The organism is Algoriphagus winogradskyi (assembly GCF_900182815.1).
GTDB classification, from domain to species: Bacteria; Bacteroidota; Bacteroidia; order Cytophagales; family Cyclobacteriaceae; genus Algoriphagus; species Algoriphagus winogradskyi.
The window spans coordinates 57672-115342 of sequence record NZ_FXUA01000002.1; the positions used below are offsets into that span (position 1 = coordinate 57672).

Here is a 57671-nt window from a genome sequence, read left to right on the forward strand (position 1 = left end):
TTCCGGGCACAAGTACGGTGGGAAATGATGGGAGATTGTTTGTTCGGGGTGGCGATGCAAGCGAGGTAGGAATCTACATCGATGGAATGCGTGTAGGAAATGCCTATGGAACCACCGCCGGGAATGTGCCGACCCGCACCCGCTTCAATCCTAACCTATTTAAAGGAACATTTTTTAGCACCGGAGGCTATTCAGCTGAATATGGTCAAGCACTTTCCTCAGCCCTAGCTTTAAATACAAAAGACCTCTCAAAAAGAAGCCAAGGAGACCTAAGCTTGATGACTATCGGCGGAGGATATTCACATACACTTGCCAATGAAAAGCAAAGCATCACTGCAAGTGCAAACTACTTCAATCTTGGACCATACCAAGGTTTGATTAAGCAAGAAGTTGATTTTGAAAAAGCTCCAAATGGCTGGGATTTGGAAGTCGCTGCGCAAAAGAAAACCGGAGAAAATGGACTCCTTAAAATAATGGCAAGAACTGAGTCAGGAGGAATGAGCCTCTGGCAGCCACTTCCAGGAACTGAAAAGCTGGTTTTGGTAGATCTAAAAAATAATTACAGCTATGCTCAGGCCAATTGGAGAACAACATTGAAAAATGACTGGATGGTTTTTACAGGAATATCATACTCCAATAATTTTGACAAGATCGCCTATGATAGCTTAATCATCGAGCGCAAGAGTGAACTGGCTCATATCAAAGGAACTGCAATCAAGGACTTTTCCGATCGCCTTTCTGCAAAATTTGGTGTTGAGCATTTCATCCACCCCTATTCAGAAAAGTTGGTTGCTGAAGGTTGGAAGAGAGACTTTAAAGATCATGAGACCTATCTATTTACTGAATGGGATTTCTATTTGAATAAGGATCTAGTATTTCGAGGAGGCTTGAGAGGTGGCGCAAGTTCGGTATCTAATGAGAAATGGGTGGATCCAAGATTCTCTATAGCTTATCAGCTCGGCGATAAAGGTCAGCTGTCCTTTGCGACAGGAAGCTTTCATCAATTGCCTTTGGAAAACTTCCGTGTGTTGAATACCAATCTAGAAAATGCTGAATCAAATCATTTGATTTTAAACTACCTGTTTTCCAAAGAAGGCTTCACCTTCAGAGCAGAAACATTTTACAAGTCATACGATCAGCTGGTGACATTTGAAGGGTTGCCAGACGATCCAAAAGAACTCGCAACTAATGGATCTGGCTACGCCCAAGGAATTGATTTCTTTTTCAGAGATCGTGAGACCTTCCGAAATACGGACTACTGGATCACCTACAGCTTTGTAGATAGCAAAAGAAGCTTCAACCAATATGAAACCCAAGTTCAACCAAGTTTCGCTCCGAAGCATAATGTCTCTGTCGTAATAAAGCATTTTATCGTTCCCTTCAAATCTCAGATCGGAGCTTCATTTGCCTTCAATGATGGTTACAGCTACACCAACCCAAACTTGGATAATTCAGATATGAACGCCAAAACCAAAAGCTTCCAAAACCTAAGCTTATCCTGGAGCTACTTACCAAAACCGAACCTTATCATTCATCTTGCATGCTCCAACGTTTTGGGCAGAGACAATGTCTTCGGCTATACCTACAGTCCAAAAACGAATTCCCAAGGTGTATTTGAATCCATTCCTCAAGGTCAAGTCGCTCCTAGATTCCTATTTTTAGGAGTTTTCCTCACACTTTCCAAAGACAAAACAGCAAATAATCTAAACAACCTTTAATCCATAAAATCATGAAAAAGTCAATCCTAACCATCGCTCTTTCCTTTATATTAATTTCTTTAGCACAAGCAGCTGATCCGGCTTTCATAGCAGCTATGCAAAAGCAACTAGCTGCGAAAGCAACAATTGAAACCTTTGAACAATCCCAGGAAGTCACTAATGGGTTTATGAGAATTGCTGAGGCTGCCGAGTCAGAATGGCTTCCATTCTATTATGCGGCTTTATTGAAAACAGAAGCAGCTTTTCGATTCGATATTGATAAAGATAAAAGTCTGGACGAAGCTTTGGAATTAATCAAAAAAGCAGAAAAAATAGCTCCAGGAAACTCCGAAATCACCGCCCTTAATGGATATATTTTGATGGGAAAAATATCTTTGGATCCTGCAGGTCGTGGTCAGACGATGAGCCCAGAAGCAATGCAGCTTTTTGGAAAAGCAATAAACCTAGATCGTGAGAATCCAAGAGCAGTTTCCCTGATGTCTCAAATGGAACTAGGGATGTCTCAGTTCTTTGGAACAGGACCGGAAAAAGCATGCGGAATGGCAAGAATGAGCCTAGAGCTTTACAAAAAAGAACAAGCAAAAATCACAGAAGAATATATCCTACCTACTTGGGGAAAAACCCAAGCTGATCAGGTCGCATCTAAATGTAATTAAGCAAAGAAAACATGCCTTAATTTCTTTCTGCGTCAACCACAGAAAGGAATTGAGGCTTTTTAATTAATTTCCCAATATGTCAGAAATCGACCATAAAGGAATCTGCAAAACAAAAGGAGGTATTTGGAGTACATTACCAAGCTTTCTTGTCATCAACTTAGGTATTGCAACTGTCCTGATGTTGTATTTCTGCCCAAGTTGTTTTTTAAGCTGGGAAGGAATTAAAAGCCTTGCACCAGATTTCCTTTTCTCCTTAAGTATTACCATTGCAATGAGCTATGGCGGTAATGTTGTCGAGAATTTTTATGACAAAAGAATATCGTGGATTCATCATCCTGCAAAACGTTTCATACTAACAAGTGTAACTTATCTCAGTTATGCCTTTTCGGTCTCATTCATCATTGTAGGAATATATTCCTGGGTCAAAGGTAATTTTACACTTGACAATATCCCCTGGAAGATGATCTTCAATTATTCTCTGATGCCAATGGGAATAGCGTTGGGGTTTATGGCTTTGTTTACTACTCGATCATGGCTGTTGGAATGGAGAAAGTCAGCCCTCGAGGCCGAGATTCTTCGAAACGAAAAATTGGCAAGTCAATATCAGTCTTTGAAGGATCAATTGAACCCCCACTTTTTATTCAATTCCCTTAATGTGCTTTCCAGTTTAGTTTATGAAAATGCAGACAAATCTGCAGCTTTCATTCAGAAGCTATCCCGTATATATCGCTACGTGTTGGAAGCACAAAAAGAGGAATTAATCGAGCTGGAAAAGGAAGAGAGTTTTGCTAAAAATTATCTCGAACTTCAGAAAATTAGATTTGAAGAAAGCTTACAGTTTTCGATAAAAATTGAGAATCAAAACGGGTTTATACCACCACTTTCGCTCCAACTTCTATTGGAAAATGCGATCAAACATAATATTGTGAGCCAAAGTGAACCACTATTTATCCACATCTACAGAAAGGATGATGATTTATGGATTAGTAATACTCTTCAGCCCAAATCTAGCCAAACTGAACCATCGACAGGAATAGGATTGAATAATATCAAAATGAGATATCAACTACTTTCTGAAAGAAATATGGAAGTAATTCAGACGGAAGATGAGTTCTTGGTCAAACTGCCAATTTTAGAGTTATCCACATGAGAATCGTTATTATTGAAGACGAAAAACCTGCTGCTAATCTGCTTAAAACGCAAATAAAGAAGCATTTTCCAGATGCTGAAATAATTGATAATTTAGACAGCGTCTCTAATTCTGTTCTATGGTTTCAACAAAATAATCAGCCAGATTTAATATTCAGCGATATTCAACTAGCAGATGGAATTAGCTTTTCTATTTTTGAAAAAATAAGTTTATCCACACCAATTATTTTCACTACAGCATTTGATCAATATGCCATCAAAGCTTTTCAGGTAAACGCTATCGACTACCTTTTGAAGCCAATTGATCCGAATGATTTGGCTAGAGCTGTGGATAAGTTTAAAAGTAACCAAATCCGATCATCCATAGAATTGGATGTCTTGAAAACCCTACTTAATCCAACAAAATCAACCTACAAATCCCGGTTTTTGGTACGCTTTGGAGAGAAGATTCAAAGTATACCAGTGGATGATATTTTGTATTTTAACAGCGAAGAACGAATTACTTTTTTGCATACACTGGATGGAAAAAAATACGTGTTGGAAAGCACTTTAGAACTAACGGAATCCCAGGTAGACCCAGTAAAATTCTTTCGGTTAAACCGAAAATACCTGAGCAGCCTAGAAGGGATTGATGAAATTTTCTCCTATTCCAATAGTCGTTTGAAAGTGACTTTGAAAAATTGCCGGGATCAGGATATTTTAATTAGCCGGGAAAAAGTATCGGATTTCAAAAGCTGGCTCGATCAATAATTTAGATAAATCGAATTTCTAATGTATTTTTTGAAAGATGAATAAAAGCACAGATTACGAACGAAAGCAGGAAGAGCTCACTTGGCTCGAAAATCTCCAGCGAAATAGCTGGGAACCGGAGGTGATTATATCGGGTATTACCCTTGCATTTTTGTTTGTCTTCCCGGCGAAAATTTATGAGTTCTCTGTTTACCTTATTCAGGAAATTGGTGTGGGGTATTTTCCGAGTTTGTTGATTCTTTTTTATCTGACCACGGTCGTTTCAGTTTTTAAGATATTTTTTGTGGTACATCTTTGCCTTCGATTTGTGTGGGCAGGACTCTTAGGACTTAGTTATGCATTTCCCGAAGGTGTCATCAATAAGAACCTGTTCAAAATGGCTCAGGACTATGAATACCAAAAGCCAGCAGATATGGTGCTCCGGTTAGAAAAAGTCTGCAGTATGACATTCGCCTATCCGGTTTCACTAGTGTTGGTGTTCCTGACTTTTACAGTTTATCTAGGATTATTGATTGGTGTTTACGTCTGGTTCGATCTCAATTTTTTTATCATTTATGTGATTTTCATGGTGAGTATGATTGGTTTCATGGCATTGATGTTTGCCAAAAAGAAAACTAAGTTTAAAACATGGTATTCTCAAAGTATGTTAAGCTCTATTTCAGCCATATATCAAAGTAATATCGGTAAATGGCTAGCTGTAGTTTACGCTTTTTTGATTTTTGCTTTCTCTACTCCTATTATTATATCTGATACTCAGGACTTCACTACTTATAATAATGATCGAGGATTAATTGAAAAGGAATTGGAGTGGTCGGCCAAGTATCTGCATTATGAAACAGAACATGATTTCAATACTAGGTATCCAAGAACCTTTATTCCATCCGAAGAAATCAGTGACGACTATCTAAGATTAGGCATTGCCAGATATGAGGGAGATGGAAAAATAATTGAGCAATTGAATACGGATTTTGCTAATGAGTTAGATTCTCTGGGATGGAAAACCCTTAAAGAAACTGCAGACCTTCATAGGGTTTATATAGATGAGCAATTAGTTAAAATAGATTCTTGGTCGAAACATAGAATCGGAACCACTAAGCAAAAAATATATCAAACAGGAATAGATATCTCTAATCTTGAAAATGGTACCCATTCGCTGAGGGTGCAAAAACTACTATTAGAATATGGATTTGTGGATAATGAGCCTACTCTGATTATTGTAAACCAATGGGATCAGTTTCAATTTATTAAACGGTAAGTTTTTCATACCGGAATAGTTAAGTTACAAAACACTTCCTTCTCCCATTAATGAAAAGATTTACATTACTCACTTTTTTCGCCTTCTGTATTATTGGCATTTCTTGCTCCACAAAGTCTCAAAAAGAAATGCCGATCCTTGATCTGAAGGATTTGATTGTAGATACCCTGTATTTGGAGAAGGATACATTGACCAAAAATCTCGGCTCCTATTTTTCATTTTCCGATACTGATTCAGGAAAAATAATGGCAACCTATCTAAATCATGAATTACTAATTTATAGCTATCCAAAAGGAAAACTGTTAAAAAGACAATCTTTCGAAAAAGAAGGACCAGATGGTATAGGTTCCTTTATCACCGGCAATTTCATAGATCATAGTAGTATTTACTTTCTATCACAGCAGAAAGAATTGATTCAAGCTGATTTAAATGGAAATGTACTTGGGAGATGGGATTTACCTGAAGTAGATAGCAAAAGAGGGTATGCAAACTACTCAAGCATCGTACACAATAACCTCCAAAAATCAGGAAATGAGCTATTTTTTGTCGACATCCCCTTTGTTTTTAAAGAGGATTTTGTGGACTATGATAAGTGGGGAATGGTTTTCAATACGGAAACAAATAGCTTTTCAAATTACCAATTTCTTTACCCTCAATCTATAACAGAGTACACCGACGATGACCAGTTGGGGTTATTTAGCCATGTTTATAACCCTAAATCCAATGAGCATCTAATAAGTTTTTCTATCTCAGACTCTTTAGCTATCCTAAAAAATGGAAAGCAAAGTTGGAAATGGGCAGGAACGACGGCTCCCCTAGAATTCAAAAAAGGGATCACTATTCCGAGTGGAGAATACATTGTATTTCAACCAAATTATGAAAGCAGTAAATATGAAGGACTGGATTTGGATGCCTATGCTGAAAAAATCTTACGGTGGGTTAGAATAAAAGGACCTAATGAAGATTACCCAAAGAGGCAAGAGTATCGCCTTTTAGTTTTTGATCAAGAGTTGAACCCAGAAGCAGAAATAAAATTCAATACTGTAGAATTGGCCAAGTTTGGGTTTAACACGCCCCAAGGTTATGCCTTAAATCTTTATACCAAAACGACAGACGATATCGTGGCATATGCGATAATTGACTTCTCAAAAATCAATGAAGTAAAGTCGAGAACCAAGTAGGCAAAACAATCAAATATCGAAGTAAGATCACAGCTCAAACAAAACCTTGCAATTTCAGGTAATCTTTGAGCCTTCCAGGATAAAAAAATTCATAAAAAAAAGCGAGACTATTCAGTCTCGCTTTTTACTTGTAGTTCGATTTCCTCTCCAGATTCATCCAAGAATCTGTATTCCGTCACGGGTAGGGAAGAATCTTTGATCAGTTTTATCCATTTATTATACTTGAAAAACCACTTTACTCTTCGGCTAATAATGCCTGTAGTGAAGTATGCGTGCAGGTAGGGATGCAACCCAATTTGTATTTTACTCACATTTTGGATAGTAGCAATATGATCTACGTCTCTTTCTAGCTTATCAGCTATCAAAATAGACGCTTGAATTTTGCCGGTGCCGTTGCAAGCCGGGCAAGTCTCTTTGGTCACAATATTGACCTCAGGCCTTACTCGCTGTCTGGTGATCTGCATGAGCCCAAATTTGCTCAGCGGCAAAACAGTATGCTTAGACCTATCAAACTTAAGCTCGTCCTTCATCGCTTCGTAGATGGCTTTTTTATTTTCGGCCCTCTTCATGTCGATAAAATCGACCACGATAATTCCTCCCATATCCCGGAGTCGGAGCTGTCTGCCAATTTCTTTAGCTGCGACCAGATTGGTTTTTAAGGCCGTTGATTCCTGGTCACTTTCTTGGTTGGACTTATTACCACTGTTCACGTCGATGACGTGCAGGGCTTCTGTGTGCTCGATGATCACATACCCTCCTTGCGGAAGGCTGACCGTTTGTCCAAACAAGCTTTTGATCTGCTTTTCTATTCCAAAATTTTCAAATAGCTTGGCTTTACCATTGTAAAGCTTTACAATTTTTTCTTTTTCAGGAGCTATATTCCTGATGTAGGATCTGATCTGATCGTAAGTAGATTCTTCTTCTACGGTGATTGCGTCGAATGATTCGTTGAGCAGGTCTCTCACAAGTGAGGAAGCCATGCTCATCTCTCCAATTATTTTGTCGCGACTCTTGGCTTTCAACAATTTTGCCATGCCTTCTTCCCAGTTAGTGAGAAGATTACGAAGGTCTTTATCTAAGTCACTAACGGACTGACCTTCCGCCACTGTACGGATTATTACTCCGAAATTGGCTGGTTTGATGGAATTGATGAGTCTCAGGAGACGTCTTCTTTCCTCGTTGCTTCTGATCTTCTTGGATACGTTGACCGAATCTGAGAAGGGAACCAACACGAGGTAGCGACCTGGTAGAGAGAGCTCACAGGATAGTCGAGGCCCCTTCGTAGAGATGGGTTCTTTGACGACCTGAACCAGTATTTGCTGGTTTTTCGATAGAGGACCAGATATTTTTCCAATCTTATCGATTTCAGGTTCGTTTTCAAAACCCTTCAAATTGTAATTGCCGTAGTTGTTGTTGCGCACCATTTTGGTGAACTTCGTCAGGCTGTTGAAATTTGCCCCGAGGTCCTGGTAATGAAGAAAGGCGTCTTTCTCATAACCTACGTCAATGAAGGCTGCATTGAGCCCATTGACGATTTTGCGGACCGTACCGAGATAAATATCTCCAACTTTGAACTGATTGTCCATTCCTTCGGAATGCAACTCAACCAGGCTCTTGTCTTGAAGGAGGGCAATTCGACTTCCGTTTTGAGCAGAATCGATTAACAATTCCGTACTCAAAATCTCGTCTTATTATACTATGTAAATGAACGTTTACTCAAATGACAATAAGAAGAAGTGTATTACTTCTTCTTATGTCTGTTTTTTCTTAGTCTCTTCTTACGCTTGTGCGTAGCGATCTTATGTCTTTTTCTTTTCTTTCCGCAAGGCATAGTCTTTGGATTTAGTAGTGATACAAATAATTTATAGCTTGTCGAGATAGCTTTCGATACTTCCAAGAATCATTTCATCGGTAGTCATCGCTTTCACTTTCTCAAACTGGGCTTTCGCTTTGTTGTTTTGTTTGGCTTCGAAATAGCTCACTGCCAGATAAAATTGCCCCTGAAGGTTGTCCGGGTGATATTGGATTAATTCCTCAAATCTCTCGGTGGCACGCTTATACTGACCTGATTGCATAGATAGTACGCCCATGTTGAACAGTCCATCCTCATTTTGTGGATCCTGCTCCAAGATTTCTCTTAGCATTGTGATCCCTTGCATAGGATTGGACGAGGACACATAAGTCATCGCTACCTTGGTTTTCAAATCCAAACGGGTGGGATCGTTATCCAGCACCTGATTTAAATACTTTCGGGTCTGCTCGGCAGTATAGGATACTTTCTCTGGATCTAGCGCGAAACTGAATGCTTCATAATAAGCGTTTCCTGCTTTCTCTGCTAATACCAGGTCCGACTGCTGATCAGCAGCTAAACTAAGATAATACCCAGCACTATCGTACTTCCCAAGTTCCTGATAGATTGCTGCGATTTCTTCCGAGGAAGATTTCATTTCCTCTTTCGAAGTGTTTTCAGCGATCTGAAGTTTCAGTGTATTTATCTGAAGCCTCTGATCAGGACTTAACTCAGCCTCATGCATTGCTACTGGATCCTCGGATGAAGTGGCTGCGGCTCCAGTTTCCTGGGAAACTGAATCTGCTTTACTTTCATTGTCTACGACCACAGTAGGAAGAACATACAATCCTCCGACTGCGACGATCCCTAGTGCAATAAGTATGAGTTGAGATCTTTTCATGTCAAAAACTCTTCAGACTTAGTCCTGAGGAGCTAGTTCCTTGATTTTTTTACTGTTTTTGATCTTCTCTACAAACACCTTAGATGGCTTGAAAGCCGGGATGTAATGCTCGTCGATCACGATAGCTGTGTTTTTGGAGATGTTTCTGGCGATTTTTTTAGCTCTCTTCTTGTTGATGAAGCTACCAAATCCTCTCACGTAGATGTTGTCTCCTTCAGACATTGAATCCTTCACTACTTTGAAGAACGCCTCAATGGCTTGTGTAACATCATCCTTCTGGATTCCTGTTTTGTCCGAAATCTTAGTGATTACTTCTGCTTTAGTCACTGTAATATTAATTTAGAAATTACGAAATAAGCTTAACAACCTATTAACCAAGTGTTTTTGGGACTGCAAATGTAAGACAACCATTGTAATTAAAAAACTTATTCATAAAAATTAGCTTGATTTGTATGATAGAATATTATTGACCATGGATCACAAAACCACTGAATATCAGACTTTTTCGTATCAAATACTAACTTGGTATAAAGAAAACCCACGTGAATTACCATGGAGAGAAACCCATAATCCATACAAAATTTGGCTCTCAGAAATCATTCTTCAGCAAACTCGCGTCGCTCAAGGGTTACCTTATTATTATGCTTTTGTCGAGGCTTATCCTACGGTAAAAGATCTCGCTTTGGCTCCAGAGGAAGAGGTACTGAGATTGTGGCAGGGGCTGGGGTATTATAGTCGAGCCCGCAACCTTCATGCTTGTGCAAAGAGTATCTGGTTTGACATGAACGGTATTTTCCCCAACACGTATGATGAGCTACTTAAACTAAAAGGAGTTGGCAGCTATACCGCGTCTGCAATTGCCAGTTTTGCTTATGGTGAGGTAAAGGCAGTGGTAGATGGAAATGTATTCCGGGTGCTAGCACGATATTTCGGTATAGAAACAGACATCGCGAGTTCCAGGGCGAAGAAAGAATTCGAAGCTTTAGCCAACCAAATTATCCCAATAGATCAACCCGGAGAGTTTAATCAGGCAATGATGGATTTTGGAGCAAGGATGTGTACGCCCAAAAATCCAGGATGCGAAATATGCCCTCTCAAATCGTCTTGTTTTGCCCTCCTATATAATATGGTGTCGGATCTACCTGTGAAAATAAATAAAGTGAAAATTAAAGAGCGTCACTTCCATTACTATGTGATCAAGTGCGGTGGTAAATGGGTTTGGAAAAAAAGAACCTCCGGTGATATCTGGGAAGGGCTATTTGACTTTCCTCAGGAAGAAACTAAAGAGGATCAAAATGTCCAATCTATCGATATTCCTTCAGCTAGCGAGAAGGAATTTCAGCCTTTCCCAAAAAAATACAGACACATTCTGTCACACCAGCGATTGAATGCTGTTTTCTCAGAAATAGAAATAAAGGAAGAAAATTTGGATCAGCTTGAAAACTGGTGCGAAAAGGAGGGTTTTATGCTGGTAGCAGAGGACAAAATTGAATACCTGGCTAAACCGAAGTTGATCGTAAACTTTTTGAACGATCAAGGGATTTGAGTACCTTCAAGTATTAGATTTTTTCAAACTTTAAAATAAACTAAACTATGGCAGGAGTAAATAAAGTAATCTTAGTGGGTAATCTTGGGTCAGATCCAGAAGTTAAATATTTGGAAGGTGACAATGCAGTAGCAAATCTTAGCATTGCAACTACCGAAGCTTACAAAAATCGAAATGGCGAACGTGTAGAGCAAACGGAATGGCACGACCTGGAAATGTGGGGAGCTCAGGCAAAAATCGCTGAGCAATACCTCAAAAAAGGCAGTCAGATCTATGTGGAAGGCAAACTCAAAACTGACAAATGGCAAGATGAGCAAGGTCAAAATCGCTACCGTACTAAAATCAGAGTGTTAAGCTTCACTATGCTCGGAGCCAAGCCAGATGGTGCCATGGGAGGAAACACTAATGCTCCACAGCAATCAAATCAACAAAGACCGGCATCTGCAGCTCCTACTTCTGCACCAAAAGCACAAGAAATGGTCTCAGATACGGAAGATGATGATCTACCATTTTAATAATCTATTCCTCTGGAAGCTATTTTCAGGGGAATTTTTTAATTTTGCATTAACCATTGCGGTTTAATACATGGACGATCCCTACCCGAGTTACCATTTACTCGCTCAGATTAGCTCACCTTCGGTAAGTTATTTGATTCTAAATGGATTGCTTTTTATACTACTATTAATAGGCTCTGCCCTGGTTTCTGGTTCAGAGGTAGCATTTTTTTCCCTAACCAATGAAGATCTAGGCAATATCGACGAGGATAATACGCCTCGCGGTAAAAAAGTGATAAACTTAGTAGAGTCGCCTAAAAACCTGCTCAGCACTATTCTGATCCTCAATAATCTAATTAACATTGGGATAGTGACATTAACTACATTTGTGGCATGGTCCATCTTTGGGCAAAATGCCACAGGAATTATCATCATCCTTGTCCAAACGGTTGGAGTAACTTTCGCAATCGTGTTTTTTGGGGAAATAGTACCGAAAGTATATGCGAATAAAGCCAAGGTCGAATTTAGCCTAATCATGGCTCCAAGTATCAGTTTTTTCTCTACAATACTTCGACCTTTTTCTAAGTTCTTGATGGCCTTTAGTAATTTACTCGAAAAGAGGATTGAAAAAAAGGGCTATTCCCTCTCGGTAAATGAACTGAATCAGGCCTTGGAATTGACAACTGAGGACGCTCCAAATGAAGAACGAGAGATACTACGAGGAATCGTAAACTTTGGTACGCTTACAGTAAAGCAGGTGATGCAAAGCCGCATGGACATCACGGCAGTAGATATGGAAATGGATTTCCATGAACTGATGGACAAAATCAATAAAAGTGGCTATTCTAGAATCCCGGTTTACGAAGAAACTATTGACAATATTCAAGGCATACTCTACATAAAGGACCTACTTCCATACATTGAAAAAGACGAAGATTTTGCATGGAATGAATTAATCCGAAAGAGTTTCTTCGTACCGGAAAATAAGAAAGTAGATACACTTTTAAAGGATTTTCAATTGAAGCGAGTCCACATGGCTATTGTTGTGGATGAGTATGGAGGAACGTCTGGTTTGGTCACATTGGAAGATTTGATAGAAGAAATTATTGGGGAAATCAATGATGAATTTGATGACCATGATGATATCTTCTTTCAGGAAATTGATCCTTCTACCTTCATTTTTGAAGGAAAGGTATCTCTCAATGATTTTTGTAAAAAACTGGAATTAGACGGACAGATTTTCGAAGAGGTAAAAGGTGAAAGCGAATCACTTGGAGGCTTGCTTTTAGAGTTGAATTCCAAATTGCCAAAGAATGGCACAAAGATCAAGTTTGAGGATTTTGAATTTACCATCCTTGCAGTAGATTCACGGAAAATCAAAAAAGTAAAGGTTCACATTAATTCTTTAGACAAGGATTCATTAGGGCCTTATACTGATTGAAAAGCAGCCAATTACAATATTGGTAATTATTCAATGAATTCAGAATAATATTCTTCAACTGAATCATTAAACAACGAATCGACGAATTCGAAAGAAAATACACGGAAAATAATTTTATTTTTTTTAAGATTAATTTTGGGTACCCCAAAACTAAAATCATGACATACTTTTTTCTGGAAAAGTGTCAAAAAACACCCTATCTATTCAAATACCGCTATAAAATTTACAGCTACGTTCAATTTTTTACACCAAAAAGGTAATTGCCAAAATTTTAATAAAGTTAAAATCCATAAGTAATAAGGCACTAAAGCACCCGTTTTATTGCCGTAATTTTAATAGGACATTTTTTTTTTGTAATTTTTGGAAATTTTGAACCTAATAAATTCTATAAAAATGCAAGAAGGTTTGTATCGATCGGAGTTTGAGCATGACTCCTGCGGTATAGGTGCAGTTGTCGATTTGAGCGCAGTACCCTCACATGAGACAATTAGCGATGCCTTATACATGCTGAGCAACATGGAGCACCGTGGTGGAAGAGGGGCTGATCCCAAATCTGGCGATGGTGCTGGCATATTAATTCAGGTACCACATCAGTTCCTTAAGGATATCACTGCACGTACAGAAATCGAGCTTCCAGAAGCTGGATCTTATGGCGTGGGCATGACGTTTTTCCCAAAGAATAAGCAACTATTCCACAAGTCAAAAGAACTACTTAATCAACTGATTGATGAGTTGGGTTTTGAGTTAATCGGATATAGATCTGTGCCGGTGGACGAAACCGTACCAGGTTCCGGAGCATTAGAAGTGATGCCTAATATAGAGCAACTTTTTGTCAAGCATAAAAAGGGACTCACAGGAATTGAATTGGAGCGCAAGCTTTATGTGCTTAGAAACTATTCCACTTCTGAAATCAACACTAAGATTCCAGGAGTAAACCAGTCCTTCTATTTTGCGAGTTTGAGCAGTCAGACACTTATATATAAGGGACAACTTCGGACTGATCAGGTATTGGCTTTTTACAAAGACTTACAAAACCCGAGAATAGGCTCTGCATTTGCAATTGTACACTCACGATTCTCTACCAATACTTTTCCAAACTGGAGATTGGCACAGCCATTCCGATTCCTTTCTCACAATGGTGAGATCAATACGATCAAAGGGAATCTGAATAAGATGAAGTCTAAGGAAAACCTCATGAAATCTAAGTTTTTCACTGATGAGGAGCTTTCTCGCTTGATGCCTATTACTGATAAGCAGAAGTCTGATTCAGCGAATCTTGACGCGATGGTAGAACTTCTCACGTTGAGTGGTAGATCCCTTCCTCATGCTATGATGATGCTTGTGCCAGAAGCTTGGCAGGATAATGAAGTGATGGATCGGGACAGAAAATCATTCTATAAATTCCATGCTTCACTTGTTGAGCCATGGGATGGTCCAGCTGCTTTGCTCTTTACAGATGGAAAATCTGTTGGTGCTACGCTTGACAGAAATGGCCTGCGTCCACTTAGATACTTTATTACTAAAGATCAAAGACTGATTCTTTCTTCCGAGGCAGGAGCATTGCCTATTCGGGAAGCTACAATATTAGAAAAAGGCAGAATCAGTCCAGGTAGAATGATTTGGGCTGATTTGGAAAAAGGCCGAGTGGTATTTGATGAGGAAGTAAAAGGTGAAATCTGCAGAAAACAGCCTTATGAGCAGTGGGTAGCAGACCAGCGAATCAAACTTCGTCTGGAGGATGCCCCAAAAACGCTGACTCATCCATATTCTACCGAGAACATTAAAAAGCACCAAACTATATTTGGATACACTTCTGAGGAACTCAAAGTAGTCTTGAGCCCAATGGGAGATACTGCCTATGAAGCAATTGGCTCAATGGGAGCGGATACTCCATTAGCTGTTCTATCCAAAGAAAGTCAGCATATTTCCAATTACTTCAAGCAGCTATTTGCGCAGGTAAGTAATCCTCCGATCGATCCGATTCGTGAGCGTTTGGTAATGTCTTTGTTCACCCGATTGGGCGTAGGACAGAATATTTTGGAAGAAAGTCCTAAGCACACGCGTCAAATCCATATTTCCCAGCCAGTACTGCTAAATGAAGACCTGGAAAAAATTCAGAATATGGAAGGGCAAGGCTATAGATGTGCTACTCTTTCCAGTCATTTCCTAGCAGATCACCAGCCAGGAAGGCTTTTGGAAGCGCTTGACAAGCTATGTGATGAGGCTGAAAAAGCAATTAGTGAAGGAAAAAATGTCATCATTATTTCTGACAGAAATAGTACTAAAGAATATGCACCAATCCCATCTCTATTGGCGATCGGGGCAGTTCACCATCATCTTGTCAAAAAGAAAATAAGAACTAGCGCCGGCTTGGTGCTGGAATCTGGAGATATCCGCGAAACACATCATTTCGCAACTGCAATTGGATACGGTGCTTCTGCCATCAATCCATACATGGCATTGGAATCTCTTTTGGATATGTTTGAAAAAGGTGAATTGCCTAATGCAAAAAACCAGAAGAAATTATTCTCAAATTATCAAGCGGCGATAGGAAAAGGACTACTCAAAGTGCTTTCCAAAATGGGAATCAGTACGCTTCAGTCTTACCAAAGTGCACAGATTTTCGAAGCAGTAGGACTTGGACCAGAAGTTATTGATAGATGTTTTAAAGGAACCATTTCCAGAATCTCAGGTATAGCCTTTGACGAATTGGCTGAAGAAGTCTTGATTCGTCACAGGGCTGCTTATGAGACAGACTCTCCTATTCTAGAGCAAGGAGGCGTGTATCAGTGGAAAAGAAGGGGTGAAAAACACTTATTCAATCCTGAAACAATCCACCTACTTCAGAAATCTACCCGATTGAATGATTTTGCTTTGTATAAGAAATTTGCAGCCAAAATCAATGAGCAAAGTAAAGATGCTTTGACCTTAAGGGGCTTATTTGAATTCAAAAAACGAATCTCTGTACCAATTGACGAAGTAGAGCCGGCATCTTCCATTATGAGAAGGTTTGCCACTGGTGCGATGTCATTTGGATCTATTTCTCACGAAGCACACTCTACTTTGGCGATAGCCATGAACAGGATAGGCGCCAAGAGTAACTCTGGAGAAGGCGGAGAAGACGAAATTCGATTTGCCAAAAAAGAAAATGGAGACTGGGAACGCTCAGCGATTAAGCAAGTAGCCTCCGGTAGATTCGGCGTAACTAGTAATTACCTAACAAATGCCGCCGAGCTCCAAATTAAAATGGCACAAGGAGCAAAACCTGGTGAAGGTGGTCAGCTTCCAGGACATAAAGTAGATGATTGGATCGGTAGAGTAAGACACTCCACGCCTGGCGTAGGTTTGATATCTCCTCCACCACACCACGATATTTATTCTATCGAAGATTTGGCTCAGCTGATTTACGATTTGAAAAATGCGAATAGAAAAGCCAGAATCAATGTCAAGCTTGTTTCCCAAGCGGGAGTCGGGACTGTAGCAGCAGGTGTGGCTAAGGCCATGGCTGATGTGATCCTCATCTCTGGAGCAGATGGAGGAACAGGAGCATCTCCATTGAGTTCAATTCGTCATGCAGGTTTACCATGGGAGCTTGGACTCTCTGAAGCACATCAAACGCTAGTGAAAAACAACTTACGTAGCCGTGTTGTCCTTCAAACCGATGGTCAGCTACGAACTGGACGAGATCTTGCGATTGCAACCCTTCTAGGAGCTGAAGAGTGGGGAATTTCTACTGCTGCTCTAGTAGTAGAAGGATGTATTATGATGAGAAAATGCCACCTGAACACTTGTCCAGTTGGAATTGCAACTCAAAATCCAGATCTACGAAAATTATTTACAGGTGATCCAGATCACGTGGTAAACTACTTCCAATTCTTGGTACAAGATTTACGTGAAATCATGGCTTCGCTAGGTTTCCGTACAATAGATGAAATGGTCGGACAAAGCAACGTGCTTCAGTCTACCGGACATCTGAACCATTGGAAATGGGATAAAGTGGACTTGAGTCCAATATTCCATAAGGTAGAAGTTCCAGATCACGTAGGTATTCACAAGCAAATTGATCAGGATTTTGAACTGAAGAGAGTTTTGGACCGGCAGCTAATCAAAGCTGCACTACCATCACTTGAACAAGCGATGGCTTCCTCTGGAAGTTTCCAGATCAAAAATATTGATAGGTCAGTGGGAGCGATGCTTTCCAATGAGATTTCTAAAATATACGGTAGTCCAGGATTACCTGAGGATACCATCAACTTCAAATTCACAGGGTCTGCAGGCCAGACATTTGGAGGATTCCTTACCAAAGGAGTCAATTTCGAACTGGAAGGTGAAGCCAATGATTACTTTGGAAAAGGTCTTTCCGGCGGAAAACTGATCATCTACCCAAGCAGAAATGCCAAATTTGTTCCTGAGGAAAATATCATCATTGGTAACGTAGCTTTCTATGGTGCTACTTCTGGTGAGGCATACATCAATGGAAAAGGCGGGGAGCGATTCTGCGTGAGAAACTCCGGTGTACAAACTGTAGTAGAAGGAATTGGTGATCACGGTTGTGAATACATGACGGGTGGTTTGGTAGTGAATCTTGGAGAGATAGGACGAAACTTTGCTGCCGGAATGAGCGGCGGGATAGCCTATATCCTTAAAGATTACATTACAGAGATCAATCCAGAATTGGTCGATATCGATATTCTGGAAGATGAGGATTACAGCACAATCAAGACATTCCTGAAAAGACATGTAAAACTGACTAAATCAGGGTTAGGAACTAAGTTTCTAGAAGAATGGGATACTTATAAAGAGAAGTTTATTAAAGTGATTCCTAGAGATTACAAGGCAGTTTTAGAGAAAAGAGCATTAGAACAATCAAAATCATTGGCGTAAAATGGGAGCGAAAGAAGGATTTATACAATTCAAAAGAGAAACTCCGGTTACCCGTGACGCGAAAGCTAGAATAGGTGACTACAAGGAAATATATGAGCCATTTAGTGGCGAAAAGTTAAATAATCAGGCTGCACGATGCATGGATTGTGGGGTACCGTTTTGCCATAATGGTTGTCCACTTGGTAATGTAATACCGGATTTCAATGATGCGGTTTATAAAAACGAATGGGAGCAAGCGATTAAAATTCTACGCAGCACCAACAATTTCCCTGAATTCACAGGGAGAATTTGTCCAGCTCCGTGTGAAGCAAGCTGTGTATTAGGCATCAATAAAGATCCCGTTGCGATTGAATTGATCGAAAAAAACATCGCTGAGAAGGCATACGAACTAGGCTTGATCAAAGCAAATCCGCCAAAAACACGAACTGGAAAATCAGTTGCTGTAGTAGGCTCTGGACCTGCAGGACTTGCAGCAGCAGACCAACTAAATCAAGCAGGGCATGAAGTAACGATTTTCGAAAAAGACTCAAAGCCAGGAGGATTACTTCGATTTGGCATTCCAGATTTCAAGCTTGAAAAATGGGTGATTGATCGTCGAATCGAATTCATGAAACAAGAGGGAGTAATTTTCTCATGTGATACTGAAATAGGTTTCAATATCAAAGCGGAGAATATTCTTAAAAACTTTGATGCAGTGGTACTTTCCACTGGAGCAGGACAACCCAGAGGATTAAACATCAAAGGCGCTGAAGCAAAAGGTGTTCATTTTGCCATGGAATTCTTAGGCCAACAAAACAAGGTGGTATCTGGTGAAATTAAAGAAAACCCAATTTCTGCTAAAGGTAAGCACGTCATCGTAATAGGTGGTGGAGATACTGGCAGTGATTGTATAGGCACATCTAATAGACATGGAGCTGCTTCAATTACTCAGCTTGAACTATTGCCTAAGCCTCCTCAGCAGAGAAACACTCTGAATCCTTGGCCAGAATGGCCTATGACTTTGCGTACCTCTAGTTCACATGAAGAAGGTGCTGAGCGTGTATTCTCTATTCTTACTAAGGAATTTATCGTAAATGATGAAGGGCAAGTAACTGGCTTGAGTCTAGTAGATCTAGAATGGGTACATAAGGATGGTCGAATGGTTTTCGAAGAAATTGCTGGAACCGAACGTACCGTTCCATGTGATCTCGCATTCTTGGCGATCGGCTACACTGGGCCGGCGCAGAATGGTTTACTAGCAGCATTTGGGGCAGAAACTATGGAAAACACGCTTCCGAAGTCTAAAAATTATCAAAGCACTAATTCAAAAGTTTTCCTAGCTGGAGATATGCGAAGAGGTCAATCTTTAGTCGTTTGGGCGATATCTGAAGGTAGAGAAGCTGCTGTAAAGGTAGATGAATACCTAATGGGAGAATCTAACCTTCCACAGAAAGACGAATCGTTCTTCCAAGTGGAAGAGGAAATATTAGATTAAATAAGCTGTATTTCAAAGACAAAAAGCCATCCCGAGTGTTCAGGATGGCTTTTCTAGTATTAAGAGAAAAGGAGAATTAATTACCTCCTCTTCTCCCTTTCCGTGGATCACCTTCGATTTGCGCATTTGGTCTGCCTCTACGACGATCATCCATTCTTTCCGCCTTGATTTCAGTCCATTTTGCTTTCTGCTCTTCAGTTAGCACCGCCTGGATTTTAGCATCCTGGGCTTTCAATTCCTCCCTCTTGGCTTCCATTTCTGCTTTTCGTGCCTCCATTTCAGCTTTTCTTTCAGCCATTTCGGCCTCATTCTTTTTAGCATACTCAAGGTTGATTTCTAAGATCTGCTTTTTCTGTGCTTCAGTAAGTGAAAGTGACTCAGCCATTTGCTCAGTAGATCGCTTTGCTCTTTCTTCCGCGGTTGGTCTTTCACCACCTCTCTTTTGTGCCATTGTGCTTAGGCTGATCATAACCATCATACCTGTAGCGAAAATCCATTTGTTCATGTGTTCTAGTGTTTAGTTACACGATTTAGACAGACCTAGAACAGATGAGTTTAATCACACATAAAATTGTTTTTGTTAACAAATCTAAATTATCTATCTCTCTTCAGTCAGTTCTTTCTGCTCACTAGGGCGCACCGCTTTAGGTTTGATAAGCAATCTTAGGCTTGGGTCGAAGCTCAAATAATTCCAAGACCAATCGAGGAAGATAAATACTTTGTTTTTCACCCCAAGGATCGCCATCAGGTGAACAAATAGCCAAGTAAACCAGGCAAGAATGCCCTGAAACTTGATAAATGGTAAGTCAACCACGGCCAATTTTCTACCTACAGTAGCCATGGAACCCAAATCCTTATATGTAAAAATTTTCTTCTCTTTGCCCTCTTCGATTCTTTGAAGATTAGTTGCAAGGCAAACAGCTTGTTGAATAGCTACTTGAGCAACTTGAGGATGACCCTTTGGATACTCCGCCTGAGACATCAAACTAATATCTCCCAAGGCAAAAACATCCGGACACCCTTTAACTTCAGAAAAATCATCAACGAAAATTCTACCATTCGGGGCATAACTATCCTCTTCAATACCCCCAATTCGATTCGGTTTGATACCAGCAGCCCAGAGAAGGGTTTGCGTCTGAATTGCTTCTCTATCTGCTAGAATTACTTCCTCTCCATTATAGTCTTTCACCAAGGTTTTCAGCATCACTTCTACCCCAAGATCCTGCAGATACTTCAATGCATGTGCTTTTGACTCCGGAGACATAGAACCTAGTAAATCTGGGCCTGCCTCTATAAGCACTATCTTCATATTATGGAAATTCAACTCGGGATAATCCTTTGGAAGCACAGTATTCCTCAAATCGGCCATTGCTCCGGCCAGCTCTACTCCAGTTGGTCCGCCACCGACGATCACTACATTCATCAATGATTTTCGATCCTCAGATCTCTCAATATTGATAGCACGCTCGTAGTTGGAAATTATCTTATTCCTGATGTAAAGCGCCTCAGAAACAGTTTTCATTGGAGAGGCAGATTCTTCTATATTTTTATTTCCAAAATAATTAGTGTCCGCCCCCATTGCCATCACCAGATAAGTATAATCTAAGTATCCCATGTCGGTATAGACCCGCTTAATTTTTGGATCAAAGTACTCCACCTGCGCCATCCGAAAAGTCACATTTTTTGACCCATGAAATATTTTGCGTAGCGGAAATGAAATAGCGCTGGGCTCTAGGCCTGCTGTAGCCACTTGATAAAATAAGGGCTGAAACTGATGGTAATTGTGCTTGTCCAAAAGGATCACCTGAAACTTCTTTTTCATCAGCTTCATTGCAAGCTTTAAACCTCCAAAACCTGCGCCTACAATAACTACTTTCGGTAAATCTGATTTGGGAATGTTTGGGAGAGGATGGGAAAGAAAATCCGACATAATAAAAGTGTTTTAATTGCTTACGATTTATAAGCTATTTTGGGCAGATTTCTGGGATTAAATTACCAAAACTTTCTTCTGAGTTATTCATTTTTCAGCCTAAACGAAAAGAATTGCTAATTTTACCACGCTAATAGTTTATAACCATGGGAAGAGCATTTGAATTCAGAAAAGAGAGAAAATTCAAGCGTTGGGACAAAATGTCCAAAGTTTTTACGCGTCTAGGAAAAGAGATCGTGATGGCGGTGAAATCGGGTGGTCCCGATCCTGCTTCTAATCCAAGACTTCGTACAATCATCCAGAATGCGAAGGGAGCACAAATGCCCAAAGACAGAATTGAAGCAGCTATCAAGCGCGCCTCAAATAAGGATGAGAAAGATTACGAAGAAGTGGTTTACGAAGGCTATGGCCCTTTCGGAATCGCTGTCGTGGTAGAAACCTCCACAGACAACATCAATAGAACTGTCGCTAATGTGAGAAGCTATTTTTCTAAAGCTGGTGGCTCACTAGGAACGTCTGGATCCGTGGTTTTTATGTTTGACAGAAAGGCTGTTTTCCGCTTTGCAAAAGGGGAGTTTGACCTAGAAGAATTAGAGTTCGAATTAATTGATTTTGGCCTGGTAGACATTGATGAAAACGAAGGAGAAATCTTCGTTTACACAGAATTTGAAGACTTTGGCACCATGCAAAAAGCACTAGAAGAACGAAATATAGAAGTTATCAGCGCGGACTTTCAACGCTTCCCGACTACCCTCACAGAACTAGATGAGGAGCAGGAAGAGATTATCAATAAGATGATAGAAAAGATGGAAGATGACGATGACGTAAATCAAATTTTCACAAACATGGCCTAGGCACCCGCCTAGGTTTTTTTATTTTATGAATTTCCCAAAAAGAGAAAATTTCCAGGCTGTAGAAAAGCCACTAATTATTGTAGGAAGTAAGAACCCCGTTAAAATAGATTGTACTGAATCCGCTTTTACTGAAGCTTTTGCTAAGGGATTTGTGGTAAATGGCATCAATGCTGCCTCGCAAGTTTCCGATCAACCCAAAGGTGATGAAGAGACCTATTTGGGGGCCAGAAATCGAGTAATCAATGCAAGAAAAACCTTCCCTGAAGCAGACTATTGGGTGGGTATAGAGGGAGGAATAGCTGAGGATGAAGGAGGCATGTACGCTTTTGCTTGGATATATATCGAAGATAAAACTGGGTTAAAAGGCAAAGCAAAAACTGGAATTTTTTACCTCCCAGAAGTCATTGCTAAACTCATTCAATCTGGAATGGAATTGGGGGAAGCTGATGACCAGGTTTTTTCTCAAGAAAATTCAAAACAAAATGGAGGTTCTGTGGGCATCCTAACCCATGGTGTACTTACTAGACAAACCTATTATAACCAAGCAATTATACTGGCTTTGATTCCTTTTATGAACAAAGAACTGTATTAAGAGAATCGATTTTTCTAATTTTTTTAGCTAAGTACATTTTAATCGAAAAAAATTTGATTATTATTGAATAATTGAAATTTACAACTTTGATTTATCCTATAGAGACGGAATATTCCAACTATCTCTAATAAATCAATACTAGTAGAAGTTGCTTAAATCACCCCTATCATTAAGTAGCTATAGACCTCTCATTGGAGAGGTCTATTTTTTTAAATTCTTTAGAAAGTTATTCAAAGCTACTCTCCAATCAGGATCAGCATCCCATTCAGGGCCTATGTACAGCTCCTCACGAACAAGAAGCTTGATGTAATATTTTACAACTATCCTTGAAGCAGCTTCATCCGTTCTTGGTTCTAACCCCATACTTTTCATCAAATCTGCTTCTCTGCCTTCTACTTTTACCAACAGAAACTGGACTTTTTCTTGAATTAATTCTGCTTCAGATTTTGCCTCGGTGAGCCACTCAATTTCATATGGATATTCCTGCTTGAGCACTTGTTCGATTCCGGCTTTTTGAGCTGCCTGCTCAGCCAGGATAACTTCGGGCGACTTACCATACATATCATACCTAAAGTAACTAAGTAGGCCTGTTTCTGCTGATGAGCCTTCAATTGTAATCCCTAACTGAAACACATCAAGGTTGAGCGGATTTTGGGGAATAAATTTGAGGTTAGATGTCGTTTCAGTATTACTGATACTTAGAAACTCAGGCACTTCTAAAACAAGAAGATTTTGTGTCGGCTGAAGTTCACCTATACTAGCAAACTGGCCAGTAACCGCGCCTATATCAGCTCCTGTTATGCCATAAAGCGATTTACTTGGAATAATATTTTTGTCACCGGTAAAAGACCCTACGTGAATATTCATCTGATTTTTCTGCCTGGTGATTAGAATAATATTCTTAACAAGCCGCTGCTGAAACGCCTTGGCAAAGTCTGTCTGCACAGCCTCAGATAGCGCTACTTTCTCTAGTTCAAAATAGGCCACAGGATCTCCACCTGCCTTTACCAGTGAATTGTGCACGCTATCTGCCACTTCTTCCCAAGTCATGATGGGTCTAGCAGAAGGGTCGGCTGAGACTAAAACCACCGATTTTCCATTAAAAAATGTCTGAGGTAGAGCCCCTTGAGCCGAAACCGGCTTGTGATTTACTAAAAGAATAAAAATAAAAAGGATATTATATTTCATGAATTCAGAGGTGTGATCCACTAAGCTTATTAATTTTACCAATATACATAACGCAAAATACTTTCCTTGATGCAACTCTCAATCAAAAACGCAATAAGTTGTTTCTTATTTCTACTAATTTTTCAAGCGAATGGGCAAAGTATTTCTCCAAAAAGTCTCATTGAAAATATCAAGTATTTATCTTCTGATGAGCTTAAAGGCAGAAAAACTGGCAGTGAAGGAAATGCTGAAGCACGTTCTTTTATTCTTGATCAATTTAAAAGCATTGGACTGAAGACGCAATATGCCGATTATCAGCAAAAGTTTACTTTTGAAAGTAGGAGAGATAACAAAACATACGAAGACGCTATTAATATTTTAGGGTTTGTAGCTGGTAAGGAGTCAAAAAAACTGATTGTAATTACTGCGCACTATGATCACGTGGGGATAGGCAGGCCCAATGCAGATGGTGATACCATTTACAACGGTGCCGACGACAATGCATCAGGAACTGCCGCATTGATAGAATTAGCCAGGTATTTTAAAAAACATAGACCTGAGCACTCCATGATTTTTGCTGCATTGGACGGCGAAGAGATGGGATTACAAGGTGCAAAAGCATTACTTAAAGATTTCCCCTTTGAATTAGATCAAATTCTTCTCAACATCAATATGGATATGATTTCCAGAAATGAAAAGGGAGAGCTATATGCTTCGGGTACTTACTACTATCCCACTTTTAAAACCATCTTAGAAGGAGCGTCTATTGGTTCTACTCCCAAGTTAATGTTTGGCCACGATGAACCGAACACAGGAAGGGATAACTGGACTCAATCCTCAGATCAAGGACCATTCTTTAATGCGAATATTCCACATATTTATTTCGGCGTAGAAGATCACCCAGACTATCATAAACCAAGTGATTCTTTTGAAAATATAGACGAACAGTTTTATATCAATGCTGTCAACCTTATCTTGAAGTGTACAATAGCATTGGATGTGGAATTACCCAAAGAGTAAGGCCTCTCCTTTCCATTGGTTTACTTCTTACTTACCTTAGACTTTTAAGCACGCAACTAACGCGATATTTTGGCTAAAACTGATTTTATCACCAGGCTTTTGATATGGAGACTCAGACACATGAGTAACCAAACCTTTATCCTACTTCTCAGCGGGATAATAGGTATATTATCAGGTCTTGCCGCAGTGATTCTAAAGGAAGGAGTACATGCTATTCAGCATTTTCTAACGGAAGGGTTTTATAAGGAATATGCCAATTTCCTTTATATCATCTATCCACTTATCGGTATTGTGACAGCCTACATCTTAGGAAAGTATATTTTCAAAGATTGGGGGGGGCATGGAATCCCGGATATCCTGTTCAACATCTCCAAAAAGCAAAGCATCATTGCAAGAGTAAAAACCTACAGTCGTGTAGTTACTTCTGCTATAACTGTTGGATTCGGTGGATCTGTCGGTCTTGAGGCACCAATGTTAGTAACAGGCTCGGCGATCGGATCTAATGTTGGATCTCTTGTTCACCTGAATGCAAAAAAGAGGACACTCCTGATAGGCTGTGGTGCAGCCGCTGCCATTTCTTCCATATTTGGCGCTCCGATAGGCGGAGTGATTTTCGCGATAGAAGTAATCATGATGGAAATCAGCACTGCTAGCTTTATTCCCCTGTTGATTGCATCTGTTACCGGCTCTTTGACATCCATGGTTCTTATCGGCAAAGACTCCGTTTTCAACTTCAAATTGACTGAAAACTTCCAGGCTTCCCACATGCCTTATTATTTGCTGCTGGGAATAACCTGCGGTATAGTATCTCTCTATTTTAGCCAGGCTGTAAGAAAAACAGAATCTTTGATGGAGAGTTTTGATAGCCAAGCTTTGAGAATACTTTACGGCGGGGCAATCTTGGGAATCATGGTTTTTTTCCTGCCTCCTATCTATGGAGAAGGGTACGAAACACTTAACACGCTAATCGATGGAAACTCAAGCCAATTACTTGAAAGAAGTCCTTTTTTCTCGATTATTGAGAACCCCTATATCATCATTATTTTCTTAGCCTTTATCATCTTAGTAAAGCCAATAGCATCTGCAGTCACTCTTGGGGCAGGTGGAAGCGGAGGAATATTTGCTCCTTCCTTATATGTAGGTGGTATTTTAGGTTTTCTTTTTGCCTACACAAGTAATCTTTTTGATTTTACAATTCCTCTTCCTCTCGCTCACTTTACTTTAGTTGCTATGTGTGGAGTGATGGCAGGAGCTCAGCACGCACCTCTTTCTGCGATATTTTTAATAGCGGAATTAACAGGAGGTTATGAGCTTTTTGTCCCATTGATGTTTGTTTCGGCGATTTCTTATGTAACTAAGACTGCCTATCAGAAAGACAGCATCTACATGATTCAACTGAAAGAAAAGGGCAGAAACTTACCTGAGTCAAAAGATCAAGAACTTTTGGAACTCATAACCATTTCCCATGTAATTGAGCGAGACTTGCTTCCAATACACCCTGATTCGAAATTGAAAGATTTGATCAACTTAGTGAAAATATCCAAGCGCAATATTTTTCCTGTAGTAGATGAGTTTAAAGCTCTAAGAGGTATAGTCACCTTAGATGATATTCGGGACATCATGTTTGATCGAGAGAAGCAAGAGAACTTGACGATTAAAGAGCTAATGCATAGTCCCCCTGAAATCCTATTGGCTACTGAGAATATGCAAAAAGCTATGGAAAAATTTGAATTGTCTGGTGCATGGAACCTCCCTGTAATCGAAGATGGCAAGTATTTGGGCTTTGTTTCCAAGTCAAGAATCTTCAATGCATACCGAAAACGGCTCATCAAGCAAAAGCAAGATTAACGTAATTAAGAATAATATTTGGAAGAGTGGATTATCCACTTTTTTACCTCTGTGTTTTAACTGATTTTTTCAAGTTAGGCTGCTTTATCCACAAAATTACCTTTAAAAAACTCTATATATTTAGCTGTTTTACAGGCGATTAGCTATAGAATATTAACAAGTGTGGATAAATTATCGAAAATGTGGATAAAAAATACTTGCTTTTTTTAAACCTCAAATAGAGCCCAAAAACAAGGATCGCATGATTAAATAGGTACAAGTTTGAACTCCAAAATTTAACCTGAAAAACACCTATTTTCGATCAATGCTAAAAGATAATTTTGTGGGGCTTCAATTCCTTTTAAATAATTGAGAAAAACAGGAGTACAAAAACAAGAAATTGAAATCCCTCAAACTTTTACATCAAATAATCCTATTTTAATAGTACAAATCCAACGTTTATATTCCCATACCTATTGGAGGAAGATTGTTCATCTGCCTTAGAATCCAGACTTGCCTCCCTAAGATATATGGGGTTGGTCTGGCTGGTGACCATCTTCTTGGATTAGGAAGAACTGCAGCTATCAAGGCTGCCTGATTTCGGGTTAGTTTGGCTGCTGGTTTATCGAAAAACTCCTGAGAAGCAGCTTCAATACCGTAGATTCCCTCGCCCATCTCTATCACATTCAGGTAAACTTCCATGATGCGCTCTTTAGGCCAAATTAGCTCTACCAACACGGTAAAATATGCCTCAAGTCCTTTCCTTAAATAATTACGCGATTGCCATAGAAAGACATTTTTAACTGTCTGCTGGGTAATGGTACTCGCTCCCTTTACACGCTTTCCTTTCTTGTTGTTTTCCCATGCCTTTTCCATCGCTTCAATATCAAACCCATTATGGTCAAGAAATTTTTGATCTTCCGATGCATACACAGCTTGGGGTGCGTTCTTGGATATTTCACTAAATGGAACCCAGTCTTTCCGAAGACGAACCTCTTTTTCAGAATCAAATGCCTGTTCAAAAACTCTAATAACCATTAATGGTGTGAGTGGCACAGGAACGAAACGATAGAGAACAGTCAACCCCACGGATAAAATGAAAAACCACATAAGCGTTTTCCAAACCAATCGCCATAGCCACTTAAGAACTTTCATATTTTCGTTTTAAACGGTAGCACTCACCTGTATAAAATGGTAGAAAAACACTGCATTATCATTCAAGGCAATAGAATCAAGATCATGCTCCATTGCCAAAACATCTTCTTCTGTAACCAATTCTGCTTCGATCATTCCAGAAGCAGCACTTTTCATTAACTCCTTCCAATATTGAGTAATTTCTTTAAGCTCCTCAGGTTTTCGCTGATCTAAGTGAAACCCTCCATGAAATAGCCCAATTTCTCTGTAGCCAGCATTCCTCAACAGATTACCAAGATTAGCCCCAATATCTGGATTACCACCCAAAGATACCTGCAGATCATTGTAGTTTTTATAGTATTTTGTCAACCCTGGAAATGCAGGATGAAAATAGAAACTAGAATTAAAAACCTCTGTAAACCAGAGCTTAGTCTCAGGAAGAAGATAGGGCTTGATGGCTACCAAAACTTGAGCTGCATCAGGAATATGCTCTAATGCCCAGCAAATGAATACTGAATCATAGTTCTCTTCAACCTGTAGTTTTCGGGCGTCTTGACAGACAAATTTAACTCTATCCCCAGCAAACGCTAAATTCTGTCTGGCTCTATCAATTTGACTTTGGGAGTAATCTACGCAGGTAATCTCAAGGTCAGGAAATAGCCTTAACAAAACTTCAGTTTGCGCCCCTACTCCAGAACCTACTTCAAGAAGTTTTTTGCAGCCAGAAAAATCAACCCTAGGGTAAATTAAAGAACCAAGCACACCGGCTTGGTCCATCAGCCGCTGTTGCTCCTTAGGAATGTATCCATGTAAATATGCAGTCATGTCCTTGGATATTTGCTCTCAAAATTATCAATAAAAGAACAAATACTGCACGTCAGTTTGGTGAAGGAGATGACTTCTTTTTCAGAATCACAGGTTCTGAAAGTTTTGAAGCAACACTTTCCATAAAATACTTAAGGTTTTCATATTCACTTGCAGGAATAAGTGGGTTATTCACTACGAACTTCGCTGAAATTGTCAGACCATTATTAACCACAAAAGGGGAGTAAATAAAAAGTACATACTCTCCATTAATAGTATATCCAGCTTCCAAAGGGTAATCATCTAATTCATATCCTTCTGGAATATTAACGACAGTATTGTACGTTTCTGTAAAAGCATAACCAAAATCGACAGGAAACATCCTGTACTCTTGAGTAAAAGGATTCTCAGAGAAAGAAGAAAATTTAAGTGGGTTAAATAAAATCATCTCATTCGCTCCAAAATCGGTAAACTTTGTGTCGAAACTCATAACGAGAAAGTCTTTTTCCTCAAGCAAATTATTGACCTCAAAATTTTCAAAAACTACTCCATCCTCCTTATCAAATAACTCCTCTAAAGACTCCTTTCTTTTTTCGATTCCACTTATTTCTTGAGCCAAACTAAGACCTCTATATCTATAATTTCGGTGAGAATTGGTCATTATTAGTTGTCCTTCCTCATTCATCTCAACCCGACCAAAATATTGAGAATTAGAATTATGCTGGATATCTATAGGGATGAGCTTACTTTGATCTTCCTGTAAATACAGGCCTCCCTTCACATGTTTATCTAAGTCAACGTATCCAAAAGGTGCGTCAGGCTGCGATAAATCAAGATATTGAGGCTTCCCATCAAGTACTGCTAATAACAATATTTCATCAAACTGATTAAGAAATGGGAACGGCACCAAGTCGCTTCTTCCATAGCCTTTACTGCCAATAAGAACTGGCTCACAAGGAATTCCTTCTGACTTGAGAACTCCCATTAGTGCGAGCATAAGCTCTCCAGGGGTACCTACCTTAGACTTTAGCAATTGATTGAGATTTTGTTGAGGATAAATCCAGTCATCACCTTCTACTCTAAAGTTATTTCTCAAATAATAATAGGCCTTCTGGGCTGTTTCCAGCTGTGTAGCACCCTTCAAATCAACGTCAAGGAATTCTTTTGTTATGGGATTATTTCTATAAAATCCCTTCTGCGTATAGTGAGAAATTACTTCGTCACCCAGCACCTCCCAAGTATTGAGCACATCCTTCCATTGTATACCCATATCTCCAGAGGTTCTATATTGAGCCAATTGAAATTCTATTCGGTCCACATAGTCTCTATAATTCTTCATAAATGGCTCTTCTTTCAGGGAATGTAAGTCCTTTAGAGTCCAAGTGTAATTATCAAATTCGTGGGTTTTCTCTACACTACTAGCGAAATTTTGACCTTGTCCCATGGTCCTATATTCCAGGTTAGGGTTCATTTTAATTCCATATTGACTGTATAGAGTAGGAAGTGTATTTTGAAATGTCCAGCCGTCAATAAATGTGAGATTTTTATCCACTTTTTTGTATTGATACTCGATGATAGACCCCACCTGTACATTCGGAAAAGAAATCCTTAGTTCCTTATATCCACCATCCAGATCTACTTCAAAAATACCATCCTTAGAAACCTTTACTGTTTCTGCATTGCCATTTGCAAAATTTGTTGTTTGGGCCTTCACCCCTGAAATGTCCTCCATTCTTTGGTCCCCGGCATAATAGCGAATACGGATATCGGCATTTGCCTTACCTGCTTCGGAAAGCACTTTCATGCGGATAAAATAAGTGGTTTCGAGTAGCCCAGGTAAGAATTTAGAATTCCCATACGACACTAATATCACAGCTGATGCATCTGGCTCAAAAGCTACCTCAGTCAAAGAAATCTCACTGTCGCTAAACTCTCCCAGTTTAGCTATTTGAGAAAATGTAATCCTCGAAATTAGGATCAAAATAAGGGTTAATAAGGTTTTATTCATTTCTACTTGCGGCTGTGTTTTTGATAAAATAGAAGTTAGAAGCGCCTAGCGTATTAATTCGTTTAATAAGTTCTGATTTAGATTCATCAGTCATTTCTTCACCGATTGAGAGTTTCATTTCTCTTTTTACATGTAGGTATTTACCATCTAGCGACGCAGATAATGTCACCGCTATTCCTTCTTCCTCAATCGATAAATTACCTGGAAGATTTTCTGCTTCCATCACCTCAGGAAGCTCAATTACATACTCATCAATTTGACTAAGTGAATTATTGACCAGCATCTCATCAGTTACTTTCCCCAGAAATGGTTTTAAAATCATTCGTTTAGCAGTATTCTGGACAAACTTTTGAATAAATCCATTGTAGCTTACCTCTGCCAGCAAAAGGGAATCTTTATGATCAACAGACAGCTCATATTGCTGAATAATTAATCCTGCAACAGGTGAATTTCGGTTGAAATAATCGCGCTGTTCTCGGGTATCGAGATGTTGCTTTACCATAAGCATGTCTTCCGCAAAATTGCCATCAACTTTAAGCCTCGTTCCAATGGAAGCGTCTCCATTATTATCAATTTTCACCTCATTTTTGCTGTGGATAGTATTCCAGTCGAGTGAATTATAGGAAGGTGTTTTAGTCAAATAACCTCCTTCTCCATCAATGACCAAAACGTGCCTATTCTTGGTAAAGTCTCCTAGAAACCCAGCGGGAAGAGAGTTAGAAGTACATTCCAACCAAACTGGACTCTGTCCTTCTTTCATTGGCACCTGCAGGATCACATGGTTAAATTGATTGGAGGGAAGATCTATCTCGATATCATCCGCATCCTTACCAGCTTGTACCAAGGTATAGTTGGAGCTGATCCCGACAGCCTTCAACATTGCTTGCATCAAATTTGTCAATCCTTTACAGTCTCCATATGCATATTTCACTACATCTGAAGCTAGCATAGTTTGCCACCCACCAATTCCTAATTGGATACTGACGTAGCGGTAGTTTTTTTGCAGGTAGTCATAGAGAATCTGAATTTTCTCGTACTCACTCGAAGCAGTTGACACCATACTTAAAAGCTTGGCTTGAAAATCCTCCGGAAGAGCTTTTCGCTCTTCATTTAGCTTAAACTGCCATGCTGCAAGCCCAGACCAATCTTCCATTTTGCCTACATAATCCCCCATCCCAAAACCAATAGGTGCTAACAATAGCTTGTGATCATCTTCCTTCTTCAAATCAGGAGTTTGAACTGGAAGATCTTTTTCTACCCAGGTAATTTCAATTTTATTGTCAATGGCCTTTTCGCTTCTCTCACCTAGCAAATTCACCGCTTTATACCTTAAGCCAATTTGCTCTGGATAGACCACAGTTAGCGTGGATTTCAACACCTTCTGATTATAGCGATGTACAGGTATCCAATCTCTCAAATGAAAATTAGTGGAAGATTTAGTCTCTATATTAATAGTAACCTGTATTGGGAACTTACTGCTTTTTACCTCAAAATACTTATGCCGATTATCATCAAAAATGCTGCTGGTAGAATAGATAGCTGCATCAGTCATGTCCTTTGTCTTCGCCTTCTCTATAGTTTTACCACTCAGCGGATCGGTAATTTCTATCTCAACATTTTCAATGTCATTCAACTTATTGTAAAAAACGGAGGTAAAAGCATGGCCTAATCCATCAGGCGAAAAGATGGTAAACTTGCGCTCTATTTTGTAGGTAACTTCATAGGATTCTGAAATTTCTATTCGCTGATCCTCTGTTAGTAAAGAATAGATGGTGGGATCCTCTTTGGTTGGAATTGTATCAACAGGGGCTTGAAGACCTAAGAATAAATAGGCTGCTACAAGTATTAGCATGCGAAAGTCATAGTTAAATTTGTGCAAAATAGATTTAATTACCATTAAAACTAAGCCCATATTAAAATAAATTATTAGGATAAAATGAACGTTGCGCAAACAGGATAAATCACTCTGGTACTAAGTACATGAGTTTGTAAATCCCACTAAAACTTCCCTAATTTGGTTTATTACAAAAAAAAATATTCCATGCAACCAGTGATCATAGGTAGTTTTGAAGAGTTTGAAAAGTACAATGGACAAAAATTAGGTATGTCTGAATACTTCCAAATCACTCAGGAACAGATAAATATATTTGCAAAGGCCACGCATGATCACCAATGGATTCACACCGATCCTACAAGAGCTAAAGCTGAAGGAGCATTTGGAAATACAATCGCCCATGGTTACCTCACACTAAGTATTGTCCCGCATCTTTGGGAACAAATCGTAGATGTAAGAAATCTGAAAATGATGATCAACTATGGAATTGAATCCCTGCGATTTGCGAATCCCGTTTTGGTAAATAGTGAAGTTCGTCTGGTAGCCACTTTAAAAAATGTAGCTAACCTGCGAGGAACAGTAAAGGCTGAAGTAGAAGTAAAACTAGAAATCAAAGACCAAAAAAAGCCAGCTTTTACAGGCGTGTTGATATTTCTATATCATTTTCAGTAAGTCAATACAGAATCTCCTTAATCTATAGTAAGTTACCTGCCAAAATCAACAAATCGATTAGGTAATTAGCTGATGAGCAAATATATTAGTTGGAGCTAACCTCCAATTATATGAAACTTTCTCCCGGTCTTCTCATCCTTCTTGTTCCGTTTATCTTTTTTGCCTGCGAAACAGCTAATACTTCCGACAACTCAGAAAAATTAGATCTCGACTTAGAGATCAAGGACTCCATCCGCGTCGACTATATTGGTAAGCTCAATCTGATGGATGTCAATCCTGAGTTTAAGAAAATTTTATTCTTTGATCCGCAGAATATGAAGTTTGTCAGTACAGACTTTGATGGAAAAGTTCTAGGTGAGTTCAGCAAAGACCGAGATGCACCGGATGGGTTTGGTTTTTATCCAATGGCTGCCGGAAGATTCAATGCATCACAAAACATCCAGATTGTATCGATGTTTGGCATCTACGAGTACGATCTTGCGGGAAATCTAGTGACAAGTAAAAAAATCCCAAGAGATGAGGCAAAATCCTTCAGTGGTAGAGCAGATGCTAAGCGGGAAATTCAATTTGTAAAGGATAAAATTCTTCTAAGCGGAACGATTGGGCGTGGAGAATACAACAAGACCCAGCCAGAATTTTACGACACTTTTTTACAGCTTGTCTGGGCTGATCCTAAGACAGGGTCCTTTGAGCAATTTCTACCCCTGGATTCTGCTAGTATTTTTCAAAACAATATGTCCCATGAGCCGACGACGCTTTCACCCACGTTTGAAGTGATAAATGACCGCTTATACATCATCAGTGGAACAGACCCATTTTTGAATATTTACGAGCTCGATTCTCCATATAGCAAGCTTGGGCGAATCCCTCTTAACCTCACGGATTACAAACTAAACGCAGGAGAGGATCCAAAGAAAGCAGATCCAAGAGCAATAAGTTATGATCCATCATTTGGTATCATTCAAAAATTAGTGAAGGTGGGAGACAAGCTGTTTATCATATATGAAACCGGGTATAGCGAAGAAGATGCTACCCGCTCTCGCGAAAACATGTCTCAATCTGAATGGGAAGACTTTTATAGCCGTATGAAGGACACCTACAAAATGCGCTATCAGATCCTTGATCTTGATGGCACCATGCTCACTGATGCTGAAGTACCCGAAAACCTAAGCGATTTGTTCGTTAGTCGTGAAGGTGCACTATGGTTTATGGGTAAGCCAAACACAGATGTCGAAGAAGATTTTTTTACTCTCTATAAAGTAGAGATAAACTAAGAAAAGCCGGACCAATGGTCCGGCTTTTCTATTTCAGATAACCTTAGTCTAATCTATTTCGCTCTTCGGAGCTTCCTGAGTTACTTTTCACACGGAAGCTTTCCCCTTTTGAGAAGTTATATTTCAATGTAAATCGAACTCCCTGGTTGCTTCGATACTGACGGAAACGCGTGTCGATATCAGCGAAGTCAACATTTGCTTTTATTACTTGTGTGCGAAAAAGGTCAGTTCCATTTACCGAAAGGGTTATTTTATCCTTCATGATAGACTTGGTAACGCCTGCATCTACCCATCCAAATCCGGCTATCTCTCCCTGTCCCCAAATCTGCGGCCCCAAATACATTCCCATCACTTCCACTTTAAAGCCTAGTGGCAAAACGAAATTGTGCTGCGAACGGACCATGAATGATGTCTGCGAATTGTCTAGGTAATCATCACCAATCTGTGACCGAAAGCGATTGTAATTCACCTGCACCATATTCGAAGTAGACCACCATTCTTTGATATCTACAGGGATAATCGCTCTGAAGTTTGCGTTTCTTGTTTTATCAAAGTTGTCAGTATAGGTAGTCGTAGTCCGGTCTTCATCATTCTGTACAAATACCTGCATAAACGCATCTTCCGTTTCGCTGTACCCAAGTGTGAATTGGTACATACCCTTCACCACATGATTCATCTCAATATTATTGGAGTACTGGGGCTTGAGATTAGGGTTACCCGTTTCACTTGTCAAAGGATCGATATAGTATACAAAAGGATTCAATAATCGATAATTAGGCCTGGTGATTCTGCGATTGACATTGTAGATGATCTGGTAGTTGTCGCTGATTTTATGCTGCAAGAAAGCACTTGGAAATAAGTTGAAATACTTCTGTTTATTTACTTGGTCCAGTGTCACTGAGTTACCGGTGATATTCGAATGCTCACCTCTTAGACCTGCCTGATAGGAAAGTTTTTCTGAGAATTTCCCTTTGTAGGAAACATATGCAGCTAGGACATTTTCATTGTAGATAAACCTATTGCTGCTTGGGTCAGGAATAAAAGGACCATCCTCCAATGCTTTACTTAGATCTAGGTTATTATCAGACTTTACCCAGCTACCTTTTACTCCCGTCTCGATTGTATTTCCTTTTCCTACTGGTTTTACAAAATCCACCTTCGCTGTTAAGATATTGTAATACATCTCATTCAGAGTCAGTATATTACTATTCATCGCATCTGTCATATTTGCGCCAACCCATTGTTGATTGGTAAGCAAAGATTTACTATCAGAATTCATACGGGTAAAGTCCACATCGGAACTAATTTTAGTGCCCAAGGTGTCAAGTTTTGCATCGTAATGAAGATTAGCAAAATATCTACTTCCTGTTCCTGTAGCATCATTAATCGATTCTAGATAACTAATTTCATCCATGCCAGGAGTAATGATATCTGTCAGTGAGTTATTGTCATTTCTATCATGGGAATCCGAAGCCTGTACATTTATGGCAATATTCTGATTCTCATTAATCTCATAATTCGCTGCTCCGGTAAAAAAGAGATTTTTGTTTCTGGTCACAATTCTGGATTCTTGACTGAAATTAGAAATGCCTTCTGGCAAGGTGAAATTTCTGTAAATCTCAAGATCATTGAAATTGCCGTAGTGGTTGTAATTCAAGTTAGCATTTGTACTCCACTTGCCTTTTTTCACATTCAGTACTACACCGGTATTAGGTAGCCACTGCCCGTTATATAAAGCTCCTGCCTGTATATTTCCAAACATTCCATCCACTGTATTCTTTTTCAATTTGATGTTGATCACACCAGCAGATCCCTCCGCATCAAATCGCGCCGAAGGATTATTGATCACTTCTATGCTTTTAATATTTTCAGCAGGCATAGATCGAAGAAAATTCGCCAAGTCTGTGGCACTCATATAGGTCAACCGATCATTGATCATCACTGTAGCACCAGTACGACCATTCAGATTGATGATCCCGTCCTGATCCACGTAGATTCCAGGAGATCTTCCGATCACATCCAGCGCATTTGATCCCTCAGCCATTACGGTTCCTTCCACATTAATAGTGGTCTTATCAGGCTCAATGATGATTTCCGGACGGGTGGATCTTACAGTTACCTCATCCAGACCTGTCATTTCATCCTGGATAGTGACTGGCCCAAAGTTCTTCTTCAATCCAGGTTCAAGTTGAAACACTTCTGATTCAAAAGCGGTAAAGCCAATAGAAGAAACCACCAATTTCACCTTAGCAGTCTTGGTAGATTCAATTAGAAATTGCCCATTTTCATCGGATACCGCACCATCTATAAGATTACCACTAGTAGCGTCGATCAATGCCACATTAGCATAGGGAACGGACAGTTCGTTTTGATCAGTAACTTTTCCGGTAATCACGCTGACATCTTTGTCTGCAGCAGCAAGGTTGCTAATCCCTAGTAGATAGGTGAAAAGCGAAAGAAAAAGTAAGTTGGTAGTTTTCATCTCAATAGTACTTTGTGTGTTATTGTACCACCTATTGAAAAAGAAATGCCAAGGCTTAAAAACCGCCTAAAATAGCCCTATTCGACATTTTTTATTTCTCAGCAAAATAAGAGTGTATCGAAAACGTACAGTGTTATTTCAGCTTTGGACATAAAAAATCCCCGAACGTAATGTCCGGGGATTCCAATTTTAGCTTTAAAAGCTTATTTCTTCAACGCTTCAGCGTAGTTCGCATTTGCCTGATCCCAGTTGATCACATTCCAGAAAGCGGCAATGTAGCTAGGACGAAGGTTTTGATAATTCAGGTAGTAAGCATGCTCCCACACATCAAGACCGATGATAGGAGTTCCTTTGATTTCAGCTACATCCATAAGAGGATTGTCCTGATTTGCAGTAGATACAATCTCCAAAGTACCAGCTGCAGTTAAAATCAACCAAGCCCAGCCAGACCCAAATCTAGTCGCTGCTGCTTTATTGAAAGCTTCTTTGAAAGAATCGAAGTTGGCAAACTTTGCATTGATCGCATTAGCCAAATCACCAGTTGGTGCTCCGCCTCCAGTTGGAGACATGATTTTCCAGAAAAGGCTGTGATTATAATGACCACCACCATTATTTCTTACGGCAGTGTTTGAGCCTGCAAGTTGAAGCAATTCTTCTAGCGACTTGTTTTCCAAGTCAGTTCCTGCGATTGCATTGTTAAGATTAGTTACATATCCATTGTGGTGCTTACCATGGTGGATTTCCATAGTTTTTGCATCAATGTGTGGTTCCAAAGCCGTAGTGGCATAAGGTAAAGCTGGAAGTTCGAAAGCCATTTTGTTTTATTTTAAGGTTAAAAGATTGATTAAAAATCTTACAAATAATCTGCCTTAGCAACCAAGTGAAAACGAAAAAGGTTCTTTACAGATCAATTTCCTTTTATTTTCTCAGTTTTTTGAAAAATTCCAGCAAAAGCTGTTCAGATTCTAAGGCAAGACTTCCTGTGAATACTTTGGTTTTGGGGTGGACTATTCCCGGATTGCTTTGCAAATACCCTCTTCTAGGATCAGATGCACCATAATGAATTTCACCGATTTGGGACCAAAAAAGTGCTCCCCCACACATTACACAAGGCTCTAGCGTTACGTAAAGCCTACAATCATTCAGATATTTTGCCCCCATGTAATTCGCAGCGGAAGTAATTGCAAGCATTTCTGCATGAGCTGTTACATCATTGAGCTTTTCCGTTTGATTGTAAGCTTTGGCAATGATTCTGTTTTTAGAAACTATAACAGCCCCAACAGGAATTTCACCCTCTTCAAAAGCAATTTTGGCTTGCTTCAGGGCTTCATTCATAAAGTACTCGTGGCTGTATAGTTCTATTTCCAAAATGGCCTAGAAAAAATCCAGAATCTCGTTTCTCACGCCATCATTGATAATGAATGCGAGAATCAGGGATACCACTAATCCGATAAATGCCTTGGACACGTCATTTCTAGCCATTTTAAAGGCCCTGAATAACCACGCATTTCTCTTCTCTGCCTTCGCGTGCTTACCAAGTGCAATTGCGATTTCTCTACCTCCAAGTAACCCTATAAATACCCAAGTAGTACTCATCGGAACATTGCTATAAAGCTTAAAGTAGAACAGTATAATAGCATAAACGAAGTCAACAATCGTCGCCGCACGAACATCTGTAACGCTTGACTTTTCGTTTACAATTCCTTGGATTTTATCACCTTTCATGTAGAAAAGGAAGCCTAATCCTATAAATACAAACCCTGCATAAATGGAGAATTCTACTGCATCCAATTGTCTTGGAAGAAATACCGCAATATTTGCAGCATCCTGCATGATCCACACTGCCCAAAGTGTCCCAGAGGTAATCCACTGCAGGTAAATCCAATAAGGTGCTGGTTTCCCTTTTAGGTAATTTTTAACAAATCGCTCAAGAACAAACCATACAGCTATTGCGATAGAGAATGCAAGCAGGTACCCCACAAAGCTCTTAAACATCACGCTAACAATAGTCCCAGCTTTGTATGTAAAGACATTCAGCAACAAAAATGTAGTAGAAACAGGCATTCTGAGCCTGGTCATAATCAAAAGAACGATAGGAGCAGCAAGCTGAAGAAATACAAAGCTTGTCGGCGCTTTATCCAGACCTGGAACAGATAATCTCTGGTAACTCACGTCTCCACTATAGGTAAACCAGCTGTAGGTAACCGTGCCTACGAATATAAGGCCCATGAAAAGCCATAACCAATACCACTTCTTATTATGATTGGAAGCGATAAAAGTACCGATCGTCTGAATACTGTCATTGGCGATAGCAGAATATGCAGCCAAAGCAAAGCCAAACCACATAGCTGCATACGTATAAGGAGTGATTACCGCAGCGATGGATATGAGTACACAAATGATGATAAGAAAGGGTTTCTCTTTCTTGGTGAAATCAAAGAGGGAGTAAGCACTTTTGGAGAGCTTATCCTGATTAATATTTTGGTCTATTTTTTTCTTGGCCATGATTTGCCTTTTGGTCGGTCGCGCAAAATTAAAGAAGATATCCTTCTATCCATGTTATCAAATTGTTAAGTAACTACAATTCCTCTTCAAAAAGGAAGTTTTGCCTTGTTTTTCGCAAAAAAATTTCAACTTTTGCCCAATATTTTATTAAAAATTTGGATTCTAGGATAGTTCAAGACTCTTTTATAAATCCCTAATCCTGAGGTAAAATAGAAAGCGGGAGATTTATTCTAAACTAAAAGATGGAGAGCTTAGAGCCGGAAAAAGATAAAATTAATAAGACCAAAAGCTATATCATGATGCTTTTGGCACTGTTGCTATTCATCTTCGCTATTGATTTGCTCACAGTAGCAATGAGTCATTTGAATAATGACGTAGCCGAAAATATCCTACTCGCTACAAGAAACCCTTTTGTAAGTTTATTTATTGGGCTTTTGATGACTGCCCTAATTCAAAGTAGCTCTACCGTCACTGCCAGTGTTGTAGCAGTGGTAGCGGCTGGCAACCTTACCTTAGAGCAAGCAGTACCTATGGTCATGGGTGCCAATATCGGAACGACGTTAACCTCTACGCTGGTTTCCCTTTCTTATATAATGAATAAAAAGCAATTCAAGCGTGCCCTGTCTGCGGGAATGCTGCATGATATCTTTAATATTTTCACAGTTATTCTTCTTTTGCCGCTTGAGATCTATTTTGGTTTTTTATCTAAGGTTTCAATCCAGATTGCACATTTATTCACTCCAGATGAATCCTACACAGGACCCATCGTCTACAATAAAGTATTTACCAGACCGATTACAGAATGGATCTCGAGCACTATAGATATTCCATTCCTGACCATGATTATCTCCATTTTCATGGTTTTTGCCGCCATAAAGATCTTATCTACATCAGTTTATAAGGCATTCGTTCTGAACAGTTTTCAGGACATTAATAAACTGATTTTCAAAAACCCTTACATGGCTTTCATTTATGGGACTTTCTTCACCGCTGCTGTACAATCGAGTACAGTCACCACTTCCCTGGTTGTCCCTCTTGTAGCCAATAAAAAGGTATCTGTCAAAAAATCCTTCCCTTTCATCATTGGAGCAAACATTGGCACGACCATAACTGCTGCTATTGCTGCTATTTATAAAACAGAAGCCGCCATTGCGCTAGCTTTAGTTCACTTTCTTTTCAACTTTATTGGGGCTCTGATATTTCTGCCTTTTCCTGCAGTGAGAAATATTCCGATCAGACTGGCTCTGTCTATGGGAAAAGAATCGGTGAAAAGTAAATTTTTAGGTTTTGCCTATATCCTTTTGACTTTCTTCATTATTCCGTTTCTACTGATATATTTCAGTAACGATTAAGTAGCTCGCCAGGAATTCATTAATGCTTTTGCAGAGCTAGTCCCAATCCTATCAGCACCAGCATTTATGAGTTGCAGAGCAAAATCCAGCGTTTTGATGCCTCCACTTGCTTTGATACCCACATTGGAAGATAAATTTTCCCGCATCAATTTGATATGTTCCACTTTTGCGCCAGCGGAGGCATAGCCAGTAGATGTTTTCACAAAATCTGCCCCAGCATCCTGACACATCAAACTAGCCTCAATAATTTGCTCTTCATTCAAATTGGCTGTTTCTATAATGACCTTGAGAATTCTCTCTTCCTCGTGGCAAATTTTGGCTATCTGAGCAATTTCTATTTTTGGCCAAATCATCCCAGAATGATAAGCCGTTTGAGACCACACCAAATCTAATTCATCTGCACCTTGACGGATTGCTTCTTTGGCTTCAAATACCTTCGTCGCGGTATCGGTGTATCCAAAAGGAAACCCAACCACCGTGACTAATTGTATGTTTTCTTCGCCTAAATCTCTCCTTACTTTTTTCACCCAAAAGGGAGGAACGCAAACTCCCACAAATTGCTCATCAATAGCTTCTTTAACTAATAAATCCACCTCCGTTCCAGTCATCGTAGGCTTCAAAAGTGTGGATTCCAAAAAGCGATTCAACTTATTCATATTGATTTACAAAGTCATTCAAATAGATAAACTCAATAGTCAAGTCCCCATCCCGTGCAATCGTCGCTCGCTCTAGAATTCCAGAATTATCTTCCAAAAGCGCTGGAATCACCCATTTCATCAATTGAATTCCAAATTCCTGGCTAGCTTCTCGAGGCAACTCACAAGGCAAATTATCAATAGCCATGACCGATATGCTTGTCTGACTTCCAAAGGCAGGAATTTTCTCTCCCGTTTGGCGATCCACATCATACACTGGATCAGTGATTGTGCTGGACGTGATCGTAGTCGGAATTGATCCGCCCACATCACAGCTCACATCAGCAATCACGGAAAGCTGAAAATCCTCGCCTGAGATATCCTTCAATTCAAATAATCTTGGAGCATCTGGATCCCAGTAAGCTCCGGAAATAAGCATCTCGCCCGCCTCTGCAAATTTCTGGAAGTGGCTTTCATACTTTTCAGGGAAGGTGTAAAACTCCTCCTTGTCAAACCCTCCATCTGATTTCCTTCTATTATAATCTGCAGAGCTCAAATTAACATACACTGGCTCTTCAAAATAAAGATGCAGGAAATCATGCACCGAAACTTCGCGAATCTTTAATGAATTCAAAATCTCCTTGGCACCGTTTCCAACACGTCCCGAACCAGTAAGAATAATTTTCACCGGTGGCAATTGCACTTTGGCAAGCTCAGCATGGAGTTCCTTCAGATCTGCGCATTCATAAGCCCGCTTAATCTCAAAAAGGTCAGTCTTCTTTCCATAAGTCCAAAACGCATTGTATGCTCCAACTATACCAGCCCACCTTCCAAAAGCCACTACACGATTTCCCAGCTCATTTTTCAATACTTCATAATCAATCAACCGGATTTTTTTGTCCAGTACTGCTTGGAGTAGTTTTCTATTGTAAGGTTGTTTTTTGATCGTATGCGAAAAGAAAAAAAAAGTTTTCCCCTCAATCAAATTGGAAATAGGAACTTCCTTTACCCCAAAAAGAACATCACAAGTGGAAATATCCTCAACTACTTCAATCCCTGAATCAACAAATTCCTGATCTGTAAAAGCCCTAACAGGACTAGCTTGCACTTGTATGCTGATCTTCCCGGCATATTCCTCCTGAATCCTCTTCAGTTCCTCTGGCGTAAAAGGAACACGTTTATCTGGTGGGTTTTTTCCTTCGCGGATTATTCCGATTTTCATCTGTTTATAATTTGACTTTTATTAGCCATATGGAATCTCGCATGGTTACTAATTATTCCTTCGTGTATCGTTTGCGACATGCTCGATTTCATAAAAATTATAGTGGCTACGAAATTAATATACTACAATGAGTTATGTACTGCTAGCACTAAGTTGGATCATTTTTTACACAGCCCATTCTCTGATGGCAGCATCCAAGTTAAAAAGAATTTTGGAGGTAAAATGGGGAGACGCTTACAAATGGTATCGATTAGTTTATACCTTAATTTCACTGATACTATTCATTGGCATTATGATTCAAGCAGTCTTAATTCCGAAAACTACCTTGATTTCAAAAAGCGACTTTACAGACTATCTTGGATATATGCTGGCAGGATTTGGAACAATCATAGCTACTAAATCAAGCAAAAACTACTCAATGAAGCTATTCCTTGGAATTACCCCTAGTGTAGAGAATTCTGAAGAATTGATTACAACTGGTCTTTATGCCAAGGTCCGGCATCCTCTCTATTCTGGATTGTTGTTGATTTTTCTAGGGTATTTTCTATTCTCAGGAAGCCTAACTTCCGTGGTACACCTAAGCTGTTTGGTTCTCTATCTACCTTTTGGGATATACTTTGAGGAAAAGAATCTTGTACTCCAATTTGGCGAAGCTTACCAAAACTATAAATCAAAAGTCCCTGCGCTTATTCCAAAGTTTTGGTAATCAAATCCTGATCAGTTTTAAACCTGAGAAATGAATTTGCCAATTAAAAATTGACTTAGTCCAGTCTAGGCAAACTCAATTTATATTTCATCGACAGCATGCGGATTGCAATAATTACTGAGATCGAGATCAGTAAATTAATATCTCTCGCGACTTCAAATGAATTGATAATTAAATAAACTATCGCACCTGCCAGGCAAGCAGAAGCATAAATTTCCTTCCTAAATAGAATAGGTATTTGATTTGTCAAGGTATCTCGAATTACCCCACCCATCACTGCAGAAAACATCCCCATGATAGCAGCAATCTCAGGCCTCATGCCTAGACTGAGCGCTTTTTCCACACCAAGTACTGTGAAGAAAGCAATTCCCAGGGTGTCAAAAAGAAAGAAAGTTTTACGAAGTCTACTCAGGAAGCGTGGAAAAATAAAGGCAGCTAAAATACCGATAAGAATTGCATACAGAAACTTTACATCTGCGATCCAAACCAGTGGATAACTGTCCAACAAAATGTCTCTAAGTGTACCGCCGCCAATGGCAGTAATAAATCCTGTAAACCCAGCACCAAATAAATCATGCTCAAGCTCTCGGATTGCCAATGCCCCTGAAATTGCAAATACAAATGTTCCAACCAGTTCTAATGCGTATTGTAAATCCATAGTCTGAGCTTTTTGTTGGCTGTTTAAAGTTCTTTTTTCATCACAAAAACTCCCATTTCCCTTTGATCCAGCACCAGAACTGTTTTAGGCGCTTCCAAGTAGGTCAATCCAAGTTGCTTAAATTTCTCCAGATGTGCTTCACTAAGTAAAAACCTTTCAGACCCATCAGGTAGCGCGAATCTTCCTCCTCCAAGATCATGGCTTTTTTCCAAAATTCCCCCAAAAGCCGTCGTCATTCGAAACCACAAGGTCCCGCCAGGTTTTAGAACTCTGAGCATTTCATCTATCATCTTCCAGAACTTACTTTCATTTTCGGCAAAATGTAGAACAGCAGAACAGATCACAGCGTCAAAGGCCGATTGGTGAAAAGGTATCTCTTCCAAGCCAGCAACCTGAAATCGATATGCATCATAACTTTTATTCAGGCTTTTTGCCAGGTAGCGACAGTATTGAACTGCCGTTTCGTTCTGATCAACCCCAAAAACCTGATAACCAGCATTGATGAAGTAAACTGCATTTCTACCTTCCCCGCAGCCTGCATCCAGGATTTTCATATCTGTAGAAAATCTTCCCTTCAGAATCTGATCCAAGAGGTAGATGTCGATATTACCAAGTAATTTATTGAGTTCGGAAATGTTCATTTTCCCAGTTGTCTAAGGCTTGAATTGCTTTTTTTCTCCCAATTTCTATCAGTTCCTCCGCTCGATGGAATTCCAATGTTCCAGCTTGATTTCTTGCTATTTGAATCGATATATCAACTTTATGTTTTTCAATCAACAAAGCAGAGAACCGATCTTGAAGCAAATCAAACGAGCGTGTCATCAGGCTTATGGAGCTGAGCGAGGTTTTCTTTTGTTCTTTCACCTGCTCAGGAAAATACTGTCTCATCTTTGTGCGGTAATCTGCTACCCAAGCTGGCATAGAAATAAAGCTTTTACCAGTTGCATCTTTTTTAGGTGGAATAACCAATTCCGAATCCCCAGCATTTAACCCCACTACTACGATCATATTTTCCTCTGACTGGCGCAAAAGTGAAAGGGGAACGGGATTTAGCACTCCGCCATCAATTAACTCCTGTCGATGAAAGCGAGCTGGCTGAAAAACCGTAGGAATACTCCCTGAAGCACGAATGGCAGCATACAAGCTTCCTTCTCGAAAAACCACTTCCTTTCCACTGATATAATCTACTGCATTGCAATAAAAGGGGATCTCAAAATCCTCGATTTGACAGTCCTGAACCACTTTTTTTAAGGCATTATAAACCTTTTCTCCTTTGATAAATCCTCTCGAAGAAAAAGTAAAATCCATCAAAGAAAACACATCCAGCCGATCCAAATGGCAAATCCAATCTTTGAATTCGGCCAATTTTCCTGCAGCATACATTCCACCAACTAATGCGCCAGCTGAACAGCCCGCAATCTCAGCAATGTGATAGCCACGTTTTTCAAGCTCTTCGATGACACCTACATGCGCTAATCCCCGCGCTCCACCGCTGCTCAAAACCAATGATACAGATTTCCTTTTCTCCATACTTTTTAGGGAATAAACAACTAAATTGACGCCGAAAAACCTCAACCAAAGTACACATAATGAGCCAATTTAAACCCTTCCACCTTGCTTTCCCAATCCGGGATATTGCAGAAACCCGCGCCTTTTATGGTGATTTACTTGGATGTGAGATCGGTAGAAGCACTGATAAATGGATAGATTTCAACTTCTTTGGTCACCAGCTATCCGCTCATATCAAACCTGAAGAATTAGCCTTGGCGCATACCAATACTGTGGATGGGAAATATGTTCCGGTTAGGCACTTTGGAGCAATACTACCCTGGGCAGAGTGGCATGAATTAGCCGACAAACTCAAAGCACATGGAATCGAGTTTGTTATAGAACCATACATTCGATTTCAAGGAGAAGTGGGCGAGCAAGCTACTATGTTCTTTTTGGATCCTTGTGGAAACGCACTGGAATTCAAATCCTTTCAGGATGAAACTCAGATTTTCGCCAAGTAATACTTCGTTTTGAAAAATCACTACCTAGATACCGGCATAGGAAGGATGATAGAAATAGAGGGCAGAGAGCATCTCTATTTCAGTGGTACATCCTATCTGGGAATTGTTCAAAACAATGACTTTCTGGATATATTGGCTGATCGATTGTTTGATTTTGGTTCGAACCATGGGCAAAGTCGACTTAATAATATTCGTCTCCTTATATTCGATGAGTTTGAAGAAGCCTTTGCTGCATCCGCTGGAGCTCCAGCAGCGGCGGTTTTTAGTTCAGGTTATTTGGCAGGAATCGCTGCATGGAAATCCTGCTATAAAAATGCTGAAGTAATTTGGATCGCTCCTGATGCACATTCTGCAATTGTACCAGATGAGTTATCTCCTTCTACTCAATTAAATTTTGTACAATGGAAAAAATCTTGCTTAGAACTATCTCATGAGCTATCAGCGCGCAAAATTTTACTAATTGGCAATGCATTGGATCCCTTTCTCTGTGAGATCCACGATTATAGTTGGGTAAAAACCATCGCTAAAAAACACGAAGTTACTTTGCTGATAGACGATAGTCATGCCTTCGGCACCATTGGCAAAAGCATCTACGGCACGTACGAAAACTGGGATGATCCTAACATCAATCTAGTGGTGACAGGCTCACTTGGAAAAGGGTTAGGCCTGCCAGCAGGTATAATCCTTGGAAATGAAATCCATATCGAAACCATTAAGTCCACCCCGCTTTTTGGAGGTGCATCCCCAGGGTCACCAGCGCATCTAAGCGCTTTTTTGGATATGGAGCATATTTATTTGGAGGCGAAAAGCTGGCTGGAAGATGCCTGTGGAATATTCGCCCAAGAGACAGCCGAGATTGCGCAAATCAGCGGAAGTAGGGCATTTCCGGCATTTGCGTATTCAGATCCCTCTTGGGTGAAAGAGTTTGAAAAAGCAGGCATCATCACTTCTTCTTTTCCATACCCTACAGTAGAAAGTCCATCTGTGAACAGAATCGTGATTTCAGCCTTTCATGAACTAGGTGATATCATGTATCTCAATCAAATCATCCAAGGGTTGGTCAAGTAAGTGAGCCTTCAGCCATTTTACTTCACTTCGAAAAATAGATAAATTTAAAAACCATGGAAGTATCAAAGGGCAAAGAACGATTCGAAAGGCATCTCACTCCTTACTTCAAGTATTGGTATAAACTCACGCTCCCAAGTGCTTTACTCTTCGCTTTGGCAACACATTTCACAATTAATAGAGCTATTTCATGGGAATTTATCGTTGAAAGAAACTTCTATTCTACATTCATCTGGTATCTTATTCTCACCAGTATCTCGAACTATTACATTTTCTATAGACCTAACTTGAAGTATCATCAGAGTTCAAGTAAAAATTCAAGTTAAATGAAAAAACCACCTTTCTTATACCGTTCATTTTTCAATTTCTGGTTAGTTTATATACTTCCTGCCAGTATTCTTACGATTATCCTCACGCAGCTTTTCAAGGGCTCCATCAGCTGGGAATTCTTTAAGCTTCCATCCACTTACGTCAAAATGCTGATCTTTCAGGTGATTTTTGGGTTGTGGATGTATTTTCGAGACTTTAAGCCAAAATCACAACAATTTAAAGATGGGCTCTGATCAGCAAATCAATATTGCCAAATGAAAAACAGTAAGACAAATAAACCTTCTAGTAATCAGAAAATTCCTTTTCTATATCGCTCCTTTTTTAATTTCTGGCTAGCGGTAGTTTTGCCTGCAACAATCATAGCACTGATTATTTCTAAGCTCTATTATAACAATACGATCAATTTAGATCCTCTAAGAGAACTTAACACCTGGTTTTACTTTATCATTCTGCAAGTGTTTGTCACGTTTTTCACTTACCTGTGGGTGTATAGATTGAAGGCAAAAAAGTACCAAGAGTAGACTGCAGTTAATCTACGGAATGAAAAATATCCCACTTACGAGTAGAAGGCAAAACAATATAATTTTAAGCCAAATCCAGACTTGATGAAAATCTCTCTTTTAGCTATTCCAGTTCTTCTTATAGTCACTCTTTCCTGCCAAGGAACAAAATCTGAGGAAACCACAATTTTTGAGAGTTTAGACAAGTTACCATCTGTTTCGGTGAAAGATGTCTCTGCCTTTTCCTTAGGAAATGAGAATGTCCTAATCAGTGGAACTCATCAGGAAATTACCTTAGAAAGCATTCAGCTTTTGAGTGGTATTAGCGCAGCAATCAAAATCGGGGAAGAGACGAGTTGTCTGGAAAACCCAACTTCCTTCACTAAATATCCATTTGCTGCAAAGCAATTTTTCCAACTTGAAAATCAAGGTGTGGAAATAAATCAGCTCCAATACTTAAATAATGATAAGCTTGGAGTCACGCTACTATACTCCATAAAGAATGTGGAAAACTCTGCGAAAAACGTTCAGTTTCAGGTTCAAGTAAATACCGACCTTAAACCTAGTGTATTGAAAGACAGCACGTTTGGCCGTGACGCAGCAGATCAGGTTATTTTTGATGAATTGACAGGAATTTTCACAGCAAAAGATGGGGCAAACGACTGGTATGCAGTCTGGGGAAGCTCCCAGGATTATACTATAGAACCAATCAATTCAAATTGCACCCTAGAAGTATCCGAGCTCGGTGCAAGTACTGGATTAGAAATTTCCATAGAATTGGCAGCAAATGAGGAGCGGGTAATTCCTATTTTCATTGCAGGTTCTGACCAAGGTGAATTCACAGCCATTGAGACGTTAATTGATCTTCGGGCTGAAATACAAACCGATTGGGATGAGCGTTTTGCTGTGATAGATTCTCTTCAACGCACTTCCAAAATCAACATTCCAGATGCAGAAATTCAAGAAGCATATGAATGGAGTAAGTACAAAACAGGATTAGTTGAATTTGAAAAGGGCTTAAAACGGCATAGTAGAGGAGATGACGATAATGAGGAGTTATATAAAGTGATTGAACTGCTGAGTAAGGATTTTGTGGAAAAGGTAGATCAGGCCATTTTCTCCACCAAAGGGCCGAGACACTTATCCCCAGGGCATGTGATGATTCAGCCTTTACTTTTAATCTCTCCTTTTGGAATACTACCTGACATTGAAAACCGAGTGACATACATTCGTCCAAATTTGCCAGCCGATTGGGAGAGCGCTTCACTAGAGAATCTATGGATCGAAGACAACGAAATCAGCATTTACATCAATTCTGCGGATAAACAACTGACCATAGAAGTTACCCAAACGCAAAAGAAAGCAGGAATTTCCATCGAGCTTCCAGAGAAATACACGAAGGTAAAAGTACTAGGCAAGGAAGTAAGTAACGACACCAAAGATGGATTCCGAAGAATTTTGATGACGGGAGATCATGTGAAGGTAGAGGCAATGTTATGAATTGAATTGTAATTAGTTAGTAAGTATATTATGAGTATTATTCTTACTAGCCATGAAAAAGCTCTTCATACTTTCGATTTCTCTTCTTACCACATTTACCACTTTCGGCCAAGAAACCATAGTAATTGCTAACCTCTCCGGGGTTCCCAATAAAAAAGACATGATCCGTGTCAGTATGGATTTTATAAGTTACCAACTGGATGAAAACCTGAGCGCTAAGGTGAGTAGCTCATCTGAAATTCCGACCCAAGTGACGGTGATGAAAATCCAATCCAACGGAAAAATCACCGAAAGAGAATCTTTCTGGGTTTATGATGATTCCTATCAAATCACAGGAGATGTAGAAGACTTTTCCTCCCTAAAAATCAGTCCCAATCACCCTTACAATGAAATAGAGAGCGCATTTTATAACTCAGACAAAGAAAGACAAAAGGAAATCATTTCTGAAAACCTAGACAAAGCTGTGGGTGTGCAGCTCATGGCCTCGTCTGTGTCCTATTATTCAGATGAAGAATTGGAACAGCTATTAGCTAAGATTCCAGGGTCTTTTCATGCTACAGACTACTACACCAAGACCAAGACTAATTTACTCACGAAGGATGCCCCAAAACCAAAAGTTGGGATGAAAGCCATCGATTTTGAACTGGAGAGTCGCGCTGGCGCAATGGTTTCCCTGTCAGATTTCGATGGGAAATATAGACTGCTGGATTTTTCGAATTCGGGATGTGGCCCATGTTTCATGGCACTGCCTGATATCAAAGAAGCTTATGAAAAATACAGTTCAGAAATAGAAGTTATTTCCATCTGGGATGACAAAACCAAAGACATTTGGATGAATTCTTCCAAAAAACACAAAGAACAAATCATCTGGACAGACTTATGGGATGCCGGGGGGCTTGTATCCAGCTTGTATCAAATCCAGATCCTTCCTTCCTATATTTTAGTCAATCCTGATGGGGAAATAGAAAAGATCTGGAACTCGTACAAAATAGGCAAAATAGTACGCGAAATGGATTCACTCTTTGAGAAAAATTAGACTCATTTTTCCTGACCAAAAGCTGTGAGAATCAGGCTTCTGCTTCCTGCATTCCTACGAAATTCACAAAGATAAATTCCCTGCCAAATTCCCATGTTGAGTTTTCCACCGGAAATGGGGATTTGTAGGCTTGTGTCAAAAAAACTGGCTTTAATGTGCGCAGGCATATCATCCGGACCTTCGTAAGTGTGGATAAACCGTGGATAAGATTCTGGAATTAACTCATTTACAAAGGTCTGGAAGTCCTTTCTGACCGTAGGATCAGCATTTTCATTGATGGTCAAGGCCGCCGAAGTATGCTGGATAAAAACCTGTAGAAACCCGGTTTTAATCTGAGCTATTTCCGGAATCGCATCTTCCACTTGCTCGGTGATCAAATGATACCCTGATGGATAGGATGGTAGGTGAAGTTTGTGCTGGAAAAACTGAGTCATATCATAAAGATATAACTCAGATAAACAGATTTACCTTTTCCAACCAATTTGATTTAGTTTGAAAATAGAAATTCAAAAGCAAGGACACTTCCTGACTGTGGTACTTTAGACTCTTTTTTTACTCTTTTTTGCCAAGGGATTATATTCCAAAGCTTTTTCCACCCAAAACTCCCAGTCTTCATCCATATCGAATCCTTCTGGATCCACATAAACAAAGCCTTTCATCGGTCTCCCGGTGAACTCCATTGGACGACAACCTTTTCGCTTCATGCATTCCTCCTCAGCAAATTCCCCTACCCGCACCATCAACCTGTCTTCTTTGGTATGCTTATCCTGATTTAGACCAATGCACATTTTATCTTCCACCATGAAAAGCATTCCTCCCATCATTCTTTTGGAAGTAAACGAAACACCATGTCTCCTAAAACTAGTAGCCAATCGCTCAGCTAAATACTCATCGTAGGCCATAGAGAAGAGTTAGTTTATCATTTCACAAGAGCAAGATAAATTGAAGGGCCATCGCAAGGCGCACTTCCACCAACCAACATCCCATTTTCTTCAATTGTCAAGTACTCAAGATTGGCAGAACAGCTGTTTCTCAACCTGTCCTCAGGAAAAAACAATTTATAATGGGTGCTTTTACCGCCAACTTCATATATCAACTCTTCCTTTTCAAAGAACCCAATGATTGAATCATCTCCGACAGTTTTTAAAAAACTACCGTCTTTTTTGAATAGATAAGTATAGCTAGAGTCTGTTACCGACTGAAAACCTGAATCTCCAGCAAAGCCAATCCTCTGCCAACCTGCTATCTTCCAAGTCTGAGGAAATTCATCATACGGATCTTGATTTTCCTGACAGGAAAATATAATTGTCGTAATCAGAAGAATGAAAAGGGAGCGCCTCATGAAGGGTCGATTAAAATATACAAACCAAATACGAAGCTTAATCTCAAATCGCTACAAATCAGATCTTCTCAATGAAGTTTTCCAAAACCCCAACCTCATCGATTCCAATTCTCACTTTGTCTCCCACTTCTAAGGTAAAATCATCCGGTACAATTCCTGTTCCCGTCATGAGAAAACAACCAATCGGAAAGGTGTTCCCGCGGAAAAGCCAGCCTGCTAATTCTTTTGGTTTCCGCTTTAACTGTGTCAGAGGAGTCTCCCCAACAAAAGCTAAAACATCATCCCGGAAGATTTCCAATCGGATATTCGCAGTTTCTTCAATCGCTTTATCTGTAATGAAAAGACAAGGCCCAATCGCAGCACAACCTGCATAAACCTTCGCTTGAGGCAAATAAAGAGGATTTTCTCCTTCTATGCTTCTACTGCTCATGTCATTGCCGCAGGTATATCCTTGGATTTTTCCGGAGGGAGACACCACCAAAGTCAATTCTGGTTCTGGTACATCCCAAGTAGAATCCTTACGAATATTCACCGCAGATCCAGGAGCTGAAACACGGCTGGCAGTAGCTTTGAAAAATAGCTCCGGACGATCGGCATTGTAAACCTTATCGTAAAAATCTGCTCCACCAGCATCTTGAGATTCTTCCATTCTAGCAGTACGACTGCGGAAATATGTCACACCAGCAGCCCAGATTTCCTGATTTCCCATAGGTGCCAAAATACCTTTCTCCAGAAATTCATTTCCTTCTTCAGAAGGTATTTCTTTCCAGGATTTGGATTCAGTTACTAAATTCTCTTTTAGGTTTTCCTGAGCCAGAAGCTTATCCCAATCCATTGCTGGGCCTAAAAAAGTTTGATTTTGATACTCTAAGAGTGTGCCCTCAGGCAGTTTATAAATTTTCATAGGTTAATAGGGTTTGATCAGAAATTTAGGAAAAAGAATTGAGAGATGAGTCAAAGACTCAGACTAAACCCATTTTATCATCTTACAACGTAGTCTTTGGTAAAATCAATTTTCCACTCCCCAGATTTGCGTAGCAGTTTTTCCACATTACCTTTGCTATTAGATCATAGGGGGTGCCTTAACAAAACGGGCTGAGATCATACCCATACGACCTGATCCGGGTAATGCCGGCGAAGGGAAATGAACAAGCGTAGTAGAAAAGAGAATCATTAATCCGAAGAGGTACCCTTCGGGACTTTTGATTTTGTCATTGCTACAGGGTAAACAATAACGGGGAGCTTCCCTAGAGCTTTCTCATGTTTCACTCAATCTTCCGAAAGGGAAAATTACACATGAAAAAAGTACTGTTAAACCTGGCATTTTGCCTGTTTGCAATTTCCACTTGGGCACAAAATAGTCTCAGTGGAAAAGTAGTGGATGGCTCAAGCGGCGAACCACTAATCGGAGCGTCAGTCTGGACCGAAAAGCAAGGCCGTGGAGCGGTGACGGATGAAAACGGAAATTTTATAATTACCAAATTAAAAGAAGGCGAGATTCAACTCCGGGTGTCGTATGTTGGCTTTGAAACACTTCAAAAAAGCCTCAGCGTGCCTTTAGCAGGAGAATTAAGGCTAGAGCTAAATCCAACAGATCTCCTGTCAGAAGAGTTTATTGTCTCTGCGACTAGAGCATCTGCGACTACTCCAACTACTTTCCAGACGATTGATAAGGCTGAACTTGCCAAAAGAAATCTGGGACAGGACATCCCGATTCTTTTGAATTTCACCCCATCTGTAGTGACAAATTCTGATGCTGGAGCCGGAATCGGCTATACCAGCATGAGTATCCGCGGATCGGACCAAAGCCGAATCAATGTGACCGTCAATGGTATTCCTATGAATGATGCAGAATCACATGGCGTATTTTATGTCAATATGCCGGATTTTGCTTCTTCCGTAGACAATATCCAAATCCAGCGGGGTGTTGGAACCTCCACTAACGGAGCTGCAACCTTTGGAGCCAGTCTGAACATTCAAACAGATACCCGGAAAGATGAACCCTATGCTGAAATTTCCAATTCTGTAGGTTCCTTTAATTCTTGGAAGCATACAGTAAAAGCAGGAACAGGACTTTTGAATAACCGGTTTGCGGTGGATGCCAGACTATCCAAAATCACCTCTGATGGCTATGTGGATCGCGCATTTTCTGATTTGAAATCTTTCTTCGTCTCTGGAGGATACTATGGTGAAAACCACGTAGTAAAATTGAATGTTTTCTCAGGAAAAGAACAAACCTATCAGGCCTGGTGGGGACTTCCGGAATCAAAGCTCGAAGAGGATAGAACCTATAACTACTACACGTACGACAATGAAACTGACAATTACCAACAGGACCATTATCAACTGATTTACACCGGAAAAATTGGTTCAAATTGGAAAACAAATGCTGCGCTTCATTATACTTATGGGCGGGGCTATTACGAGCAGTTTCGTGAAGATGATGATTTTGCAAGTTATGCTCTTCCTAATGTAGTAATCGGAGGAGAAACCATTTCCAGCACGGATATCATCCGCAGAAGATGGCTGGACAATGACTTCTTTGGAGGGATTGCTTCTGTCAATTATATCTCGGATGATGGGAAATGGGATGTCATCTTAGGCGGTGGAGCCAATCGCTACGACGGAGATCACTTTGGCGAAATCATTTGGGCGAGAATTGCTGGAGAAACCAATATTCGGGATCGGTATTATGACAACAATGCTGTGAAGGACGATAGAAATATCTATTTGAAAGCAACGCACGAAATCAGTCCTGGATTGAATCTCTTTGGGGACTTACAGTTGCGTGGGATTGATTACACATTTTATGGAGTCAACGACGATCAAAGAATCGTAGATGGCAATCAAACCTATACCTTTTTCAATCCAAAATTCGGTTTGAGCTATGAGCGAAGCAATGGGCAGGTTTGGTATGCGAGCTATGCTGTAGCGAATAGAGAACCGAAGCGTTCGGACTTTACGGATAATCCCATCACAGAAATCCCTAGACCAGAACGATTGAATGACATCGAAGCTGGCGTAAGAGCTCAAAAAGGCAAGTTTAATTACAACGCCAATTTCTATTACATGGATTATAAAGACCAATTGATATTAACTGGTCAGATCAATGATGTGGGAGCATACATTCGAGAAAATGTCGCGAATTCTTATCGTGCCGGAATCGAGCTTTCGGGTGGTTATCAAATTTCGAAGGCCCTTACTGTAGGTGGAAATCTGACACTGAGCCAAAACAAGATCAAGGAGTTTACCGAGTATGTGGACGATTACAGCACAGAAGAATTCCAGCAGGAGGCGTTTACTTACGAGGATACGGATATTGCGTTTTCTCCAAATGCTATTGCATCTGCAATCCTAGAGTATAAACCAATCGAGAACCTTTCGTTGAACTGGATGTCGAAGTATGTTGGAAAACAATTCTTGGATAACTCAGCCAATGACAGTAGATCACTGGATTCTTTTTTCACCAATGATATCCGAATCAGCTACCAAGTGCAACCGAGATTCTTCAAAAGCTTAGAAGTGAACTTGATGGTCAATAATATCTTCAATGAAATGTATGAACCAAATGGCTACACGTTTAGCTATTACATTCCCGGAGATTCTGGAAGAGAATTGATTACAGAAAACTACTATTATCCGATGGCTGGGACCAATTTTATGTTGGGGCTGACTATGAAGTTTTAGAAAAAAATAATCGAAGCGCTGAATTACTCCAGATATTTTTGGAAAAAATCAGCGCTTCTTTTTTGCTTTAGAAAGATGAATTTTTCAAATCCCAAAACCCTTTTTAATTTCCTCCAAAGCAGCTACCGCATCCTTTTCTTTTGCAAAATCAAGTGCTAAAAACTTGGCTCCATTTGATAGCAATACACATTTATAGATAGTTACATCGCGCGAAAGAGTTGGGCTAATCCCATTTGGAGTATTTGTACTTCGAAAGCTGTGTAGAATCAACTCCGCATTCTCGATCTTAGGTAGCTCTTGCCAATCTCCAATTTTAATCCATAGTATACTTTGATATGCTTTAAATCTGTTCCTATGAAAATCAATTTGAGTTCCTGTATAAATTGAAACCATAACCAACCCAACGAAGAAAGAACCACCGCCAACAATTCCTATCTTTTGCGGATCTGTACTGACTTGATGGAAGACTGGAACAAGTAAAACAATGATACCAGCTGATATTAAAATGACACCTAATAATCGAGGGCCATTAATTCCAGAACTTCCAGTTTTATAGTTGAATCGGGACAAAGTGATCTTGGTTTAGGGTTTATGTAAAGGTTTTCGCATTTTCTTTACATATAAGAGACGACATGTAAAGCGGCTTTACATAGGTCTTGAAAAAGCTTGAGCAAAAGATTTATTCAAGCTGAAAAATCTTTTTGGCCTCTGTCTCAACCTCCGCGCTCCTGGCGATTATAAAAAGAATGCATTAATCCGGAAACACACTTTTATCCATTCCTGGCACAATACGAAGCGCATTTTTATAATATAATTTCTTCAAGACTTCATCCGAAAGTCCCAAGCCATACATTGCCCAAAAAGCGTGATACTTTTTGTAATAAGGGAAGTATTCATCATCTGTTTCCAACACTCTGAAATAGGTGTAATACTCTTCCTTGTTGTAAGCATCTTTTCCAAAAAGCACTCTATCCTGATATTTTTCAAAAAATTCCTTTGCACGTCTAGGTTGCCTGCCAAACTCAGCGATAACTGCCCCAATTCCAAAATTGACATTTGGGTATTTCTCCAAATGAGCACTGGCTGCATCCAGATCGTTTGCCATCCAACCCATGTGTGCGTTGATGAATGTAGTCCCGGGATGCTTTTCAAAAACATGGTGCTGCTCAGCCATGATTTGCTCAAATGGTGCTGGATTGTCATCTCCTCGTGCCCTATTAGGGTGCGTTTTCAACTCTAACCAACGCTCATTATTAGCATCCATTTCCTGCCAAAACTGCGCTGGGTCCGCTGAATGGATGATTACCGGAATCCCCAATTCACCAGCTTTTGCCCACACGGCATCTAAGTCAGGATGATCCACAGGAACGCGATTTCCATTCACATCATTCACATTCAGACCAAGACTTTTATAGATTTTTAGCCCACTTGCTCCGGCGGCCACATCTTCTTCCAGCTCCTTCACTGCGATCCGAGTCCAGTTTTCATCTCCAAATCCTGCAAAATTCAAATTGGTGAAAACCATAAATCGACCAGGTGCATGCGTGTTAAATTCTTTAATCATGTCCTTGATATAATCCTGCTGGGAATTGCTATTTCCCCGTCCAAAACCTCTTCCACTTAGATTGACCAGAACCCCCATGTTTAACTCATCCATTTCCCCAACCAGCTGATCAATCCTTTCTTCATTGATTCCTCCCTGATGACTGTGAATGTCTACGAATGGAAACTTTGCTCTTTGAACTGGGTGCTCAGGGACTTTCAGCGTAGATGGAGGGTTATATTCCTCAAAACTCATTTCTTGAGCTAGTAATGCATTTCCGAAGAAAAGAAAGGCAGATGCAAACAATAGTTTTGTAGAGGTATTCATAGACTAGCTTTTAGGGTTCGATAGGCTTGCTTACGCAAAATATTATACAAGAGTTAGGGGTTTTGAAAACAGAAAATCCCGAGAAGCTACTCAGGATTTTTTGTTTAATTAATTATCTGGTTGTTCCTCCCTGGATTACCTGCCCAAAGAAGATGGCATTCATATAGAGTTTGTTTGTTCCAAACCAGAAAGCCCTGAAATTCATATTATCTGCAAAAGCAACAATGCGTCCTCTACCAATACCGGAAACCTGAATTACAGAACCATTTTGAATTCCAGGAAGATTGGAAGGGTGAAGATACCCTGATGCAAGAGGCTGATCAGTGTAAACAAGTGGATTTGCATAGGGATTATCCGAAGGCTCCATGAACAAATTATCATTCCTGAAGGTGTGAATATCTGAGTTTAGATAACC

Annotated in this window: 53 protein-coding genes and 1 riboswitch (2 of these 54 cut by a window edge); of the genes, 27 read left to right on the forward strand and 26 right to left on the reverse strand. The window is 39.8% G+C overall.

What is annotated here, in order from left to right; genetic code table 11:
• From QOL76_RS04600 to QOL76_RS04625, 6 genes are all read left to right on the forward strand, one after another.
• A protein-coding gene (locus tag QOL76_RS04600) for a TonB-dependent receptor (RefSeq protein ID WP_283411856.1) crosses the window boundary here: on the forward strand, positions 1 to 1718 show its 3' portion. 442 nt of this gene lie to the left of the window's left edge; 1718 of the gene's 2160 nt are visible here — the last part of the coding sequence; the start codon falls outside the window, past its left edge; it ends in the stop codon at positions 1716 to 1718.
• A gap of 11 nt (positions 1719 to 1729) precedes the next feature.
• Positions 1730 to 2374 carry a hypothetical protein gene (locus QOL76_RS04605; RefSeq protein ID WP_283411857.1) on the forward strand — a complete coding sequence of 215 codons (645 nt, stop codon included), beginning with the start codon at positions 1730 to 1732 and terminating at the stop codon, positions 2372 to 2374.
• A 76-nt stretch (positions 2375 to 2450) separates the two neighbouring features.
• Positions 2451 to 3524 carry a sensor histidine kinase gene (locus QOL76_RS04610; RefSeq protein ID WP_283411858.1) on the forward strand — a complete coding sequence of 358 codons (1074 nt, stop codon included), beginning with the start codon at positions 2451 to 2453 and terminating at the stop codon, positions 3522 to 3524.
• Positions 3521 to 4273, forward strand: a complete 753-nt coding sequence (locus QOL76_RS04615; protein ID WP_283411859.1) for a LytR/AlgR family response regulator transcription factor — start codon at positions 3521 to 3523, stop codon at positions 4271 to 4273. Before QOL76_RS04610 ends, QOL76_RS04615 begins: the two co-directional genes overlap by 4 nt.
• A 37-nt stretch (positions 4274 to 4310) precedes the next feature.
• Complete coding sequence (locus QOL76_RS04620) at positions 4311 to 5528, forward strand: hypothetical protein (protein WP_283411860.1); 1218 nt, start codon at positions 4311 to 4313, stop codon at positions 5526 to 5528.
• Between the two features lie 128 nt (positions 5529 to 5656).
• Positions 5657 to 6709, forward strand: a complete 1053-nt coding sequence (locus QOL76_RS04625; RefSeq protein ID WP_283411861.1) for a DUF4221 family protein — start codon at positions 5657 to 5659, stop codon at positions 6707 to 6709.
• A gap of 107 nt (positions 6710 to 6816) precedes the next feature.
• Here the strand turns inward: QOL76_RS04625 and QOL76_RS04630 are convergent, their stop codons facing one another.
• The 3 genes from QOL76_RS04630 to QOL76_RS04640 form a co-directional block, all read right to left on the reverse strand.
• Entirely contained in the window at positions 6817 to 8388 is a 1572-nt protein-coding gene (locus QOL76_RS04630) for an Rne/Rng family ribonuclease (protein ID WP_283411862.1), read from the reverse strand.
• A 183-nt stretch (positions 8389 to 8571) separates the two neighbouring features.
• The gene (locus QOL76_RS04635) at positions 8572 to 9399 is read right to left on the reverse strand and encodes a tetratricopeptide repeat protein (protein WP_283411863.1); all 828 of its coding nucleotides are present in this window, start codon (positions 9397 to 9399) and stop codon (positions 8572 to 8574) included.
• An 18-nt stretch (positions 9400 to 9417) separates the two neighbouring features.
• Complete coding sequence (locus QOL76_RS04640) at positions 9418 to 9726, reverse strand: HU family DNA-binding protein (protein WP_091696410.1); 309 nt, start codon at positions 9724 to 9726, stop codon at positions 9418 to 9420.
• A gap of 145 nt (positions 9727 to 9871) precedes the next feature.
• On the opposite strand from QOL76_RS04640, the gene mutY reads away from it, so the two are divergent.
• From mutY to QOL76_RS04665, 5 genes are all read left to right on the forward strand, one after another.
• Positions 9872 to 10945 carry an A/G-specific adenine glycosylase gene (gene mutY, locus QOL76_RS04645; RefSeq protein ID WP_283411864.1) on the forward strand — a complete coding sequence of 358 codons (1074 nt, stop codon included), beginning with the start codon at positions 9872 to 9874 and terminating at the stop codon, positions 10943 to 10945.
• Positions 10946 to 10992: 47 nt separating this feature from the next.
• Positions 10993 to 11460, forward strand: a complete 468-nt coding sequence (locus QOL76_RS04650; RefSeq protein ID WP_283411865.1) for a single-stranded DNA-binding protein — start codon at positions 10993 to 10995, stop codon at positions 11458 to 11460.
• Between the two features lie 70 nt (positions 11461 to 11530).
• Positions 11531 to 12880, forward strand: coding sequence for a gliding motility-associated protein GldE (gene gldE, locus QOL76_RS04655; RefSeq protein ID WP_283411866.1), 1350 nt, complete (start codon positions 11531 to 11533; stop codon positions 12878 to 12880).
• Positions 12881 to 13273: 393 nt separating this feature from the next.
• A complete protein-coding gene (gene gltB / locus QOL76_RS04660) occupies positions 13274 to 17764 on the forward strand; it encodes a glutamate synthase large subunit (protein WP_283411867.1) in 4491 nt (1496 codons plus the stop codon).
• 1 nt (position 17765) lies between these two features.
• The gene (locus QOL76_RS04665) at positions 17766 to 19238 is read left to right on the forward strand and encodes a glutamate synthase subunit beta (RefSeq protein WP_283411868.1); all 1473 of its coding nucleotides are present in this window, start codon (positions 17766 to 17768) and stop codon (positions 19236 to 19238) included.
• Between the two features lie 76 nt (positions 19239 to 19314).
• Here QOL76_RS04665 and QOL76_RS04670 read toward each other — a convergent pair whose 3' ends face one another.
• Both QOL76_RS04670 and QOL76_RS04675 read right to left on the reverse strand, forming a co-directional pair.
• Positions 19315 to 19743, reverse strand: a complete 429-nt coding sequence (locus QOL76_RS04670; protein WP_283411869.1) for a DUF4890 domain-containing protein — start codon at positions 19741 to 19743, stop codon at positions 19315 to 19317.
• Positions 19744 to 19836: 93 nt separating this feature from the next.
• Positions 19837 to 21168, reverse strand: a complete 1332-nt coding sequence (locus QOL76_RS04675) for an NAD(P)/FAD-dependent oxidoreductase (protein ID WP_283411870.1) — start codon at positions 21166 to 21168, stop codon at positions 19837 to 19839.
• Positions 21169 to 21314: 146 nt separating this feature from the next.
• Between QOL76_RS04675 and QOL76_RS04680 the strand changes: the two genes are divergently transcribed.
• Both QOL76_RS04680 and yjjX read left to right on the forward strand, forming a co-directional pair.
• Positions 21315 to 22022, forward strand: coding sequence for a YebC/PmpR family DNA-binding transcriptional regulator (locus QOL76_RS04680; RefSeq protein WP_283411871.1), 708 nt, complete (start codon positions 21315 to 21317; stop codon positions 22020 to 22022).
• A 25-nt stretch (positions 22023 to 22047) separates the two neighbouring features.
• On the forward strand, positions 22048 to 22614 hold the full coding sequence (gene yjjX / locus QOL76_RS04685) for an inosine/xanthosine triphosphatase (RefSeq protein WP_283411872.1): 567 nt from the start codon (positions 22048 to 22050) through the stop codon (positions 22612 to 22614).
• 201 nt (positions 22615 to 22815) lie between these two features.
• Here yjjX and QOL76_RS04690 read toward each other — a convergent pair whose 3' ends face one another.
• A complete protein-coding gene (locus tag QOL76_RS04690; RefSeq protein WP_283411873.1) occupies positions 22816 to 23802 on the reverse strand; it encodes an NTPase in 987 nt (328 codons plus the stop codon).
• A gap of 69 nt (positions 23803 to 23871) precedes the next feature.
• Between QOL76_RS04690 and QOL76_RS04695 the strand changes: the two genes are divergently transcribed.
• Together QOL76_RS04695 and QOL76_RS04700 are read left to right on the forward strand one after the other, a co-directional pair.
• Positions 23872 to 24801, forward strand: coding sequence for a M28 family peptidase (locus tag QOL76_RS04695; RefSeq protein ID WP_283411874.1), 930 nt, complete (start codon positions 23872 to 23874; stop codon positions 24799 to 24801).
• A gap of 120 nt (positions 24802 to 24921) precedes the next feature.
• Positions 24922 to 26649 carry a chloride channel protein gene (locus QOL76_RS04700; protein ID WP_283411875.1) on the forward strand — a complete coding sequence of 576 codons (1728 nt, stop codon included), beginning with the start codon at positions 24922 to 24924 and terminating at the stop codon, positions 26647 to 26649.
• Positions 26650 to 27087: 438 nt separating this feature from the next.
• Here the strand turns inward: QOL76_RS04700 and mtgA are convergent, their stop codons facing one another.
• Genes mtgA through QOL76_RS04720 form a run of 4 tightly spaced genes read right to left on the reverse strand, consistent with a single transcriptional unit; the run spans position 27088 to position 32426 of the window.
• On the reverse strand, positions 27088 to 27783 hold the full coding sequence (gene mtgA, locus QOL76_RS04705) for a monofunctional biosynthetic peptidoglycan transglycosylase (protein WP_283411876.1): 696 nt from the start codon (positions 27781 to 27783) through the stop codon (positions 27088 to 27090).
• Positions 27784 to 27792: 9 nt separating this feature from the next.
• The gene (locus QOL76_RS04710) at positions 27793 to 28587 is read right to left on the reverse strand and encodes a class I SAM-dependent methyltransferase (protein WP_283411877.1); all 795 of its coding nucleotides are present in this window, start codon (positions 28585 to 28587) and stop codon (positions 27793 to 27795) included.
• Between the two features lie 52 nt (positions 28588 to 28639).
• Entirely contained in the window at positions 28640 to 30574 is a 1935-nt protein-coding gene (locus QOL76_RS04715) for a DUF3857 domain-containing protein (protein ID WP_283411878.1), read from the reverse strand.
• Positions 30567 to 32426 (reverse strand): DUF3857 domain-containing protein, encoded by a 1860-nt coding sequence (locus QOL76_RS04720; RefSeq protein WP_283411879.1) that lies wholly within the window; start codon positions 32424 to 32426, stop codon positions 30567 to 30569. The genes QOL76_RS04715 and QOL76_RS04720 overlap by 8 nt, the downstream gene beginning before the upstream one ends.
• 189 nt (positions 32427 to 32615) lie before the next feature.
• On the opposite strand from QOL76_RS04720, the gene QOL76_RS04725 reads away from it, so the two are divergent.
• Positions 32616 to 33080, forward strand: coding sequence for a MaoC family dehydratase (locus QOL76_RS04725; protein ID WP_283411880.1), 465 nt, complete (start codon positions 32616 to 32618; stop codon positions 33078 to 33080).
• 110 nt (positions 33081 to 33190) lie between these two features.
• The gene (locus QOL76_RS04730) at positions 33191 to 34354 is read left to right on the forward strand and encodes a hypothetical protein (RefSeq protein WP_283411881.1); all 1164 of its coding nucleotides are present in this window, start codon (positions 33191 to 33193) and stop codon (positions 34352 to 34354) included.
• A gap of 43 nt (positions 34355 to 34397) precedes the next feature.
• Here QOL76_RS04730 and QOL76_RS04735 read toward each other — a convergent pair whose 3' ends face one another.
• The 4 genes from QOL76_RS04735 to QOL76_RS04750 form a co-directional block, all read right to left on the reverse strand.
• Positions 34398 to 36836, reverse strand: a complete 2439-nt coding sequence (locus QOL76_RS04735) for an outer membrane beta-barrel protein (protein WP_283411882.1) — start codon at positions 36834 to 36836, stop codon at positions 34398 to 34400.
• 203 nt (positions 36837 to 37039) lie between these two features.
• The gene (locus tag QOL76_RS04740) at positions 37040 to 37651 is read right to left on the reverse strand and encodes a superoxide dismutase (protein ID WP_283411883.1); all 612 of its coding nucleotides are present in this window, start codon (positions 37649 to 37651) and stop codon (positions 37040 to 37042) included.
• 103 nt (positions 37652 to 37754) lie between these two features.
• Entirely contained in the window at positions 37755 to 38198 is a 444-nt protein-coding gene (locus tag QOL76_RS04745) for a nucleoside deaminase (protein ID WP_283412534.1), read from the reverse strand.
• Between the two features lie 12 nt (positions 38199 to 38210).
• Entirely contained in the window at positions 38211 to 39341 is a 1131-nt protein-coding gene (locus QOL76_RS04750) for a hypothetical protein (protein WP_283411884.1), read from the reverse strand.
• Between the two features lie 242 nt (positions 39342 to 39583).
• On the opposite strand from QOL76_RS04750, the gene QOL76_RS04755 reads away from it, so the two are divergent.
• The gene (locus QOL76_RS04755) at positions 39584 to 40693 is read left to right on the forward strand and encodes a Na/Pi symporter (RefSeq protein ID WP_283411885.1); all 1110 of its coding nucleotides are present in this window, start codon (positions 39584 to 39586) and stop codon (positions 40691 to 40693) included.
• On the opposite strand, the gene deoC is transcribed toward QOL76_RS04755, so the two are convergent.
• Positions 40690 to 41349: a deoxyribose-phosphate aldolase gene (deoC, locus tag QOL76_RS04760; RefSeq protein WP_283411886.1), complete on the reverse strand. Its 660-nt coding sequence runs from the start codon at positions 41347 to 41349 to the stop codon at positions 40690 to 40692. The two genes, QOL76_RS04755 and deoC, sit on opposite strands and share 4 nt — an antisense overlap.
• On the reverse strand, positions 41342 to 42550 hold the full coding sequence (locus tag QOL76_RS04765) for an NAD(P)-dependent oxidoreductase (RefSeq protein ID WP_283411887.1): 1209 nt from the start codon (positions 42548 to 42550) through the stop codon (positions 41342 to 41344). Before QOL76_RS04765 ends, deoC begins: the two co-directional genes overlap by 8 nt.
• A 127-nt stretch (positions 42551 to 42677) precedes the next feature.
• Between QOL76_RS04765 and QOL76_RS04770 the strand changes: the two genes are divergently transcribed.
• Positions 42678 to 43256, forward strand: a complete 579-nt coding sequence (locus tag QOL76_RS04770; RefSeq protein WP_283411888.1) for a methyltransferase family protein — start codon at positions 42678 to 42680, stop codon at positions 43254 to 43256.
• A 55-nt stretch (positions 43257 to 43311) separates the two neighbouring features.
• Here QOL76_RS04770 and QOL76_RS04775 read toward each other — a convergent pair whose 3' ends face one another.
• The 3 genes from QOL76_RS04775 to QOL76_RS04785 are packed head-to-tail and all read right to left on the reverse strand — an operon-like array spanning position 43312 to position 45444.
• The gene (locus QOL76_RS04775; protein ID WP_283411889.1) at positions 43312 to 43914 is read right to left on the reverse strand and encodes a trimeric intracellular cation channel family protein; all 603 of its coding nucleotides are present in this window, start codon (positions 43912 to 43914) and stop codon (positions 43312 to 43314) included.
• Positions 43915 to 43937: 23 nt separating this feature from the next.
• Positions 43938 to 44555 carry a class I SAM-dependent methyltransferase gene (locus QOL76_RS04780; protein ID WP_283411890.1) on the reverse strand — a complete coding sequence of 206 codons (618 nt, stop codon included), beginning with the start codon at positions 44553 to 44555 and terminating at the stop codon, positions 43938 to 43940.
• A complete protein-coding gene (locus tag QOL76_RS04785) occupies positions 44533 to 45444 on the reverse strand; it encodes a patatin-like phospholipase family protein (RefSeq protein WP_283411891.1) in 912 nt (303 codons plus the stop codon). The genes QOL76_RS04780 and QOL76_RS04785 overlap by 23 nt, the downstream gene beginning before the upstream one ends.
• Positions 45445 to 45503: 59 nt before the next feature.
• Between QOL76_RS04785 and QOL76_RS04790 the strand changes: the two genes are divergently transcribed.
• The 7 genes from QOL76_RS04790 to QOL76_RS04820 all read left to right on the forward strand — a co-directional run bounded on the left by QOL76_RS04790 (position 45504) and on the right by QOL76_RS04820 (position 50357).
• A complete protein-coding gene (locus tag QOL76_RS04790) occupies positions 45504 to 45926 on the forward strand; it encodes a VOC family protein (RefSeq protein ID WP_283411892.1) in 423 nt (140 codons plus the stop codon).
• Positions 45927 to 45935: 9 nt separating this feature from the next.
• Positions 45936 to 46994, forward strand: coding sequence for an aminotransferase class I/II-fold pyridoxal phosphate-dependent enzyme (locus QOL76_RS04795; RefSeq protein ID WP_283411893.1), 1059 nt, complete (start codon positions 45936 to 45938; stop codon positions 46992 to 46994).
• Between the two features lie 53 nt (positions 46995 to 47047).
• Complete coding sequence (locus QOL76_RS04800; RefSeq protein WP_283411894.1) at positions 47048 to 47317, forward strand: hypothetical protein; 270 nt, start codon at positions 47048 to 47050, stop codon at positions 47315 to 47317.
• A complete protein-coding gene (locus QOL76_RS04805; protein ID WP_283411895.1) occupies positions 47318 to 47554 on the forward strand; it encodes a hypothetical protein in 237 nt (78 codons plus the stop codon).
• Positions 47555 to 47575: 21 nt separating this feature from the next.
• Positions 47576 to 47842: a hypothetical protein gene (locus QOL76_RS04810; RefSeq protein WP_283411896.1), complete on the forward strand. Its 267-nt coding sequence runs from the start codon at positions 47576 to 47578 to the stop codon at positions 47840 to 47842.
• Between the two features lie 84 nt (positions 47843 to 47926).
• Positions 47927 to 49321 (forward strand): hypothetical protein, encoded by a 1395-nt coding sequence (locus QOL76_RS04815; RefSeq protein ID WP_283411897.1) that lies wholly within the window; start codon positions 47927 to 47929, stop codon positions 49319 to 49321.
• A 52-nt stretch (positions 49322 to 49373) separates the two neighbouring features.
• Positions 49374 to 50357 (forward strand): TlpA family protein disulfide reductase, encoded by a 984-nt coding sequence (locus QOL76_RS04820; protein ID WP_283411898.1) that lies wholly within the window; start codon positions 49374 to 49376, stop codon positions 50355 to 50357.
• A 2-nt stretch (positions 50358 to 50359) separates the two neighbouring features.
• Here the strand turns inward: QOL76_RS04820 and QOL76_RS04825 are convergent, their stop codons facing one another.
• From QOL76_RS04825 to QOL76_RS04840, 4 genes are all read right to left on the reverse strand, one after another.
• Complete coding sequence (locus tag QOL76_RS04825) at positions 50360 to 50791, reverse strand: secondary thiamine-phosphate synthase enzyme YjbQ (protein ID WP_283411899.1); 432 nt, start codon at positions 50789 to 50791, stop codon at positions 50360 to 50362.
• A 105-nt stretch (positions 50792 to 50896) separates the two neighbouring features.
• Positions 50897 to 51259 carry a TfoX/Sxy family protein gene (locus tag QOL76_RS04830; protein ID WP_283411900.1) on the reverse strand — a complete coding sequence of 121 codons (363 nt, stop codon included), beginning with the start codon at positions 51257 to 51259 and terminating at the stop codon, positions 50897 to 50899.
• 17 nt (positions 51260 to 51276) lie between these two features.
• Positions 51277 to 51699, reverse strand: a complete 423-nt coding sequence (locus QOL76_RS04835; protein WP_283411901.1) for a hypothetical protein — start codon at positions 51697 to 51699, stop codon at positions 51277 to 51279.
• Positions 51700 to 51757: 58 nt separating this feature from the next.
• Complete coding sequence (locus QOL76_RS04840) at positions 51758 to 52603, reverse strand: fumarylacetoacetate hydrolase family protein (RefSeq protein ID WP_283411902.1); 846 nt, start codon at positions 52601 to 52603, stop codon at positions 51758 to 51760.
• Between the two features lie 159 nt (positions 52604 to 52762).
• Positions 52763 to 52859, forward strand: a riboswitch (TPP riboswitch).
• 136 nt (positions 52860 to 52995) lie between these two features.
• Between QOL76_RS04840 and QOL76_RS04845 the strand changes: the two genes are divergently transcribed.
• The gene (locus tag QOL76_RS04845) at positions 52996 to 55386 is read left to right on the forward strand and encodes a TonB-dependent receptor (protein ID WP_283411903.1); all 2391 of its coding nucleotides are present in this window, start codon (positions 52996 to 52998) and stop codon (positions 55384 to 55386) included.
• Between the two features lie 84 nt (positions 55387 to 55470).
• Here the strand turns inward: QOL76_RS04845 and QOL76_RS04850 are convergent, their stop codons facing one another.
• From QOL76_RS04850 to QOL76_RS04860, 3 genes are all read right to left on the reverse strand, one after another.
• Positions 55471 to 55956 (reverse strand): hypothetical protein, encoded by a 486-nt coding sequence (locus tag QOL76_RS04850; RefSeq protein WP_283411904.1) that lies wholly within the window; start codon positions 55954 to 55956, stop codon positions 55471 to 55473.
• A 181-nt stretch (positions 55957 to 56137) separates the two neighbouring features.
• The gene (locus QOL76_RS04855; RefSeq protein WP_283411905.1) at positions 56138 to 57256 is read right to left on the reverse strand and encodes an amidohydrolase family protein; all 1119 of its coding nucleotides are present in this window, start codon (positions 57254 to 57256) and stop codon (positions 56138 to 56140) included.
• A gap of 112 nt (positions 57257 to 57368) precedes the next feature.
• Positions 57369 to 57671 carry the end of a M14 family zinc carboxypeptidase gene (locus QOL76_RS04860; RefSeq protein ID WP_283411906.1) on the reverse strand. 2253 nt of this gene lie beyond the right edge of the window, so only the last 303 of its 2556 coding nucleotides appear in the window; its start codon lies beyond the right edge, outside the window; its stop codon occupies positions 57369 to 57371.

Coding starts and splice junctions, on each gene's coding strand:
- QOL76_RS04780 (WP_283411890.1), bottom strand. CDS start 44,555: ATGAACATTTCCGAACTCAATAAATTACTTGGTAATATCGACATCTAC.
- gltB (WP_283411867.1), top strand. CDS start 13,274: ATGCAAGAAGGTTTGTATCGATCGGAGTTTGAGCATGACTCCTGCGGT.
- QOL76_RS04665 (WP_283411868.1), top strand. CDS start 17,766: ATGGGAGCGAAAGAAGGATTTATACAATTCAAAAGAGAAACTCCGGTT.
- yjjX (WP_283411872.1), top strand. CDS start 22,048: ATGAATTTCCCAAAAAGAGAAAATTTCCAGGCTGTAGAAAAGCCACTA.
- QOL76_RS04730 (WP_283411881.1), top strand. CDS start 33,191: ATGAAACTTTCTCCCGGTCTTCTCATCCTTCTTGTTCCGTTTATCTTT.
- QOL76_RS04765 (WP_283411887.1), bottom strand. CDS start 42,550: ATGAAAATCGGAATAATCCGCGAAGGAAAAAACCCACCAGATAAACGT.
- QOL76_RS04740 (WP_283411883.1), bottom strand. CDS start 37,651: ATGGCTTTCGAACTTCCAGCTTTACCTTATGCCACTACGGCTTTGGAA.
- QOL76_RS04845 (WP_283411903.1), top strand. CDS start 52,996: ATGAAAAAAGTACTGTTAAACCTGGCATTTTGCCTGTTTGCAATTTCC.
- QOL76_RS04610 (WP_283411858.1), top strand. CDS start 2,451: ATGTCAGAAATCGACCATAAAGGAATCTGCAAAACAAAAGGAGGTATT.
- mtgA (WP_283411876.1), bottom strand. CDS start 27,783: ATGAAAGTTCTTAAGTGGCTATGGCGATTGGTTTGGAAAACGCTTATG.
- QOL76_RS04770 (WP_283411888.1), top strand. CDS start 42,678: ATGAGTTATGTACTGCTAGCACTAAGTTGGATCATTTTTTACACAGCC.
- QOL76_RS04675 (WP_283411870.1), bottom strand. CDS start 21,168: ATGTCGGATTTTCTTTCCCATCCTCTCCCAAACATTCCCAAATCAGAT.
- QOL76_RS04720 (WP_283411879.1), bottom strand. CDS start 32,426: ATGCTAATACTTGTAGCAGCCTATTTATTCTTAGGTCTTCAAGCCCCT.
- QOL76_RS04805 (WP_283411895.1), top strand. CDS start 47,318: ATGAAAAAACCACCTTTCTTATACCGTTCATTTTTCAATTTCTGGTTA.
- QOL76_RS04680 (WP_283411871.1), top strand. CDS start 21,315: ATGGGAAGAGCATTTGAATTCAGAAAAGAGAGAAAATTCAAGCGTTGG.
- QOL76_RS04855 (WP_283411905.1), bottom strand. CDS start 57,256: ATGAATACCTCTACAAAACTATTGTTTGCATCTGCCTTTCTTTTCTTC.
- QOL76_RS04810 (WP_283411896.1), top strand. CDS start 47,576: ATGAAAAACAGTAAGACAAATAAACCTTCTAGTAATCAGAAAATTCCT.
- QOL76_RS04840 (WP_283411902.1), bottom strand. CDS start 52,603: ATGAAAATTTATAAACTGCCTGAGGGCACACTCTTAGAGTATCAAAAT.
- QOL76_RS04700 (WP_283411875.1), top strand. CDS start 24,922: ATGAGTAACCAAACCTTTATCCTACTTCTCAGCGGGATAATAGGTATA.
- QOL76_RS04735 (WP_283411882.1), bottom strand. CDS start 36,836: ATGAAAACTACCAACTTACTTTTTCTTTCGCTTTTCACCTATCTACTA.
- QOL76_RS04830 (WP_283411900.1), bottom strand. CDS start 51,259: ATGGCCTACGATGAGTATTTAGCTGAGCGATTGGCTACTAGTTTTAGG.
- QOL76_RS04605 (WP_283411857.1), top strand. CDS start 1,730: ATGAAAAAGTCAATCCTAACCATCGCTCTTTCCTTTATATTAATTTCT.
- deoC (WP_283411886.1), bottom strand. CDS start 41,349: ATGAATAAGTTGAATCGCTTTTTGGAATCCACACTTTTGAAGCCTACG.
- QOL76_RS04670 (WP_283411869.1), bottom strand. CDS start 19,743: ATGAACAAATGGATTTTCGCTACAGGTATGATGGTTATGATCAGCCTA.
- QOL76_RS04625 (WP_283411861.1), top strand. CDS start 5,657: ATGCCGATCCTTGATCTGAAGGATTTGATTGTAGATACCCTGTATTTG.
- QOL76_RS04695 (WP_283411874.1), top strand. CDS start 23,872: ATGCAACTCTCAATCAAAAACGCAATAAGTTGTTTCTTATTTCTACTA.
- mutY (WP_283411864.1), top strand. CDS start 9,872: ATGGATCACAAAACCACTGAATATCAGACTTTTTCGTATCAAATACTA.
- QOL76_RS04785 (WP_283411891.1), bottom strand. CDS start 45,444: ATGGAGAAAAGGAAATCTGTATCATTGGTTTTGAGCAGCGGTGGAGCG.
- QOL76_RS04725 (WP_283411880.1), top strand. CDS start 32,616: ATGCAACCAGTGATCATAGGTAGTTTTGAAGAGTTTGAAAAGTACAAT.
- QOL76_RS04790 (WP_283411892.1), top strand. CDS start 45,504: ATGAGCCAATTTAAACCCTTCCACCTTGCTTTCCCAATCCGGGATATT.
- QOL76_RS04715 (WP_283411878.1), bottom strand. CDS start 30,574: ATGAATAAAACCTTATTAACCCTTATTTTGATCCTAATTTCGAGGATT.
- QOL76_RS04825 (WP_283411899.1), bottom strand. CDS start 50,791: ATGACTCAGTTTTTCCAGCACAAACTTCACCTACCATCCTATCCATCA.
- QOL76_RS04750 (WP_283411884.1), bottom strand. CDS start 39,341: ATGGCCAAGAAAAAAATAGACCAAAATATTAATCAGGATAAGCTCTCC.
- QOL76_RS04620 (WP_283411860.1), top strand. CDS start 4,311: ATGAATAAAAGCACAGATTACGAACGAAAGCAGGAAGAGCTCACTTGG.
- QOL76_RS04835 (WP_283411901.1), bottom strand. CDS start 51,699: ATGAGGCGCTCCCTTTTCATTCTTCTGATTACGACAATTATATTTTCC.
- QOL76_RS04650 (WP_283411865.1), top strand. CDS start 10,993: ATGGCAGGAGTAAATAAAGTAATCTTAGTGGGTAATCTTGGGTCAGAT.
- QOL76_RS04775 (WP_283411889.1), bottom strand. CDS start 43,914: ATGGATTTACAATACGCATTAGAACTGGTTGGAACATTTGTATTTGCA.
- QOL76_RS04710 (WP_283411877.1), bottom strand. CDS start 28,587: ATGACTGCATATTTACATGGATACATTCCTAAGGAGCAACAGCGGCTG.
- QOL76_RS04755 (WP_283411885.1), top strand. CDS start 39,584: ATGGAGAGCTTAGAGCCGGAAAAAGATAAAATTAATAAGACCAAAAGC.
- gldE (WP_283411866.1), top strand. CDS start 11,531: ATGGACGATCCCTACCCGAGTTACCATTTACTCGCTCAGATTAGCTCA.
- QOL76_RS04800 (WP_283411894.1), top strand. CDS start 47,048: ATGGAAGTATCAAAGGGCAAAGAACGATTCGAAAGGCATCTCACTCCT.
- QOL76_RS04635 (WP_283411863.1), bottom strand. CDS start 9,399: ATGAAAAGATCTCAACTCATACTTATTGCACTAGGGATCGTCGCAGTC.
- QOL76_RS04615 (WP_283411859.1), top strand. CDS start 3,521: ATGAGAATCGTTATTATTGAAGACGAAAAACCTGCTGCTAATCTGCTT.
- QOL76_RS04690 (WP_283411873.1), bottom strand. CDS start 23,802: ATGAAATATAATATCCTTTTTATTTTTATTCTTTTAGTAAATCACAAG.
- QOL76_RS04815 (WP_283411897.1), top strand. CDS start 47,927: ATGAAAATCTCTCTTTTAGCTATTCCAGTTCTTCTTATAGTCACTCTT.
- QOL76_RS04820 (WP_283411898.1), top strand. CDS start 49,374: ATGAAAAAGCTCTTCATACTTTCGATTTCTCTTCTTACCACATTTACC.